The organism is Lentzea sp. NPDC004782, from assembly GCF_040609115.1.
GTDB lineage: Bacteria > Actinomycetota > Actinomycetes > Mycobacteriales > Pseudonocardiaceae > Lentzea.
In genome coordinates, this window is record NZ_JBEXJN010000063.1 from 1 (window position 1) to 53,777 (window position 53,777).

At 69.1% G+C, this 53,777-nt stretch carries 51 protein-coding genes, 1 tRNA gene and 1 pseudogene; 32 read left to right on the forward strand and 21 right to left on the reverse strand.

From position 1 onward, the window contains the following. Positions 1 to 65: 65 nt before the first annotated feature. A complete protein-coding gene (locus ABZV40_RS38485; RefSeq protein ID WP_355453598.1) occupies positions 66 to 425 on the reverse strand; it encodes a VOC family protein in 360 nt (119 codons plus the stop codon). A gap of 11 nt (positions 426 to 436) precedes the next feature. Then, positions 437 to 1,678, reverse strand: coding sequence for a hypothetical protein (locus tag ABZV40_RS38490; RefSeq protein ID WP_355453601.1), 1,242 nt, complete (start codon positions 1,676 to 1,678; stop codon positions 437 to 439). Positions 1,679 to 1,821: 143 nt separating this feature from the next. Here ABZV40_RS38490 and ABZV40_RS38495 point away from each other — a divergent pair, with 143 nt between their 5' ends. Together ABZV40_RS38495 and ABZV40_RS38500 are read left to right on the forward strand one after the other, a co-directional pair. Continuing rightward, the gene (locus ABZV40_RS38495; RefSeq protein ID WP_355453604.1) at positions 1,822 to 3,168 is read left to right on the forward strand and encodes a S8 family serine peptidase; all 1,347 of its coding nucleotides are present in this window, start codon (positions 1,822 to 1,824) and stop codon (positions 3,166 to 3,168) included. Positions 3,169 to 3,367: 199 nt separating this feature from the next. Further along, positions 3,368 to 3,871: a DUF3145 domain-containing protein gene (locus ABZV40_RS38500; RefSeq protein WP_355453607.1), complete on the forward strand. Its 504-nt coding sequence runs from the start codon at positions 3,368 to 3,370 to the stop codon at positions 3,869 to 3,871. Between the two features lie 17 nt (positions 3,872 to 3,888). On the opposite strand, the gene ABZV40_RS38505 is transcribed toward ABZV40_RS38500, so the two are convergent. The 4 genes from ABZV40_RS38505 to lanKC form a co-directional block, all read right to left on the reverse strand. Next, entirely contained in the window at positions 3,889 to 5,607 is a 1,719-nt protein-coding gene (locus ABZV40_RS38505; RefSeq protein ID WP_355453610.1) for an ABC transporter ATP-binding protein, read from the reverse strand. Next, positions 5,607 to 7,220: an ABC transporter ATP-binding protein gene (locus tag ABZV40_RS38510; protein WP_355453613.1), complete on the reverse strand. Its 1,614-nt coding sequence runs from the start codon at positions 7,218 to 7,220 to the stop codon at positions 5,607 to 5,609. The genes ABZV40_RS38505 and ABZV40_RS38510 overlap by 1 nt, the downstream gene beginning before the upstream one ends. A gap of 141 nt (positions 7,221 to 7,361) precedes the next feature. Next, on the reverse strand, positions 7,362 to 7,517 hold the full coding sequence (locus tag ABZV40_RS38515; protein WP_355453616.1) for a SapB/AmfS family lanthipeptide: 156 nt from the start codon (positions 7,515 to 7,517) through the stop codon (positions 7,362 to 7,364). Positions 7,518 to 7,557: 40 nt separating this feature from the next. Beyond that, positions 7,558 to 10,119: a class III lanthionine synthetase LanKC gene (lanKC, locus tag ABZV40_RS38520; RefSeq protein ID WP_355453619.1), complete on the reverse strand. Its 2,562-nt coding sequence runs from the start codon at positions 10,117 to 10,119 to the stop codon at positions 7,558 to 7,560. Positions 10,120 to 10,731: 612 nt separating this feature from the next. Here lanKC and ABZV40_RS38525 point away from each other — a divergent pair. Continuing rightward, positions 10,732 to 11,307, forward strand: a complete 576-nt coding sequence (locus ABZV40_RS38525; RefSeq protein ID WP_355453622.1) for a hypothetical protein — start codon at positions 10,732 to 10,734, stop codon at positions 11,305 to 11,307. A 117-nt stretch (positions 11,308 to 11,424) separates the two neighbouring features. Here ABZV40_RS38525 and fabF read toward each other — a convergent pair whose 3' ends face one another. From fabF to ABZV40_RS38550, 5 genes are all read right to left on the reverse strand, one after another. Then, entirely contained in the window at positions 11,425 to 12,660 is a 1,236-nt protein-coding gene (fabF, locus tag ABZV40_RS38530; protein ID WP_355453625.1) for a beta-ketoacyl-ACP synthase II, read from the reverse strand. Next, positions 12,657 to 12,893: an acyl carrier protein gene (locus ABZV40_RS38535; protein WP_030465146.1), complete on the reverse strand. Its 237-nt coding sequence runs from the start codon at positions 12,891 to 12,893 to the stop codon at positions 12,657 to 12,659. Before ABZV40_RS38535 ends, fabF begins: the two co-directional genes overlap by 4 nt. Before the next feature lie 43 nt (positions 12,894 to 12,936). Further along, positions 12,937 to 13,914 (reverse strand): beta-ketoacyl-ACP synthase III, encoded by a 978-nt coding sequence (locus ABZV40_RS38540; RefSeq protein ID WP_355453628.1) that lies wholly within the window; start codon positions 13,912 to 13,914, stop codon positions 12,937 to 12,939. Further along, entirely contained in the window at positions 13,911 to 14,840 is a 930-nt protein-coding gene (locus ABZV40_RS38545) for an ACP S-malonyltransferase (RefSeq protein WP_355453631.1), read from the reverse strand. The genes ABZV40_RS38540 and ABZV40_RS38545 overlap by 4 nt, the downstream gene beginning before the upstream one ends. A gap of 194 nt (positions 14,841 to 15,034) precedes the next feature. Beyond that, complete coding sequence (locus ABZV40_RS38550) at positions 15,035 to 16,237, reverse strand: helix-turn-helix domain-containing protein (RefSeq protein WP_355453634.1); 1,203 nt, start codon at positions 16,235 to 16,237, stop codon at positions 15,035 to 15,037. A 120-nt stretch (positions 16,238 to 16,357) separates the two neighbouring features. On the opposite strand from ABZV40_RS38550, the gene ABZV40_RS38555 reads away from it, so the two are divergent. The 4 genes from ABZV40_RS38555 (at position 16,358) to rfbB (ending at position 21,057) form a co-directional block, all read left to right on the forward strand. Continuing rightward, positions 16,358 to 17,926 carry an alpha/beta fold hydrolase gene (locus tag ABZV40_RS38555; protein WP_355453636.1) on the forward strand — a complete coding sequence of 523 codons (1,569 nt, stop codon included), beginning with the start codon at positions 16,358 to 16,360 and terminating at the stop codon, positions 17,924 to 17,926. Between the two features lie 205 nt (positions 17,927 to 18,131). Further along, the gene (locus ABZV40_RS38560; protein WP_355453639.1) at positions 18,132 to 18,896 is read left to right on the forward strand and encodes a hypothetical protein; all 765 of its coding nucleotides are present in this window, start codon (positions 18,132 to 18,134) and stop codon (positions 18,894 to 18,896) included. Positions 18,897 to 19,030: 134 nt separating this feature from the next. Further along, complete coding sequence (locus ABZV40_RS38565) at positions 19,031 to 20,086, forward strand: glucose-1-phosphate thymidylyltransferase (RefSeq protein WP_355453642.1); 1,056 nt, start codon at positions 19,031 to 19,033, stop codon at positions 20,084 to 20,086. Then, positions 20,083 to 21,057: a dTDP-glucose 4,6-dehydratase gene (rfbB, locus tag ABZV40_RS38570; protein WP_355453645.1), complete on the forward strand. Its 975-nt coding sequence runs from the start codon at positions 20,083 to 20,085 to the stop codon at positions 21,055 to 21,057. The genes ABZV40_RS38565 and rfbB overlap by 4 nt, the downstream gene beginning before the upstream one ends. Here rfbB and ABZV40_RS38575 read toward each other — a convergent pair. Together ABZV40_RS38575 and ABZV40_RS38580 are read right to left on the reverse strand one after the other, a co-directional pair. Further along, on the reverse strand, positions 21,047 to 22,087 hold the full coding sequence (locus ABZV40_RS38575; protein ID WP_355453648.1) for a winged helix DNA-binding domain-containing protein: 1,041 nt from the start codon (positions 22,085 to 22,087) through the stop codon (positions 21,047 to 21,049). The two genes, rfbB and ABZV40_RS38575, sit on opposite strands and share 11 nt — an antisense overlap. A 9-nt stretch (positions 22,088 to 22,096) precedes the next feature. Beyond that, complete coding sequence (locus tag ABZV40_RS38580) at positions 22,097 to 23,188, reverse strand: phytase (protein WP_355453651.1); 1,092 nt, start codon at positions 23,186 to 23,188, stop codon at positions 22,097 to 22,099. 67 nt (positions 23,189 to 23,255) lie between these two features. Here ABZV40_RS38580 and pnuC point away from each other — a divergent pair, with 67 nt between their 5' ends. The 3 genes from pnuC to ABZV40_RS38595 are packed head-to-tail and all read left to right on the forward strand — an operon-like array spanning position 23,256 to position 26,332. Further along, the gene (gene pnuC / locus ABZV40_RS38585; RefSeq protein WP_355453738.1) at positions 23,256 to 23,867 is read left to right on the forward strand and encodes a nicotinamide riboside transporter PnuC; all 612 of its coding nucleotides are present in this window, start codon (positions 23,256 to 23,258) and stop codon (positions 23,865 to 23,867) included. Next, the gene (locus tag ABZV40_RS38590) at positions 23,864 to 25,051 is read left to right on the forward strand and encodes a M14 family zinc carboxypeptidase (RefSeq protein ID WP_355453654.1); all 1,188 of its coding nucleotides are present in this window, start codon (positions 23,864 to 23,866) and stop codon (positions 25,049 to 25,051) included. The genes pnuC and ABZV40_RS38590 overlap by 4 nt, the downstream gene beginning before the upstream one ends. Before the next feature lie 57 nt (positions 25,052 to 25,108). Continuing rightward, positions 25,109 to 26,332 (forward strand): GNAT family N-acetyltransferase, encoded by a 1,224-nt coding sequence (locus tag ABZV40_RS38595; RefSeq protein WP_355453657.1) that lies wholly within the window; start codon positions 25,109 to 25,111, stop codon positions 26,330 to 26,332. Between the two features lie 45 nt (positions 26,333 to 26,377). On the opposite strand, the gene aceE is transcribed toward ABZV40_RS38595, so the two are convergent. Beyond that, entirely contained in the window at positions 26,378 to 29,137 is a 2,760-nt protein-coding gene (gene aceE, locus ABZV40_RS38600) for a pyruvate dehydrogenase (acetyl-transferring), homodimeric type (RefSeq protein WP_355453660.1), read from the reverse strand. Between the two features lie 320 nt (positions 29,138 to 29,457). Between aceE and ABZV40_RS38605 the strand changes: the two genes are divergently transcribed. From ABZV40_RS38605 to ABZV40_RS38615, 3 genes are all read left to right on the forward strand, one after another. After that, positions 29,458 to 29,889, forward strand: coding sequence for a DUF3052 domain-containing protein (locus ABZV40_RS38605; protein ID WP_355453663.1), 432 nt, complete (start codon positions 29,458 to 29,460; stop codon positions 29,887 to 29,889). Positions 29,890 to 29,970: 81 nt separating this feature from the next. After that, positions 29,971 to 30,435: a peroxiredoxin gene (locus tag ABZV40_RS38610; RefSeq protein ID WP_355453666.1), complete on the forward strand. Its 465-nt coding sequence runs from the start codon at positions 29,971 to 29,973 to the stop codon at positions 30,433 to 30,435. A 36-nt stretch (positions 30,436 to 30,471) separates the two neighbouring features. Continuing rightward, positions 30,472 to 30,543: transfer RNA gene (locus ABZV40_RS38615), tRNA-Val, on the forward strand. Positions 30,544 to 30,704: 161 nt separating this feature from the next. Here the strand turns inward: ABZV40_RS38615 and ABZV40_RS38620 are convergent. Continuing rightward, positions 30,705 to 31,226 carry a GNAT family N-acetyltransferase gene (locus ABZV40_RS38620; RefSeq protein WP_355453668.1) on the reverse strand — a complete coding sequence of 174 codons (522 nt, stop codon included), beginning with the start codon at positions 31,224 to 31,226 and terminating at the stop codon, positions 30,705 to 30,707. Between the two features lie 139 nt (positions 31,227 to 31,365). On the opposite strand from ABZV40_RS38620, the gene ABZV40_RS38625 reads away from it, so the two are divergent. The 7 genes from ABZV40_RS38625 to ABZV40_RS38655 all read left to right on the forward strand — a co-directional run bounded on the left by ABZV40_RS38625 (position 31,366) and on the right by ABZV40_RS38655 (position 37,231). Beyond that, positions 31,366 to 31,749: a hypothetical protein gene (locus ABZV40_RS38625; RefSeq protein WP_355453671.1), complete on the forward strand. Its 384-nt coding sequence runs from the start codon at positions 31,366 to 31,368 to the stop codon at positions 31,747 to 31,749. 34 nt (positions 31,750 to 31,783) lie between these two features. Beyond that, a complete protein-coding gene (locus ABZV40_RS38630) occupies positions 31,784 to 32,983 on the forward strand; it encodes a cytochrome P450 (protein ID WP_355453674.1) in 1,200 nt (399 codons plus the stop codon). A 3-nt stretch (positions 32,984 to 32,986) separates the two neighbouring features. Next, on the forward strand, positions 32,987 to 33,502 hold the full coding sequence (locus tag ABZV40_RS38635) for a GNAT family N-acetyltransferase (protein ID WP_355453677.1): 516 nt from the start codon (positions 32,987 to 32,989) through the stop codon (positions 33,500 to 33,502). A 77-nt stretch (positions 33,503 to 33,579) separates the two neighbouring features. Further along, positions 33,580 to 33,873 (forward strand): hypothetical protein, encoded by a 294-nt coding sequence (locus ABZV40_RS38640; RefSeq protein WP_355453680.1) that lies wholly within the window; start codon positions 33,580 to 33,582, stop codon positions 33,871 to 33,873. Between the two features lie 9 nt (positions 33,874 to 33,882). Continuing rightward, positions 33,883 to 34,908 carry a saccharopine dehydrogenase NADP-binding domain-containing protein gene (locus tag ABZV40_RS38645; RefSeq protein WP_355453683.1) on the forward strand — a complete coding sequence of 342 codons (1,026 nt, stop codon included), beginning with the start codon at positions 33,883 to 33,885 and terminating at the stop codon, positions 34,906 to 34,908. Between the two features lie 67 nt (positions 34,909 to 34,975). Further along, on the forward strand, positions 34,976 to 36,769 hold the full coding sequence (locus tag ABZV40_RS38650; RefSeq protein WP_355453686.1) for an ABC transporter ATP-binding protein: 1,794 nt from the start codon (positions 34,976 to 34,978) through the stop codon (positions 36,767 to 36,769). Positions 36,770 to 36,778: 9 nt separating this feature from the next. Beyond that, complete coding sequence (locus ABZV40_RS38655; RefSeq protein ID WP_355453689.1) at positions 36,779 to 37,231, forward strand: MarR family transcriptional regulator; 453 nt, start codon at positions 36,779 to 36,781, stop codon at positions 37,229 to 37,231. Here ABZV40_RS38655 and lipA read toward each other — a convergent pair whose 3' ends face one another. The 3 genes from lipA to ABZV40_RS38670 all read right to left on the reverse strand — a co-directional run bounded on the left by lipA (position 37,232) and on the right by ABZV40_RS38670 (position 39,661). After that, positions 37,232 to 38,233: a lipoyl synthase gene (gene lipA / locus ABZV40_RS38660; protein WP_355453692.1), complete on the reverse strand. Its 1,002-nt coding sequence runs from the start codon at positions 38,231 to 38,233 to the stop codon at positions 37,232 to 37,234. 232 nt (positions 38,234 to 38,465) lie between these two features. Further along, on the reverse strand, positions 38,466 to 39,356 hold the full coding sequence (locus ABZV40_RS38665) for an oxidoreductase (protein ID WP_355453693.1): 891 nt from the start codon (positions 39,354 to 39,356) through the stop codon (positions 38,466 to 38,468). After that, positions 39,353 to 39,661: a hypothetical protein gene (locus tag ABZV40_RS38670; RefSeq protein ID WP_355453696.1), complete on the reverse strand. Its 309-nt coding sequence runs from the start codon at positions 39,659 to 39,661 to the stop codon at positions 39,353 to 39,355. The genes ABZV40_RS38665 and ABZV40_RS38670 overlap by 4 nt, the downstream gene beginning before the upstream one ends. 89 nt (positions 39,662 to 39,750) lie before the next feature. Between ABZV40_RS38670 and ABZV40_RS38675 the strand changes: the two genes are divergently transcribed. The 3 genes from ABZV40_RS38675 (at position 39,751) to ABZV40_RS38685 (ending at position 41,917) form a co-directional block, all read left to right on the forward strand. Next, the gene (locus ABZV40_RS38675) at positions 39,751 to 40,341 is read left to right on the forward strand and encodes a TetR/AcrR family transcriptional regulator (RefSeq protein WP_355453699.1); all 591 of its coding nucleotides are present in this window, start codon (positions 39,751 to 39,753) and stop codon (positions 40,339 to 40,341) included. A gap of 66 nt (positions 40,342 to 40,407) precedes the next feature. Then, positions 40,408 to 41,088 carry an SDR family oxidoreductase gene (locus ABZV40_RS38680; protein WP_355453701.1) on the forward strand — a complete coding sequence of 227 codons (681 nt, stop codon included), beginning with the start codon at positions 40,408 to 40,410 and terminating at the stop codon, positions 41,086 to 41,088. Positions 41,089 to 41,311: 223 nt separating this feature from the next. Next, entirely contained in the window at positions 41,312 to 41,917 is a 606-nt protein-coding gene (locus ABZV40_RS38685) for a response regulator transcription factor (RefSeq protein ID WP_355453704.1), read from the forward strand. A gap of 154 nt (positions 41,918 to 42,071) precedes the next feature. On the opposite strand, the gene ABZV40_RS38690 is transcribed toward ABZV40_RS38685, so the two are convergent. Beyond that, positions 42,072 to 42,995 (reverse strand): histidine kinase, encoded by a 924-nt coding sequence (locus ABZV40_RS38690; RefSeq protein WP_355453707.1) that lies wholly within the window; start codon positions 42,993 to 42,995, stop codon positions 42,072 to 42,074. Between the two features lie 505 nt (positions 42,996 to 43,500). Between ABZV40_RS38690 and ABZV40_RS38695 the strand changes: the two genes are divergently transcribed. The 3 genes and pseudogenes from ABZV40_RS38695 (at position 43,501) to ilvN (ending at position 46,323) form a co-directional block, all read left to right on the forward strand. Next, positions 43,501 to 44,316 carry an AfsR/SARP family transcriptional regulator gene (locus tag ABZV40_RS38695; RefSeq protein WP_355453710.1) on the forward strand — a complete coding sequence of 272 codons (816 nt, stop codon included), beginning with the start codon at positions 43,501 to 43,503 and terminating at the stop codon, positions 44,314 to 44,316. A gap of 28 nt (positions 44,317 to 44,344) precedes the next feature. Further along, positions 44,345 to 46,057: pseudogene (locus tag ABZV40_RS38700) on the forward strand (acetolactate synthase large subunit); the annotation flags it as partial. Next, complete coding sequence (gene ilvN, locus ABZV40_RS38705) at positions 46,057 to 46,323, forward strand: acetolactate synthase small subunit (protein WP_355453713.1); 267 nt, start codon at positions 46,057 to 46,059, stop codon at positions 46,321 to 46,323. The pseudogene ABZV40_RS38700 and the gene ilvN, both read left to right, overlap by 1 nt. Positions 46,324 to 46,383: 60 nt before the next feature. Here the strand turns inward: ilvN and ABZV40_RS38710 are convergent, their stop codons facing one another. Next, on the reverse strand, positions 46,384 to 46,872 hold the full coding sequence (locus ABZV40_RS38710) for an SRPBCC family protein (protein WP_355453716.1): 489 nt from the start codon (positions 46,870 to 46,872) through the stop codon (positions 46,384 to 46,386). 282 nt (positions 46,873 to 47,154) lie between these two features. On the opposite strand from ABZV40_RS38710, the gene ABZV40_RS38715 reads away from it, so the two are divergent. Genes ABZV40_RS38715 through ABZV40_RS38725 form a run of 3 tightly spaced genes read left to right on the forward strand, consistent with a single transcriptional unit; the run spans position 47,155 to position 49,630 of the window. Next, positions 47,155 to 47,613: a nuclear transport factor 2 family protein gene (locus ABZV40_RS38715; protein WP_355453718.1), complete on the forward strand. Its 459-nt coding sequence runs from the start codon at positions 47,155 to 47,157 to the stop codon at positions 47,611 to 47,613. Next, positions 47,610 to 48,701, forward strand: coding sequence for an acyl-CoA dehydrogenase family protein (locus ABZV40_RS38720; RefSeq protein ID WP_355453721.1), 1,092 nt, complete (start codon positions 47,610 to 47,612; stop codon positions 48,699 to 48,701). The genes ABZV40_RS38715 and ABZV40_RS38720 overlap by 4 nt, the downstream gene beginning before the upstream one ends. Next, positions 48,698 to 49,630, forward strand: coding sequence for a Gfo/Idh/MocA family oxidoreductase (locus ABZV40_RS38725; RefSeq protein ID WP_355453724.1), 933 nt, complete (start codon positions 48,698 to 48,700; stop codon positions 49,628 to 49,630). The genes ABZV40_RS38720 and ABZV40_RS38725 overlap by 4 nt, the downstream gene beginning before the upstream one ends. Before the next feature lie 255 nt (positions 49,631 to 49,885). On the opposite strand, the gene ABZV40_RS38730 is transcribed toward ABZV40_RS38725, so the two are convergent. Further along, positions 49,886 to 51,304 (reverse strand): alpha/beta fold hydrolase, encoded by a 1,419-nt coding sequence (locus tag ABZV40_RS38730; RefSeq protein ID WP_355453727.1) that lies wholly within the window; start codon positions 51,302 to 51,304, stop codon positions 49,886 to 49,888. Positions 51,305 to 51,460: 156 nt separating this feature from the next. Here ABZV40_RS38730 and ABZV40_RS38735 point away from each other — a divergent pair, with 156 nt between their 5' ends. Genes ABZV40_RS38735 through ABZV40_RS38745 form a run of 3 tightly spaced genes read left to right on the forward strand, consistent with a single transcriptional unit; the run spans position 51,461 to position 53,740 of the window. Then, on the forward strand, positions 51,461 to 51,784 hold the full coding sequence (locus ABZV40_RS38735) for a 2Fe-2S iron-sulfur cluster-binding protein (protein WP_355453730.1): 324 nt from the start codon (positions 51,461 to 51,463) through the stop codon (positions 51,782 to 51,784). A 13-nt stretch (positions 51,785 to 51,797) separates the two neighbouring features. Then, positions 51,798 to 52,574 (forward strand): SDR family NAD(P)-dependent oxidoreductase, encoded by a 777-nt coding sequence (locus ABZV40_RS38740; RefSeq protein WP_355453733.1) that lies wholly within the window; start codon positions 51,798 to 51,800, stop codon positions 52,572 to 52,574. Beyond that, on the forward strand, positions 52,574 to 53,740 hold the full coding sequence (locus tag ABZV40_RS38745; RefSeq protein WP_355453735.1) for an FAD-dependent oxidoreductase: 1,167 nt from the start codon (positions 52,574 to 52,576) through the stop codon (positions 53,738 to 53,740). Before ABZV40_RS38740 ends, ABZV40_RS38745 begins: the two co-directional genes overlap by 1 nt. The last annotated feature ends 37 nt before the right edge of the window (positions 53,741 to 53,777 follow it).

The following is a 53,777-nucleotide window of genomic DNA, read 5'->3' on the forward strand; positions in this document are numbered from 1 at the left end:
GCGCATTCGTCCACCTCAGGTGGACGAATGCGCCGTTCATCGACAGCGAACCCGCGGTTGGATGGTCAAGACATCCACACCAAGCAGAACGGATGCCCCACGGGGTCGGCGTAGACCCGGAAGTCGCTGTCGGTGTCCTTCTGCACCAACCGCGCGCCGAGTTCCAGCACCCGAGCCTCGGCCTCCTCCACGTCCTCGACCAGCACGTCGAGGTGGAACTGCTGCGAGCCGTGCGGGTCGGGGAACGTCGGCGGCCGGTAGTCGCCGGAGCGCTGGAACGCGAGGCGCGTGCCGTTCGCGACGATCACCACCCACGTGTCGTCACCACCGGCGAGCCGTTCGGCGCCGAGCAGCTTCTCGTAGAAGGAGGCGAGTTCGGAGGGGTTCGGGCAGTCGAGCACGACAGAACGAAGTTGTCCGACCATGCCTCCACCTTCTACCGGGTGGCGGGCAGCCGCAACGCCTGCTTGGCGATCGGGTCGAGCGCCGGGTCGCCCGCACCGCCGGACCACACCACGAACGACAGCTGCACGTGACTACCCTTGGCGCCGCTCGCGAACGCCGCGTTCTCCAGCGGTTTCCCGTCCATCCCGGTGATGCCGCCCGATCCCGGCGCGCTGACGACCTTGTGGAACGCGGTCGCGCTCGGCGCGTCCAGCAGATCCAGGTCCACCACCAGCACCGTGGCCTGTTTGCCCTGCACAGTCGTCTCGTAGGTGGCGCGCAGCAGTTCGCCGCAGTCGTTCGCGACCAGCCACGCCTTCGCGTCACCGAACGCCTGCGCCTGGCAGTCCTTGTCCTTCTTCAAGTCCTTCGGCACGAACGTCGTGCCGTCCACGACCACCGTCGTCGGCTGGGTCGGTGTGGGCGTGGGTGTGGGCGTCGCGTCGGCGGGTTTGTCGTCACCGGGCAACGCCACCACCAGCACGACGACGAGCAGCAGCGCGACTAGCGCGCCGATCGCCAGGTAGAGCACCGGCACCTTGGCGGGCAAGCGTTTGCGCGACATCAGCGGCGCGGCGTGGACCTTGGGGATCAGCATCGTGCTCGCGGCCGCGAGATCCGGGGACACGGCGTCGCTGAAGCCCTCGGCGAGCAGCATCCGCGCGTCCGGTGGCGTGCCCGTGGTCTGCAGGATCGCGAGGAGCTTCACCGCGTGGTCGGCCGTGCACAGCACCGACGACGTCGCGAGCTCGCGGGCCGCGGAGAGCAAAGTGGACGGTTTGGGGTGCAGCACCCGCACGCCGCGGTTCAGGTCGGAGGTGGGCTGCACGACCTGGCTGACGAACGGCCCGACCGCCACGACCGTGCTGACCGGCAACGGCTCCGCGCGCATCGCCTGGATCCGCTGCGCCACGGCGGTCGCCGCGGCCACCGCCTCGGTCGCCGGGTTGGCGGCACCGTCCTGGCTCACCAGCGGCCACCCGTCGATCTTCCACTGACCGCCGAGCGGTGCCTCCAGCTTCACCGCGGGGTCGGGCAGGTCGACGCCGACGATCACCAGCACGCCCTTGGGCAGCACGACGATCGCGTCCAGCGGCACGGGGCAGTCAGGTGGCTGGACCCCGATCAGCGCGACGCCGCCCAGCACTTCGGTACCCGCGCCACACGCCGTGAGGGCGGCACGGACGTCCGCCCCAATGGCAGAGGGTTCAGCGCCCAGACGGATCAGCCGCACGAGTCCCCACCTTTCCGCACGGGGGGACACGGTAGCGGTCCGGGGTCGGCCAACCTCAGCCAGTCGAGACGTTGCGTGACACCCGTCACCTATAAGTGGATCACTCGTTAGATGGATTGCCTGCCTATGTTCACGGAGGGTCCATGTACAAACGCGCCGCACTGCTCGCCGTAGTGCTCGTGGCCGCCTCTACCCCTGTCGGGGCAGCCGAGACGGCCTCGACGGTCTACGTCCACGGCACTGATCTGACCTCCGCCGAACGCGCGGTGGAGACGGCCGGTCTGCAGAAGCTCACGAGCTTCCGCAAGATCGGCGTGGTCGCCGCTCGCGGCACCTCGACGCAGATCTCGTCCGCACGCTCCAAGCCGGGCGTCAGCAAGGTCGAGGTGACCCGTCAGGCCAAGTTCCTCGGCTCGTCCGGCACGACCGCCACGCGCAGCCGTGAGGCCCAGCAGGCGTCCGGGCTGACCGGCGCGGGCGTCTCGGTCGCGGTGATCGACTCCGGCGTGGACCCGACGCACCCGGCGTTCGCCGGCGGCAAGATCGTCCGCAGCCTCAAGAGCCTGTGCGTCGCGGACGGGTCCACCGACACCAGCTGCATCGTGCCGGTGCCGAACCTCGTCGACACCGACACGACCTCGCTGGGCGGGCACGGCACGCACGTCACCGGCATCGCGATCGGCACGCCGTACACGCTCGCCGACGGAACCCGGGTGGGTGGGTCCGCGCCGGGTGCGAAGGGCGTGGTCATCTCGACCGGTGCGGCGATCCTGATCCTCGGCGCGGACGCGGCGTTGAACTGGGTGCTGGAGAACCACAACGCGCCGTGCGGGGCCGGCGTGCCCGCGTCGGCGTGCCCGCCGATCAAGGTGATCAACAACTCCTATGGGCCATCCGGCGGCGGTGCGTTCGACCCTGAGTCGGTGACGGTCAAGTTGCAGCGCCAGCTCGTCGCCGAGGGCGTCGTCGTGGTGTGGGCGAACGGCAACGACGGCGGTGACGGCACGAAGAACCTGTCCAACCCGCCCGGCCAGGACCCGACGCCCGGCGTGATCTCCGCGGCTTCGTACAACGACCTGGGCACCGGCACCCGCGACGGCGCGCTGTCCGACTTCTCGTCGCGTGGCCTGAAGACCGATCCCTCGACGTGGCCGGACATCTCGGCGCCCGGCGAGAACATCGTCTCCGCCTGTCGGCTGTACCTGCCGATCTGCTCGACCGGCCTGGCCCCGCAGAACGGACCGGGACTGCTCGACATCGGCACGTACAACACGATCAGCGGCACGTCGATGGCGGCACCGCAGATCGCCGGCGTCGTGGCTCAGCTCTTCCAGGCCAAGCCTTCCGCGACCCCCGCCGACATCGAGCGGGCGCTGAAGTCGACGGCCCACAAGTACGGCACCGGCTATCAGCCGGTCGGGCCCTACACCTCGTCGTTCGACAAGGGCACGGGCCTGGTGGACGCGGTCGCCGCGGCAAACGTCCTGTAGATCACGATCGCGCATCACTCGGCCGGGGAGATCGGGACTTAAGGCCTGTATCTGCCCCGGTCGGGTGATGATCGAGCTGGTTCTTATGGCGGACATGCCTCAAGTCAAGGCAGAATGCAGCGAACGGGTTTCACGGTGATCACCTCGCTCGGCAAAGGCGTAGGGGAAGACGTCCCTCGTCGAGTAGCGGAGGTCAGCAGTGAGCACCCGTGGCAGCACCAGTGGCGTGGTTTACGTCCACTCGTCGCCGTCTGCGGTCTGTCCGCACGTCGAGTGGGCGATCTCGGGCACCCTTGGTGAACGAGTGGACCTCAGGTGGGCAGCGCAACCCGCGGCACCAGGCCAGTTGCGCGCCGAATGCGCATGGACCGGAGACGCCGGCACCGGCGCCAAACTCGTGGCTGCGCTGCGCGCGTGGCCAATGCTCCGCTTCGAGGTGACCGAGGAACCGTCCCCCGGTCAGGACGGCGAGCGCTTCTGCTTCGCGCCCGTTCTCGGGTTGTGGCACGCCAGAACCTCGGCGAACGGCGACATCGTCGTGAACGAGGACCAGCTGCGCGCACTGGCCGCACGGGCTCGTGGTGGTGAGTCCTTCGCCCACGGCGTGGACGAACTGCTCGGCGCGGCGTGGGACGACGCGCTGGAACCGTTCCGCCGTGCGGGCGACGGCGCGCCCGTGACCTGGCTGCACCGGGTCGGATAGTCCAGAGTGGACCCCCGCTACCGTTTGGGTAGCGGGGTTTCCTCGTGGTGCACGGGATCCCAGGCCAGCATGAGCTGTCCGTAGAGCGGGGACGTCTTCAGCAGGTGCTCGTGAGTGCCGAGCAACGGCCTGCCGCCGTCCATGACCAGCACGCGGTTCGCCCGCAGCGCCGAGCTCAACCGGTGCGCGATCACCACGAGAATTCCGTCCCTTCGGGCAAAAGCTCGTTCGACCCGCGCCTCCGCCGCCGGGTCCAGGTGCGAGGTCGCCTCGTCGAGGATCACCACGCTCGCGGACGTCACGTAGACCCTCGCGAGCGCCAGAAGTTGCGCCTCACCGGCGGAAAGCCCCTCACCGGCGTGGCCGAGCCGTGCGTCGAGGCCACCGAGCCGGCCCAGAAGTGGTTTGGCGCCAACCTTCTTCACGGCGTCGATGAGGTCCTCGTCGGTCGCCCACGGTGCGAGTAGAGCGAGGTTCTCCCGCACGGTGCCGGTGAACAGGTACGTCTCCTGCGGAATCAGCGCGATCGCGTGCTGTCTGACCTCGGGAACCACCAGGTCGACGGGTGCGCCGCCGAACAGCACGCAGCCGTGGTCGGGTGGCATCAGGCCGGTGAGCAGACCGGCCATTGTGGACTTGCCGATGCCGGACGGCCCGACCACGGCCAGGTGGTCGCCGGGACGCAGGGTGAGCGACAGGTCGCGCACCACCGGTTCCGCGTCCGGGCTCCAGCCGAACGTGACGTTCCGCAGCACGAACTCGCCGTCGGACGGGACCTCCGCACCGACGTCCTTCGACGTTCGCGGTGCGGCTTCCTGAAGTCGTTTGAGCGCAACCATCAGCCGCATCACGACCGTGCTGGTGGTGCTGGCGAGGCCGTGCAACGCCGGGTTCACGTTGCTGGTCAGGTAGACGACCGCGGCCAGCACCGCGCCGGTGGTCAGCTCACCGGAGGCGACGAGCGGGGGAGCGAACGCGACCAGCAGCACGACCGGGGCGAAGCCGCCGATCGCGATCACCGTGGCGCGCAACGAGTTCGCCCACGCGACCGAGACCGCGGCCCTGGCCTGTTGATCGATCTGCGCGGCGATGTCGCGGTGAGCCTCGTCGGACGCGGAGCAGGCGGCTACGTCCCGCAGCCCCGTGAGCACTGCTCCGGACGCCTCGGCCGTGCGTTCGTCGGCCATCACGGCGACGCGTTGCCTTCTGGCCAGCGACGGCAGCATGAGCCCGAAGAGCAGCAGGGCGACCACGATCGGCAGGACGACCAGCCAGATCAACGCCGCCGCGGTGGTCGCGAGACCGACGAGTGCGGCGATCGTCGTGACGAGAAGTGCGCGGGCCTGCACCAGCACACCCGCGGTCGCGTCGCGCACGACCTCGACGTGCCTGGTGATCATGGCGACGGCGCTGGCGTCCGGGGTGCGGCGGTGTGCCGGGTCGTTCAGCACACCCCTGACGACCTGCGTGACCAGGGCGTCGCGCATCGGTTCGACGACGTCGCCGAGCCGCGCGAAGACCTGGCGCCGGCCGAGTGCTCCGGCGACGGCGAGCGCCGCGAACGCGAGCAGCCACAGCACGCCCGCCAGCGGGTCGCCCGCGGCGAAACCCCGGTCGACGGCGGTGCCGACGAGCTTGCCGCCGAAGAACGCCGGCGCGCCTTCGAGCGTGGACCAGCCGAGCAGGATCAGCACGCCCCTGCGGTGTCCGGCCAGCGTGGAGAGGTAGAAACGCATCACTCGCCCCCGGTGAACACGGCGCGGTAGTCCTCGTCATCCCACAGCTCCTGATGGGTGCCGGTACCTCTGACGCAGCCGTTCTCCAGCCACACCACGAGGTCCGCGCGAGCTGCCGTTGCCGCTCTGTGCGTCACCACGACCCTTGTCCTGCCTGGTAACGCGGTCGTGAAGGCCTTGTCCACTTTGGCCTCGGTCACGGTGTCGAGGCTCGCGGTGGCGTCGTCGAGCACCAGGATCTCGGGGTCGCGGACGATCGCGCGCGCCAGGCCGATCCGTTGGATCTCACCGCCGGAGAGCGGGGCGTCGGCCACCGGGGTCGCATAGCCGTGCGGCAGCCTGATCAGCACGTCGTGCACTTGAGCGGCGACCGCGGCGTCCCGCACCCGGACCTCGTCGGCATCGGTTCCATAGCCGATGGATCGGCCGATCGTCGTGCCGAGCAGCGCCGGGCGTTCGAAGGCGTACCCGACCTCGCCTTCCCTGACGACCGTGCCGGAGTCCACAGCGGACAGTCCGCCCAGCACCGCGGCCAGCGTCGACTTGCCGGCACCGGAACTGCCGACGATCGCGGCGAACGCGCCGTCGGGGATCGTGAGACTCACGTCGTGGAGTGCGCGGTCGACGTGGACGTTCCGGAGCTCGATCCCCCGGCCGCGGACCGGTTCGGAGCGCCTGGGCGGCGGGGTGCCGAGGACCTCGGCGATGCGGGTGGCGGACGCGCGGGTGCGTTCCAGCGCGGTCAGCTGCGGCATCTGGCCGATGATGCCCATGCCCAGCGCGGCATAGCCGAGCGCGGCCAGCACGTCACCGGGGCTCAGCCTGCCCTCCATCACGCCGAAACCCGCGGTGACCAGCACCGCGATCTCCACGGCCGGCAACAGCAGACCGGCGCGCCACATCATCTTCGCCTGGGTCCGCCACATGCCCGCGCCCGCCGCGGCGAGCTGGGGGAGCGGTCGCAGCACGCGCGCGGCCTCCTGCTCGGCGATCCCCGCGGCGGTGATCGTGCGCCTGCCGGACACGGCGTCGAGCAGGCGTGCCGACACGTCACCGGAAACCTGCTGGTACGCCAGCACGTCGTCGGCGGTGAGCTGCATGTGCGTGCGCACCAGCACCGTCGCCAGCGGGACGCTCACCGCGAACACGGCCGCGAGCCGCCAGTCCAGCAGGAACAACGCCACGATCGCGCCCACCGAGGAGACCGCGGCGATGATCACGGACATGAGCGTGACCACGACACCGCCCGCGTTGCCGCAGTCACCGGTCAACCGGCTCACCGCGTCTCCGGCGGCGAACGGGGACGGATGACCGAGCGCGAGCAGATGCCGGGAGAGCCGTTCCCGCAGCCACGCGGTGGCGCGCGCGGTGATGGCCGCGGCGAGCACGATGCCGATCGCGTCGCCGACGATCTCGGTGGCCGCGAGCAGGAGCAGCCAAAGGACCGTGAACAGCACGAACGTCCCGCTCAGTGCCATGTCGACCGCGTGGGCGAGTGCGGTGGGGATGAGCAGGCCGCCGGTGGTCGCCACGGCGGCGTTGAGGAGCAAAAGCCACGGGCGGAAGTCGCGTCTGACCGTGGAGAACAGCAGAGCGTCACCGGGTTTGGCCATTGCTGTTCCTCCGCGGGTCGTGAGGGCGCATCATGAGCCAGGGCCCGACAGCTGGCCGGCTGCCGGGCCCTGCAGTTGGCGGGTGAGCGGCATACTTCGCCTATGCCGCTCACTCACCGCGGTGTTTCAGTTGGGCGAAGCTCAGCAGGCCAGCAGGCTGACGGTGCTGTGCGAGCAGGGGAGCAGCAGCGACGCGTTGGACGCGGTCGTGGAGCCGCCACCGCCGCCACCGGACGCCATCGCGTTGCTCGGGGCCTCGGGCGCTTCCAGGTCCTGCATGTCAAGGATGAAACCCATGACGGTCTCCTTCAATCGAGGGATCTTTCGGGGGTTACTGCTACCGGTCAGCGGTGACCGGCGTTCGTGAGCCCAGGAAGGGCAGTGGCGGTTTGGCGTCCACTGTGGACGCGATCGCGAGCAGGACGCCCGCGCCGCCGGTGTTGAGGTCCATGGACAGCCGGCGCAGCTGCACACCGGGGAAGGCGAGCCCGCCCCCGTAGCGCACCGCGTGCCAGCCCAGCGCCTTGAGGTGCTGCCGGACCGCGCGGTCGAACCGCTCGTCCGGGCACGTCGTGCTCGCGTGCGCCAGCGCGGCCATCAGTCCGGCCCGGCCCAGTGTGAACGCGGGCTGGATGACGAACTCGCCGGTGCAACCGCTGAGCAGCTCCGGAAGCCTTGCCGCACAAGGAAGTTCGGGCGCGACCTTGGCGAGCTCGGTGAGCACCAGCGCGATGCCCGCGCCGCCGATGCCGACGTACGGCAGCGTCCGGAACGTGCCGTCGCGCACCTGCAGCGACCCGTCCAGCGCGACCATCGTCTCGGCCAGGTCGCGTTCCAGCGCCTGTTCGGACAGCTCGAGCCAGCGCTGTTCCGCGGTGTGCTCGAACAGGCGCAGGAAGAACAGCGCCGGACCCGACCAGCCGTGCAACAGGCCGGCCTTGGCCTTGTCGCCGGGCGGCGGGACGTCGGCGAGCTGCTGCGCGAGACGTTCGGCCAGTTCTTCCGCCTGTGCGGCGAAGCTGTCGTCTTCGCGGGTGTTCGCGAAATGCAGCAGGTTGAGTCCGATGCCGGACAGCCCGGCGCTGAGCCCGTGATCCCGCGTGGTGCGGACGAGCGGTGCGTAGCTCTCGACGATCTCGGTCGCGAAGTCGTGGTGGCCGAAGTTCTCCAGCACGTGCGCGATGCCGTGCGCGCCGACGAAGAAGCCGGGCTGCTTGGGCGGATCGTTCCTGACGGCGTCGACCAGCCAGTCCTCGTGCTCGGGGTACCGGCCCTCACCGCTTTCCGCGAGCGCGTGCAGCACACCCGCCGCGCCGTAACCGAAGCACGTGCCGCCGACCTCGAACTGCTCGATGTCGCCGGGGAACAACCGGTCCTTCCGTTGCGGCGTCGCGCTGTGCAGGATCGCGGTGGCGATCTCCTTGCGCACCACGGTCCAGTCCGGGTTCTCGTCGTCGAACGCGGTGAACGCGGGGTCGGCCGGCGGGTCGACGCGCGGGGTGAGCACGTCGAGGATCTGCTTCTGGTAGTCCTCCGCGAGCCCGAAGCGCTCCGCGACGACGTGCACGTGCTGCCGCAGCTTGGCCGGTGCGAGCTCCAGCACCGCGTTGAGCGGCAGGAAGATCCACAGCTTGAGCGCGGCCAGCGGGTAGGCGTCGATGTCGAAGCCCTCGCGGTCGTTCGGCGCCTGGAACCCCGGCGCGCCGAGCGTGGGCCGGTGCACGTCCTCGATGGTGGACGACAGCTCGAAGTCGATCAGCGAGACCTCGTCGTCCTCGTCGACCAGGATGTTCATCGTGTGCAGGTCGCCGAACACGACGCCGCGTCCGTGCACCTGCTCGATCAGGGCCTCGACCTTGCCGATGAGCTGCTGGGCCCGGTCGCGGTACTGCGCGAGCTGGTCGTCGGTGGGGTCCCGGTGGGTGAGCGGGTAGTTGTGGCCGAGCCACTGCCCGAGCGAGCGCCCCGGCATGAACTCCATGGCCACGAACAGGTGCTCCCACTCGGTGAAGCGGTCGTACACCTCGGGCACGCCCTTGATGCCGTGCAGCTTCGTGAGGATCTGGTGTTCCAGCTCCAGCCGTGCCACGGCGTCCCGTCCCTCGCGGTCGAGCCCGGCGTGCGGCCGCGCTTCCTTGAGCACGACCTCCTTGCCGTCGCTCTTGCGCGTCGCGAGGTAGACACCGCCGCCGTTGGAGAAGTGCAGCGAGCTCTTGATCCGGTACGGGAACGCTTCGGGGTCACCGGCGTTGCGCTCGGCCAGGTGCGGCTTGAGGAACGCGGGCAGCTCGACCCACTCGGGCACGCTGAACACGGGCTTGCGCCTGTCGGGCACGAGCGCGCCGTCCGGGCCCTCGATCGCGAGCACCTGCTGCCCGTCGACCTCCAGCCACTGCTCGGCGAACCCGCCGTACCGCACGTACAGCGGTCCCTTGCCGAAACGCAGGTCGCTCAGGATGTAGGCGCCGTGCTCACCGTCGAGCCGTTCGGCCAGCTCGGTGCAGATCGTCTCCAGGTGCTCCGCGCTGGTGGGGTAGATCGTGACCAGCTTGCCGCTGCCCTCGCGGGGCGCGTACTTCGAGTTGCGGGCCAGCACGATCGACATCGTCCGCAGGTACTTGAAGCTGATGCGCCGCTCTGCGCAGTAGTCGTACGTCGTTCTCAGCACCTTGCCGGCGTTGTCGAGACCGGCCGAGACGTGCACCTTCCACCCCTGGTTGGGCAGCTGCAGGCCCTTCGGGTGGTGGTGCCGCCACACGTTGCGGTCGACCATTGTCCAGTCGGCCGGGAGCTGCGGCAACTCGGCGGAAAAGTCGTCTCCGGGAGTGGTTTCGGTGCTGCTCTGCAGATCGTAGAACTGCCGATCGGCGAAGCAGTACGCCTCGTATCTGAGGTCCACCGAATTCCCTCCTCGGTTCTTGTGCGATTTCGTTTACGCGGCATATTTCCGCACAATCTCGCAGCTATGGCCAATCCGCCATTAGTGGCATATGGGTGGGCCGTTCGTGGCTGAATCGGCGCCGGTTACCGGCGCGTATGTGGCACTCTGTGATCAGGTTTGGGACCATCTCACCCGGTTGCAAGGTTTGCTGACTGGTGAGTCAACTGTGGCGCCGCTGGTCGTCGCTAAACGGTACTGGATCGTTCTTGTAGGACCGGTCGTCTGAGCTGCGGTATTCCACGTCGGTCAAGACGTATAGTTGGGGTGCGTTAATCGATGTGTACGCGCTGTGTTGTCTGCTCTTTTCGGGTGAAGCCGTGATTGGCTGCCATTGCGCGTTTAGTGCGGCCGAACAGCGGTATGGGATGACCCGAAAGAACCCATTCGGACGATGAGATTGGTATGCCGGGTTTTATGTAGCAATCGCTGTCTCGCTACATGCAATTTGCATCTGTGGATAATGTAGTCTTTCGGGTGAAGTTTTATGTTTATCTGTAACGACGTGTGTTTGTGAGTGGTCCTCTGCTGGTCGGGTGCCCCCTGTCGAGCGCCCGCGGCTAGGCTGCTCGCGTGGGGAGTGTGGCTAGCCGCTGGCTGGTGCCGGCCGTGGTGGTGATCACCGGTGCCGCGGTCGCGGCGGGGATGGTCGGACGGACGATCTACTCGCGTCCAGCCGAAGCGAAGGGCGAGCCGGTGGTGCCGTCCACGTCGGTGTCCGGTGCTCCGCTGCCGGGAAGTGCCGAAGTGCGGTTGAGCCCCGACGCGTTCACGCATCCCGATCGGACTTCGGTGCAGGCGGTGCTGCAGAAGTTCTTCGACTCGATCAACGCCCGGAACTTCGGCGCCTGGCGGGAGGTCGTGTCGTCTCGGCGGGTCTCGCAGGCTGTTGAGTCGACCTGGGCTGCTGCTTACGAGACCACCCGGGACGGCGGGATGGTGGTGCAGCGGATCGAGTCCGATGTGGTCGGCCGGCGGTTGCGGGTGCTGATCTCGTTCGTGTCCACACAGGATGTCGCCAAGGCTCCGGTCGGGTTGCCGGAGGGGTGCATTCGGTGGCGGGTCGTGTACGTGATGGTTCGGGAAGGTGGGGAGCTCAAGGTGGATGAGGCTCCTGAGAACCGGACTCCCCAGATGGAGAAGTGCTGAGGGGCCCGGCTTCGCCTTCGCGGGTGCGTGGCGCACCGGTGTTGCGTTTCTTGCTTCTACGCCGCAACGCCCCGGCTCGCGGTGCGGGCCGGGGCGTTGCGGTGGTGCGGAGTGCGGCTAGGCCGGGGTGAAGGCCAGGGCCACGTTGTGGCCGCCGAAGCCGAACGAGTCGTTCACGGCGGCGTCCAGCTTGATCTTGCGGGGTTCGCCCGCCACCACGTCGAGGGACACGGCCGGGTCGAGGTTCTCCAGGTTGAGGGTCTGGGGGACCACGCCGTCGCGGATCGACAGGACGGTGACGATGGCCTCGACCGCGCCCGCTGCGCCCAGCAGGTGCCCGAGGGCGCCCTTCGGGGCGGTCAGGACCGGGTGGTCGCCGATCGCCTTGCGGATCGCCACGGTTTCCGCGACGTCACCCACCGGGGTGGAGGTGGCGTGGCAGTTCACGTGGCCCACGTCGGACGGGTCGATGCCGCCGGACCGCAGGGATGCGGCGATGGCACGCGACTGACCCACGCCCTCGGGGTCGGGGGCGGTGATGTGGTAGCCGTCGGCACTGGTGCCGATGCCCGCCAGGCGGCCGTAGATCTTGGCCCCGCGGGCTTCGGCGAACTCGCGGCGTTCCAGGACCATGACGCCCGCGCCCTCGCCCAGGACGAAACCGTCGCGGGCCGTGTCGAACGGGCGCGACGCCTTCTCCGGCTCGTCGTTGCGGGTGCTCATGGTGCGGGCCTGCGAGAAGCCCGCCACCGGGATCGCCGTGATGCACGCTTCCGCGCCACCTGCCACGACCACGTCGGCTTCGCCGGACTTGATCATGCGGTAGGCCCACGCGATGGCCTCTGCGCCCGACGCGCAGGCGGAGACCGGGGCGTGGACGCCTGCCTGGGCCTTGAGCTCCAGGCCCACGTGGGCGGCCGGGCCGTTCGGCATCAGCATCGGGACGGTCAGCGGCGACACCTTGCGCAGGCCCTGCTGTTCCAGGAGGTCGTCCTGGGTCAGGAGGGTGATCGCGCCGCCGATGCCCGTGCCGATGATCACGGCGAGGCGCTGGCGGTCGACGGTGTCGTCGCTGTGGCCGGCGTCCTGCCACGCCTGGCGGGACGCCACGATGGCGACCTGCTCGGAGCGGTCCAGGCGCCTCGCCTCGACGCGGGGCAGCACCTCGGTGGGGTCGACGACGAGCTGCGAGGCGATCCTCACCGGCAGGTCGTACTTCTCCACCCAGTCGTGGGTGAGGGGGCGGACCCCGCTCTTGCCCGCGAGCAGTGCGTCCCAGGTGGACGTGACGTCACCGCCGAGCGGGGTGGTGGCACCCAGCCCGGTGATGACGACGTCGATGTCCGAACTCACTTGTTGCTGGTGATGTAGTTCACCGCGTCACCAACGGTCTTGAGGTTCGCCAGCTCGTCGTCCGGGATCTTCACGCCGAACTTGTCCTCCGCCTGGACGGCGATCTCGACCATCGACAGCGAGTCGATGTCGAGGTCGTCCACGAAGGACTTCTCAGCGGTGACGTCGTCGGCGGCCACACCGGCGACCTCTTCGACGATCTCGGCAAGACCGGACAGGACGTTGTCGCTCACTGAAGTTCCCTTTCGATTGAAACGATGGAAAAACCGGGGGTATTCACGGGCACCGGACCACCTGTCCCGCGTAGGACAGACCCGCGCCGAAACCGACCATCAGCACCACGTCTCCGCTGGAGATCTCGCCCGCGGCCCGCATGTGGTCCAGCGCCATGGGGATCGAGGCCGAGGAGGTGTTGCCGGATTCGACGATGTCTCGAGCGATCTTCAGGTCCTCCCGCGCACCATTGTTGCGCAGGCGCTTGGCGATCGCTTCGATGATCCGCAGGTTCGCCTGGTGCGGGGCGAACACGTCCACATCGGACAGTTCGACACCCGCGAGTTCGGCGGCGCGGATCGCTACGGGCGCGATCTGGGTCGTCGCCCAGCGGAAGACCGACTGGCCTTCCTGGTGGATGAAGGAGTCGCGGTCGGCGATGGTGATGGTCTCGGAGAGGTCACCGGCGGAGCCCCACGCCACGGGGCCGATGTGGTTCTCCTCGCTGGCACCGATCACGACGGCACCCGCGCCGTCCGCGAAGATGATCGCGGTCGAGCGGTCGTCCTGGTCGGTCCAGTCGGTGAGCTTCTCCGCGCCGATGACCAGCACGTGCTTGGCCGTGCCCGCGCGGACCAGGTCCGAGCCGGTCGCGACGGCGTAGCAGAAACCCGCGCACGCGGCGTTGAGGTCGAACGCCGGTGCCGCCTTCACGCCGATGCGGTCGGCGACCTGCGCGGCGGCGTTCGGGATGGTCGACGGCATGGTGCACGTCGCCACGATCACGGCGCCGATGTCGGACGGGGTGAGCCCGGCGTCCTCGACCGCCTTCGTGCCCGCGATGACCGCCATGTCGACGACGCCCTCGTCCTTGGACGCGATCCGCCGGTTCACGATGCCCACGCGGTCGCGGATCCACTCGTCCGAGGTGTCCATGCGAGCGGCGAGGTCGTGGTTGCTCACCACCGTCTCGGGCTGGTAGCTGCCGAGGCCGATGATGCGGCTACCCGCAGACGACTGCGGGGCCTGAAAGCTTGTCACTGAGCAGCTCCAACGGTGTCGAAGAGCTCCGCGACCTTCTCGAGCTGGTCGGGGGTCTTCAGGGCGAGGGTGGCGGTGCCCTTCATCGCACGCTTGGCGAGACCCGTGAGCACACCGGCGGGCGGCAGCTCGACCGAGCCGGTGATGCCCCTCTCGACGAGGGTGGCCTGGCAGGCGTCCCACCGGACCGGGCTGGTGACCTGGGAGACCAGGCGCCGCAGCACCTCGGTGCCCTCGGTGACGACCTGACCGTCCTTGTTGGACACCAGCGGCAGCAACGGGTCGTGCGTGGTGACTTCGGCGGCACGCGCGCGCACGGCGTCTTCGGCCGGCGCCATGTACCTGGTGTGGAACGCGCCCGCGACGGCCAGCTTGCGGACCTTCGCCGGGCCCGGCGGGTTCGCCGCGAGCTCGTCGAGCGCGGGGTGCGGACCGGCCGCGACGATCTGACCGGCGCCGTTGCGGTTGGCGGGCACCAGGCCGAGCTCCTCCAGGCGGGCGAGGACCTCCGGCTCGTCGCCGCCGAGCACCGCGGCCATGCCGGTCGGCTCCAGGGCGCACGCCTCGGCCATGGCACGACCGCGCACGGCGGCCAGCGCGACGGCGTCGTCGGCGCTGATGACGCCCGCCACCGACGCGGCGGCGAGCTCGCCGACCGAGTGGCCGCCGACGATCACGGCCGAGGGCAGCTCGACGCGGCGGCGCAGCTCACCGAACGCGAGCAGCGCGAGAGCCACGACCAGCGGCTGGGTGATGGCGGTGTCGACGATCTCCTCGGCCTCCGCGGTGGTGCCGAGCCGCACGAGGTCGAGACCCGTGATCTCCGACCACGTGCGCACCTGCTTCTCGGCCCCCTCCAGTTCGAGCCAGGGGGCGAGCATGCCGGGCGTCTGGGACCCTTGTCCGGGCGCGAGGAGTGCGATCACGTCGATTACTAAAGCTGGTGGACCCACCGGTACCCCATGCCGTAAAGGACGAAGTACGGCGATCGTATTTGTAGAGACCCTACAAAAGTGTCGGCCAGGTGAACGCCGGCGGACGTAACCCCAGCTCAGCGCGTCGACAGGTCGTTTGGCTCTCACCCTAACGGATGTGTGCGAAGTCGGTCACAGGTCGTTCGCTACCACAGCCCCCGTGCGCGAGCAAGGCGGCCTACAGACAAAGCGACGCGAAGCACAAGCGCGTCTCGAGCGTCATGTGCATTTCTTCCGGTCATTTCCTGAACGCGCCGAAGGCGATATCTGACCGTGTTCGGGTGCACGAACAGCCTTTTGGCGCACGTCTCCAGCACGCCCCCGACCTCCAGGAACGCGTCCACGGTCTCCAGCAGCGCGCCACCGGCGTCCTCCAGCGGCCGGGCCACCCGGTCGACGAGCTGCCACTCGGCTTCCGGGTCACCCGCGAGCGCCCGTTCCGGCAGCAGGTCGAGCGACCGGACCGGCCTGGGCGCGGCCGGCCAGCCCACGACCGCGCGCAGCCCGCTCAACGCGTCGCTCGCACTGCGATGGGCCTCCGACAGGCTGCGCACCGTGGGCCCGGCCACGACCGGCCCCTCGCCGAAGCCCTCCGCGATGCGCCCCAGCACGTCCTCGCCGGTCTCCGTCGGCCCGCCGAGCACCACGACCAGCCGCGAGCCCTGCACTGACAGCAGCACCGGCCGTCCTGCCCGCGCGGCCTTGCTGCGCACCGAGTAGATGATCGCGGGCGGGTCCTCGCCACCGGGGTTGCCGACCAGGACCGTCGCCTCCAGCGCCGGGTCCCAGCCGAGGGCCGCGGCGCGCGACAGCAGCGACTCCTCGGGGTCGCCGCGCACGATGCCGTCCACGACCAGCGCTTCCAGCCGGGCGTCCCACGCGCCGCGCGCCTCGGCGGCCGCCGCGTAGGAGGTGGCGGCCGAGAAGGCGATCTCCCGCCCGTACCGCAGCACGCCCTCCATCAGCAGCGCGCGTTCGGCCTCGTCGGCGGCCATCTGCGGCATCTGCTGCTCGAAGTGCTCCAGCGCTATCCGGACCAGCTCGACGGTCTGGCGCAGGCTCACCCAGCGCGAGATATCCTTGGGGGCGCTGCGGAACGCGTCCGCGGTCAGCCGGATCGCCTGCTGCCGGTCGTGCAGCCACTCGACGAAGCCCGCCACGCCGTTCTGGATCAGCAGCAGCACGCTGGCGCGCTGGTCCGCGGGCATCCGGGCGAACCACGGCAGCCGCTCCTCCATCGCGGCCACGCTCGCGGTGGCGAGCGTGCCGGACGCGCGCTCGATCCTGCGCATCGTGCGGGCGGAGAGGGTGGGCGGGTGCTCCTCCTTCGCCTCGGCTGCCTTGGTCATACCCGCAGCTTAGGGCGTTGGAGGTGACATCACCGGGATGGGTGACACAACCCTCGTCGCCGCGGGAACCGCCATACCTTCGGGCAGCAGAGGTCTGTTCTTCGGCGCGGAGGTTTCGTCTTGCGTAGGTTCCTGGCTTTCGTCCTGGCAGTGGTCGCTCTCGCCGCCACGGGCGCGACCGCCTCGGCCGACCCGCCCGACCCCCTCGCCGAGTACCACGCGCAGCCGGTCAAGTGGGCGGCGTGCAGCGGAAAGCTCGGCGAGCTGGAATGCGCCACGCTCATGGCACCGCTCGACTACACCAAACCGGCGGGCGACCGGATCAACCTGACCATCAGCCGCAAGAAGGCGGCGGCGCAGGACCGCAGGCGCGGCGTGCTGTTCACCAATCCGGGTGGACCTGGCGGTTCGGGGCTGGGACTGCCGCTGTTCCTCGCGAAGTCCGAGCTCGCCCAGGTCTACGACGTGATCGGCTTCGACCCGCGCGGCGTGGGCGGTTCGACGGCGCTCAACTGCCGGGCCGCGCCCGCGATCGCCGAACCGGACTCCCGTCCCGCGGACAGCGAGTTCGGCAAGTGGGCGGCCGAGGCGCGGGAGGCCGAGGAGGCCTGCCAGAAGTCGGCGGGCGGGATCCGGCAGTTCATCAGCACCGCGAACACCGCGCGGGACATGGACGTCGTCCGCGCGGTGCTGGGCGAGCAGAAGATCAACTACTTGGGTTACTCGTACGGCACGTACCTGGGTGCGGTGTACGGGACGTTGTTCCCGAACCGCCTGGACCGCAGCGTGCTCGACTCCGCGGTGCACCCGGAGTGGATCTGGCACGAGCAGTTCCGCCAGCAGGCCGTCGCGTACCGCCACGACGTCGAGATGTGGGCGGCGTGGGTGGGGGAGCGCAACGAGAAGTTCGGGCTGGGCAAGTCGCGGGACGAGGTGATCGCCGAGGTGGAGAAGGTCGCCGCCAAGCTGCACACCAAACCGATCGGTGAGCACGACCGCTCTTCCTTCGACGGCGCAGTGGGTGTCGGGTCCCGCTACCGTCCACTGTGGTCAGACCTCGCGTCGATCGTGGGGAAGCTGCGGTCGGGTGAGAAGCCGCAGAACACCGAGGGCGCGAAGGCGGGACAGGTGCTCGCGAAGACCGGTCTGCAGGAGCTGCGGTCCGGCGTGTTCGACACGGTCACCTGCGAGTCGGACTGGCCGACCGACCTGCACCTCTACTACGAGGACATGCGGACCTTCCGCGAGCGCTACCCGTTCGGCTTCGGCATCGTCCGCGCGGCGCCGATGACCTGCACGTTCCGCTCGTTCACCCCGCCGGAGGAGCCGGTCAGGATCGCCCGCAACGGCTACCCGGTCGGCGTGGTCGTGCAGTCCGAGGGCGACACGCAGACCCAGTACGCGAGCGGCCCGGCGATGGCGGCGCGCCTGGGGCACAACCTGATCACCGTCGTCGACGAGGGCAAGCACGGCCTCTACAACGGCGGCAACAAGTGCGTCGACGACAAGGTCAACCGGTACCTGATCGACGGTGCGCTGCCGGGCAGCAGCTCCGAGTGCGCCGGTGACCCGCGGCCGGACGTGCCGAAGGACGGCCAGGGCGGTGCGGCTCCGACGCCGGCTCCCGTGTTGTCCCCCGGCCGGATCCAGTCGTACCTCGACGGCCGTGGACTGAGCGCCAGGCCGTAGAAATGTGGAAGCACCCGCCACGCTCCGTGGCGGGTGCTTCCCTCTCCCCGGTCCCCACCGGTAGCTCCACTCTGGACTGTATTGAGACAAAAATCCACGTCAGCCACCCTTTCGTGTCACAGTGTCGAAGTTGCCGAGCGGGGTGAACCACGAAACGATCAACTGGTCGGATCTTCACTCACCGCAACTTTGTCTAGGAGGGCCCGTGGGCTCGCAAATCACCGAGGGCCTGGGCCAGGCGTGGGCGATGGTGGCCACGTTCGTGCCGAAGCTGCTCGGCTTCCTGCTCGTTCTGGTCATCGGCTGGTTCATCGCCAAGGCGCTCGCCAAGGGTGTGCAGTTCCTGCTCAAGCGCATCGGCTTCGAGCGGCTCGTCGACAGGTCGGGCCTCCACGGCGCGATGAAGCAGTCGCCGATGGACGCCACCGGCCTGATCGCCAAGCTCGTGTACTACTTCGTGCTGCTCATCGCGCTGCAGCTGGCGTTCGGCGTGTTCGGCGCGTCGAACCCGGTCAGCACGCTGCTCAACGAGGTCATCGCGTACCTGCCGCGCATCGTCGTGGCGATGGTGCTCGTGATCGTCGCGTCGGCGATCGGCACCGCGCTGAAGGGTCTCGTGACGGGTGCGCTGGGCGCCCGCTCGTACACGAAGATCCTGGGCAACATCACGTACGGCTTCGTGATGGCGCTGGGCGTCATCGCGGCGCTCAACCAGCTGGGCATCGCGATCTCGGTGACGATGCCGGTCCTGATCGCCGTGCTCGCCACGGTCGCGGGCGTGATCATCATCGGCGTCGGCGGCGGCCTGGTCCGCCCGATGCAGCAGCGGTGGGAGGGCTGGCTGAACCGCATGCAGGAGGAGGCGAACGTCCAGTCGCCGATGCCGCGCGCGTCGCAGGAGATGCCGTCCACCGTCGGTGGCCGGATGGGTGAGGCCTCGACGCCGCCGTCGGGCACGCAGATGCCCTGAGAAACCGTTCTCAGCTCGTGGAAGGGGTCCGGTGCGCCGGGCCCCTTCTTCGTTGTTGAGGCGGTTCTCCAGTTGCGGTCCACCACCGACGGGGACTCTCGGTGCCACGTGACAGTCGGTGGAGGAGACGTTCCATGAAGGCCCTGGTGCTGTCCGGAGGCGCGGGAACACGCCTACGACCTTTCAGCTATTCGATGCCGAAACAACTGATCCCGATCGCCAACAAGCCGGTGCTCGAGTACGTGGTGGGGAACCTGCGCGAGATCGGGGTCACCGAGATCGGCATCATCGTCGGCGACCGCGCTGAGGAGATCTCCGACGTGCTGGGCGACGGGTCCGCGCTGGGCGTGGCGATCACGTACATCCCGCAGCACGCGCCGCTGGGGCTCGCGCACTGCGTGAAGATCGCGCGACCGTTCCTCGGCGACGACGACTTCGTGATGTACCTGGGCGACAACATGCTCGTCGAGGGCATCTCCGAGATCGCGGACGAGTTCGCGGAGGTGCGGCCGTCCGCGCAGGTCGTCGTCTACAAGGTGCCGGACCCGCGCGCGTTCGGTGTCGCGGAGGTGGACGAGAACTCGCGCGTGACCCGGCTGGTGGAGAAACCGCAGGAGCCGCGCAGCGATCTCGCCATGATCGGCGTGTACTTCTTCACCCCGCTCATCCACCAGGCCGTGGACGCGATCGAGCCGTCGTGGCGGGGCGAGCTCGAGATCACCGACGCGTTGCAGTGGCTGGTGACGCACGAGCGCGACGTGCGGGCGCGGATCTACTCGGGCTTCTGGAAGGACACCGGCAAGGTCGAGGACGTGCTGGAGTGCAACCGCGAGCTCCTGCAGCGGCTGCGGACGGACATCCAGGGCGTCGTCGACGAGGAGAGCTCGCTGATCGGCGAGGTCGTCGTCGAGGAGGGCGCGCGCGTGGTGCGGTCGTGCATCGTCGGGCCCGCGATCATCGGTGCGGGAACCCTGGTCGAGGAGTCGATCGTGGGGCCGTACACGGCGATCGGCGCGGACTGCCGGATCACCGAGGCCGGGGTGTCCGACTCGATCGTGCTGTCGGGCGCTTACGTGCACAACGTCTCCGGCATCGAGACGTCGCTGATCGGGCGCAAGGCCCGGGTGGGGTCGGCCAAGCAGCACCGGCTGGTCGTCGGTGACGACGCGCATGTGGAGGTGGCGGCGTGAAGCTGCTGGTTACCGGAGCGGCCGGGTTCATCGGCTCGCACTACGCCCGCACCGTGCTCGACGGCGGGTACTCGGGTTACGAGGACGCGCACGTCACAGTGCTGGACAAGCTGACGTACGCGGGAAACCGCGCGAACCTGCCGGAGTCGCACGCGCGGATGTCGTTCGTGCAGGGCGACATCCGCGACCTGGAGCTGTTGCTGGAGCTGCTGCCGGGTCACGACGCCGTGGTCCACTTCGCCGCGGAGTCGCATGTGGACCGTTCACTGACGGCGGCCGCGGACTTCGTGCTCACCAACGTTCTCGGCACGCAGACGCTTCTGGAAGCCTGCCGCCGGACTGGTGTGTCGCGCTTCGTGCACGTGTCGACCGACGAGGTGTACGGGTCGATCGACGAGGGTGCCTGGACCGAGACCTGGCCGTTGCAGCCGAACTCCCCGTACGCGGCCTCGAAGGCGTCCAGCGACCTGATCGCCCGCGCCTACTGGCGGACGTACGGGATGGACGTGTCGATCACACGCTGCTCCAACAACTACGGGCCGTACCAGCACCCGGAGAAGCTGATCCCGTTGTTCATCACGAACCTGTTCAACGGCCTTCAGGTGCCGTTGTACGGGGACGGGTCGAACGTGCGGGAGTGGCTGCACGTGTCCGACCACTGCCGGGCGATCCAGCTGGTGCTCACCTCCGGGCGGGCCGGCGAGATCTACAACGTCGGTGGCGGCAACGAGCGCACCAACCTGCAGATCACCAACGCCCTGCTCGACCTGTGCAGCGCGGGGCCCGCGCTGGTCAAGAGGGTCGCCGACCGGTTGGGGCACGACCAGCGGTACGCGCTGGACGACACGAAGATCCGCGCCGAGCTCGGTTACGAGCCCCTGGTGCCGTTCGAGCAGGGCCTGGCGGACACGGTCGCCTGGTACCGCGACCACCCGGCGTGGTGGAAACCGTTGCGGGACTTCACGTCCTGATCCAGTGCCGAAGGCGGTCGCACTCCTCGGCGACCGCCTTCTCCTTGCTGGGCGGCAGCTTGTCGAGGTAGTCGACGGCGATGGTGCGATCCTTGGTGATCGACCAGGTGGCGACGACGTAGCCGTCGACGAGGACCGTGGGTTTGCCGCCGACGACCACGCCGAGCCGGTCGTCGGCGATGACCCGGCGGCGGTCGGCGTGGGCCAGCAGGATGTTGTCGAACTCGGGCAGGAGCCGCACGGGCAGCGGCGTGTCGGGGTCGGGTCGCGGGGCGTCCGGCAGGTCGAAGAGCTCCTTGCCCGCCTCGTTGCGGAAGGTCACCAGCTGCGGGCGCAGTGCCTCGAACGTCTCGGTGAGCCTGGTGAGGCCGGACCACTGCTGGGCGTCCATCACCGTCGACGGGCCGAACGCCTTGAGGTAGCGCAGCACCAGCTCGTCCTTGGTGATGGCCTGCTGGGACCGGCCGAGCCAGCTCTCGACGGTCGTGCAGACCGCCCTGCCGCTGCGGTGCCACAACCCGCGCGGCGGGATCTGGACGAGAGCGAGCTTGTTGCGCAGGGCGTTGCCGAGGACGGTGTGCTCGCGGTCGGGCCATCGCTGCTTGAGCTGCTTGCCGGCGTCCGCGGTGCCCTGCGGGGTGTCTTCGAGGATCTTGCGGCCCAGTTCGGCGACCTCGTCGAGGTCCAGGCCCCTGAGCCGGCTCGCGAAGGGGCCGCTCTGCAGTTCGCGGTCGAGCCTGAGCTGGGTGTGGGGCCTCAGTCCGAGCGCGTCGCGTGCGCTGACCAGGTGAATCGTGCCGCGCATCAGCAGCATGCGGACGGCTTCGCGGTTGGTCAGGAGCTCTTCGAGCTGCTTCGGTTCGAAGTCGGTCAGACGGCTCCAGAGGCCGACGTAGGGCGACTTCGGTTCCTGCGCCTGGATGCCGAAGAGGTGCTCGACGGCGGCGAGCGCGCCGAGACCGGCGCGCTCGCGCAGCAGCTGGCGTTCGATCAGGGCTCGGTTGAGCTGGTCCTGGTTGAGCGTCCCCATGGGGACAGGTTAGAACCTGACGAACGCGAACCCGGTGCCGTTCGGGCGTTCTCCGTCGTGGACGACCAGCAGGTTGAGCTTGCCGGTGACGACGTCGGCGCCGTCGGAGTGCTCGACGTCCTTGACCCGGAAGTCCTCGACCGGCTTCATGTCGGCCTTGCGGTAGGCGACGAACCGCGAGTCGCCCTGGCTGGACGCGATCAGCACGCCGTCCGCGATCGCGAGGCCCTCGGCGTCGGCCTCCAGCCACCTGCCGCCGAAACCGGGGTTCGGGCCGTCCGCCTCGCATTCCCCGGTCTCGGGGTGGTACTTCTGCGGCGCGCCGAAGCTCCGGACCCGGTCGGCCAGCTGCGGCTCGCCGAAGCCGTTGGCGCGCAGGGGGATGCGCCAGATGCCGACGTCCTCCTGCGCGGCGTACAGGGTGCTGGTGCGTTCGTCGATCACCATGCCCTCGACCTGCGGGCCCTCACCGGGCTTGCCGCACACCGTCCACCTCTGCCCGTTCGGCAGGGCGAAGGTGCTCGGCAGGTCCAGAGTGGACACCTTCTCGGTGTCGTAGCCATTGCCACTCCGGACTTTCTTCAGAAGCGCGATGCTGGTCTCGTGGCGCCGGCTCGTGACGACGACGTCCTTGCCGTCGACGTGCCCGGCGGCGAGACCGTAGACGGTGTGCTGCTCGTCGACCTCTTGTTCGGTCTTCGAGAACACCGGCCTGGTCGCGGGGTTCGTGACGTCCTTCACGCCGTGTTCGTCCACTTCGAACACCCGGATGCGGTCACGGCCGCGGTCGCTGACGAACGCGAGGTTCCCCACGACGTCGACGTTGTTGTAGCGGCCCGGCTTCGCTCCCGGCGCCGGTGGCCGCGGCGCCGGGGAGACGCCGATCGTGCGGCCGTTCAGGTCGAACACCGCCAAGCCGCCTTCCTTGAGCGTGCCCAGGACCACACTGCGTTCGGTGTCGCGCGGGTTCACCCAGATGGCCGGGTCGTCGGCGTCCGCGGGTGCCTCGAACGTCTGCGTGATCACCGTCGGGGTGATGACGGGCGTCGCAGGGGCGGTCAGGAACAAAGGCAGGAGCGCCAGCGCTGGAGGAGATGACATGGTGGGACCGTAGGAAACACCGGTGTACTGCGACTGAACCGCGGGGGAACGAGCCGTGTGGTACGAAATGGGACTGACGATCTTCGGCCAGAAGATCGCGTACACGGAGCTGGTCGGACAGGTCCTGGCGCTCGCGGTGGTCTTCCTCGCGCAGCGCCGGTCACTGCTGACCTGGCCGGTTCAGCTCGTCTCCGTGGCTCTGCTGTTCACCGTCTACCTCTCCGCGCACCTCGGCGGACTCGCGACCCGGCAGGTCGTTGTCGGCCTGATCGCCATCTACGGCTGGTACGCGTGGGTGCGTCACCGCGACCCGGTGTTCGGCGTGGTGGTGCGCAAGGGCTCCTGGCTCGAACGCGCGGTCGTGGCCGGTGTGTTCGTCCTCGGAACCGTCGCGTTCGCCCTGGTCCTCGACTGGCTGCACGCCTCGTGGGCACCGTGGCCGGACGCCGCGATCTTCGTCGGCACGGTGCTGGCGTTCACCCTGCAGGGCCTGGGCCTGGTCGAGTTCTGGCTGGTGTGGCTGGTCGTGGACGCCGTCGGCGTGCCGCTGCAGATCCAGTCGCACCTGTACTTCAGCGCGTTCGTCTACCTGATCTTCGCGGCCCTGGTGATCCACGGCTTCTGGGACTGGAACCGCACCGCCCGCCGGTTGACACAGGCGGCAAAGTCTCCCCTATGAGGGGACTGATCGCGTTACTGGCCGCTTTTTCGCTGCTGGTGCCCGTGCCGGCTCTCGCCGCCACCGAGCCGCGCACGGGCTTCGAGAAGACCGGCAAGTGGACCACCGAGGCCGAGGAACAGGCCTACCTGCGCTCGTTGGGCCTTCCCGTCACCCAGATCGGGACGACCGCCCAGGGCCGGCCTCTTCAACTCGTGCGCGTCGGCTCTTCTTCCGCCCGTGCGGTGGTGCTCTTCACCTGCTCCCAGCACGGCGACGAACCGGCGGGCCGCGAAGCCTGCCTGATCCGCATGCGCTCGCTGCCGCGCTCCTCCGACGTGACGTACCTGTTCGTGCCGAACGCCAACCCGGACGGCCGCGTCCTCAACACGCGCGGCAACTCTTCCGGCATCGACATCAACCGCGACCACCTGCTGCTCCGCAGCGCCGAGGCCCGCGCGATGGCCGCGGTGATCCGCGACTGGCAGCCCGACGTCATCCACGACCTGCACGAGTTCGGCCCTTCGTCGCCCTACTACGTGAAGGACGTCCTCTGGCTGTGGCCCCGCAACCTCAACGTCTCTTCTGACGTCCACGCGCTCTCCGAGACCCTGTCCCGGTCGTACGTGCGTCCGTCCGTCGAAGCCGCAGGCCGCACTTCCGGCGTGTACGGCATCTACGTCGATCCGGTGACCGGTGAACCCGTACGCCAGGTGGCGGGCGACGGCCAGGAGCGAATCCTGCGCAACACCGCCGGGTTGAAGCACGCCATGGGCCTGCTCGTCGAAACCAACGACTCCGGTGCTCCCGCTTTCCGGGTCGAGTCGCACCTTCGCGCCCTGGAGGGCACGCAGTCGTTCGTCCGCGACAACCGCTCGGCGATCGAAGCCGCCAACGCCGCCTCTCGCGCCGTGCGGTCCGGCCCGGTGTACTTCGGCGGCGCCGACAACCAGGCTCCGGACCCGTCCGACGTCCTGTCGGAGCCGCCGTGCGGGTACGTGCTCACCGGTGCCCAGTACCGCGAGGTCGGCGACGAGCTCGCGCTGCACGGCATCCGGTCCGAGTACCTGCGGGGCGGCGACCGCATCGTGCCGCTTCGCCAGGAGGCCCGCGCGCTGATCCCGTTGCTCCTCGACGCCCGAGCTGACGGCCCGCTGGTGAGTGCCCGCCCGGTCGCCCAGTGCGTGAACGGTCCCGCAAACTGATATATCGGCTGCGATATATCAATCGTCAGCAGGTGTCAGGCGTGGTCCGATGGCCCGGTGCGTCTTGAGCAGTACAGCTACTTCGCCCTGAAGAGCCACACCGTCTCGGAGACCGAGATGGCGAGGCGTCTCGGTCTCGAACCCGACGACGCCGTCCTGTGGGGCAGCAGGCACCCCGACCGCGACGTGCCGCGGGTGCACACGTGGAAGATCGTCCGGCGCAGCGACGAGACCGTCGACCAACAGATCCAGCACCTGGTCGACCGGCTGCTGCCCGTGCGCGACGAACTGGTGCGTCTCGCCGCCGACCCCGACATCGACGCCGTCATGCAGGTGATGCGCTACTTCAACGACGACGGCGCGGCTTACGCGCAGCGGGCTCCTGCCGGGTTGCGCCTTCCACCGCAGACCGCGGCCTTCCTCGCCGACGTCGGCGCCTGGCTCGACTTCGACGAGTACGACTTCGTCGACCCGCCCGACGAGCCGTTGCGCCGGATCAGCACCGGACTGCTGGAGAGCATGGAGCAGAACTTCGCCGCACGCGCCTGCCACCTGCACCGGCATCTCGAGGAGGCGACCGTCGAGGACACCGGGGACCTGCTGATCGCGGACAGCGGCCTGGACGACGACACGTTCAACGTCGTCGCCGCGGCGAGGTTCACCGAGGAGAACGCGAAGGCGCGCATCGCGGAGGCGGTGAGCGCGGTCAACGCGACCGGGCGGCCGTTCTCGTGGTGGGTCGGGCCCGCCTCCACCCCGGCCGATCTCGGGCCGCTGCTGACGCGGTCAGGTGTGCCGAGGACCGAGACCTCGGCGGCGATGTGGGTGGACCTCTCCGACGCCGCCGTGCCCGCGCCGGGCGTCGAGGGGCTGGAGATCCGGCAGGTCACCACCGAGGCGGAGCTCGCGGACCACGCGGAGGTCCTGGCCGCGAACTGGTATCCGCCCGCCGCCGCGGTTCGCCGGTTCTACGCCGATGTGGCGAAGCACGCGTTGGACAGTCAAGCCCGCTACCTCGTCGGGTACGTGGACGGGCGTGCGGTGTGCACGGCGGAGGTGTTCCGGCACGCGGGTGTCGCGGGGATCTACAACATCGCGACGCTCGTCTCGGACCGTCGGCGTGGCTATGGCGGTGCGATCACGTTGGCCGCGTTGCACACCGCACGGGCCGAGGGCTGCCGCATTGCCGTTCTGCAGGCCTCTGTGGAAGGCGAACCCGTCTACCGGCGCCTCGGGTTCACCATCGCCGGTCAGTTCACCGAGTACGCCCTCAGGAGCTGAAAAGGGCCGCCCCGCGCGTGCGGGACGGCCCTTCGAGCGAGCTGACTACGCGAGGCCCGCGTCCGACGTGGACGGGCCGGCCGCCTGCACGTCGTCGATGCGGTACTTGCGGGCCGCCTCGACGACCTTGTCCTGGCCGATCTCGCCGCGCTTGGCCAGGGCGGCCAGAGTGGCGACGACGACGGACTCCGCGTCCACCAGGAAGTGGCGGCGGGCGGCCGGGCGGGTGTCGGAGAAGCCGAAGCCGTCCGTGCCCAGGGTCGTCATGTCGGTCGGGACGTACGGGCGGATCAGGTCCGGGATCGCCGACATCCAGTCGGAGACGGCGACGACCGGGCCCTGGACGTTCTGCAGCGCCTGCGTCACGTACGGCACGCGCGGCTCGGCGTCCGGGTGCAGCAGGTTGTGGCGGTCGGTGTCGACCGCGTCGCGGCGCAGCTCCGAGTACGACGTGGCGGACCACACGTCCGCGGAGACGCCCCACTCGTCGGCCAGCAGCTGCTGGGCCTTCAGCGCCCACGGGAGGCCCACGCCGGAGCCGAGGATCTGCGCACGCGGACCACCGGTCCGCGGGCCGTCCTGGTACTTGTAGAGGCCCCGCAGGAGGCCTTCCACGTCCAGGTTCTCCGGCTCGGCCGGCTGGACGTACGGCTCGTTGTAGACGGTGATGTAGTAGAAGACGTTTTCGGCGTTCTCGCCGTACATCCTCCGCAGACCGTCCTTGACGATGTGCGCCACCTCGAACGACCACGCCGGGTCGTAGGCGACCACGGCCGGGTTCGTGTGCGCCAGCAGCAGCGAGTGGCCGTCGGCGTGCTGCAGGCCCTCACCGGTCAGCGTGGTGCGGCCCGCGGTGGCACCGAGCACGAAGCCGCGCGCCATCTGGTCCGCCGCCGCCCACAGGCCGTCACCCGTGCGCTGGAAGCCGAACATCGAGTAGAAGATGTAGATCGGGATCATCGGCTCGCCCTGCGTCGCGTAGGACGTGCCGACCGCCGTGAACGACGCCGTGGAACCCGCCTCGTTGATGCCCTCGTGCAGGATCTGGCCCTGCTCGGACTCCTTGTAGGCGAGCATCAGGTTGGCGTCCACCGAGGTGTACGCCTGGCCGTTCGGGTTGTAGATCTTCTGCGTCGGGAACATGGAGTCCATGCCGAACGTGCGCGCCTCGTCCGGGATGATCGGGACGATGCGCGGGCCGATCTCCGGGTCCTTCGCGAGGTCGCGGACGAGCCGGACGAACGCCATCGTCGTGGCGACCTCCTGCTTGCCCGAGCCGCGGCGGATGCCCTCGTAGACCTTGTCGCCCGGCAGCACGAGCGCCTTGGACTTCGTGCGGCGCTCCGGTACGAAACCACCCAGCTGACGGCGGCGCTCCAGCATGTACTGGATCTCCGGCGAGTCCTGGCCGGGGTGGTAGTACGGCGGCAGGTACGGGTCGGCCTCGAGCTGCGCGTCCGAGATCGGGATGCGCAGGCTGTCCCGGAAGCCCTTGAGGTCGTCCAGGGTCATCTTCTTCATCTGGTGCGTCGCGTTGCGGGCCGCGAAGTGCGGGCCGAGCGAGTAGCCCTTGATGGTCTTGGCGAGGATGACGGTCGGCTGGCCGACGGTCTCGGTGGCCGCCTTGTACGCCGCGTAGACCTTGCGGTAGTCGTGGCCGCCGCGCTTGAGGTTCCACACCTCGTCGTCGCTCATCTGCTCGACGAGCGCCTTCGTGCGCGGGTCGCGACCGAAGAAGTGCTCCTTGATGTACGCGCCGTCGTTCGCCTTGTAGGTCTGGTAGTCACCGTCGGGCGTGGCGTTCATCAGGTTGACCAGTGCGCCGTCGCGGTCGGCGTGCAGCAGCGCGTCCCACTCGCGGCCCCAGACGACCTTGATCACGTTCCAGCCGGCACCCCGGAAGAACGACTCCAGCTCCTGGATGATCTTGCCGTTGCCGCGCACCGGGCCGTCGAGGCGCTGCAGGTTGCAGTTGACGACGAACGTGAGGTTGTCGAGCTGCTCGTTCGCGGCGAGCTGCAGCAGGCCGCGCGACTCCGGCTCGTCCATCTCGCCGTCGCCGAGGAACGCCCACACGTGCTGGTCGGTGGTGTCCTTGAAGCCGCGGTCGCGCAGGTAGCGGTTGAACCGCGCCTGGTAGATCGCGTTCATCGGGCCGATGCCCATGGAGACGGTGGGGAACTCCCAGAAGTCCGGCATCAGGCGCGGGTGCGGGTACGAGGGCAGTCCGCCACCCGGACCGGCGTGCGAGTACTCCTGGCGGAAGCCGTCGAGCTGGTGCTCGGACAGGCGCCCCTCCAGGAAGGCGCGGGCGTAGACACCGGGGGAGGCGTGGCCCTGGATGAAGACCTGGTCGCCACCACCGGGGTGGTTCTTGCCGCGGAAGAAGTGGTTGAAGCCGACCTCGTAGAGCGAGGCGCTGGACGCGTACGTCGAGATGTGGCCACCGACACCCACGCCCGGCCGCTGCGCGCGGTGCACCGTCATCGCGGCGTTCCACCGGATCCAGGCGCGGTAGCGGCGCTCCACCTCCTCGTCACCGGGGAACCACGGCTCCCGCTCGGTGGGGATGGTGTTGACGTAGTCCGTGCTGGTCAGCGCGGGCATGCCGACGTGGTTCTCACGGGCACGCTCCAACAGGCGCAGCATCAGGTAACGGGCGCGCTGCTGGCCACCGCCCTTGAGCACCTCGTCGAACGACTCAAGCCACTCGGACGTCTCTTCGGGGTCGATGTCCGGCAGGTGTGCGGCCAGACCGTCACGAATGACACGCACCCGCTCGGGGCCGGTGTTCTGCGGGCTCAAGGTGTCTCCTCGGCTTCGTTGGCGGTACCTCGCGATGGCCCGGAAACCGTGCCACGCGCTCCTATCGTTGTCCTTGCGCGACGACTTCGTCACCGCTACTGATCGGTAGTTCTGGATCGTGTCGCTCACGCGCGCGCGATAAGAGGTATGTAGAGCGTGCCTCATGGCAGTCTGGGGATCTTCACAGGGGTCCCTGTTACGGCGTGTCACGTGGTCAACAGTTGCGCCGGAGGTAGCCGACAGTGTTCGCTAGCGCGAGTAACGGACTCTGGCGGCAGTCTTAGGGCTGTCGCTCTTGCGTAGTTGGAGGAGTGAAAACCGTGGTCGCCGCGGAAGACGCCGGCAAGGTCGGCGTCGCCGAGAAGCTCGGGATCGAACCGGGCATGGTCGTCCAAGAGCTCGGCTGGGACGAGGATGTCGACGACAACCTCCGTGCCGCCGTCGAGGAGCAGATCGGAGGCGACCTCCTCGACGAGGACGCCGACGAGACGGTGAGCGTCGTCCTGCTCTGGTGGCGAGAGGACGACGGCGACCTGGTCGACGCTCTGCTCGAGGCCACCGGTGTGCTCGCCGAGGACGGCGTGATCTGGGTTCTCACCCCGAAGACCGGCCGCCCCGGCCACGTGGAGCCCTCGGACATCGCCGAGGCCGTGCCCACCGCGGGCCTGTCGCAGACGTCGAACATCAGCGTGGCCGACGACTGGGCCGGCACGCGCCTGGTGTGGCCGAAATCCGCCAAGGCCAAGCGCTGACGGCTGCCGGGCTGACATAGGGTTGATCCACGGGCGTCGTGTTCCGCCCGTGGGTTCGTCTTGGTCAACCGGAGGGGTTTCATGGCGGTCGAGGTCGGTTCGGAAGCTCCGGACTTCACGCTCAACGACTACAACAAGCAGCCTGTGACGTTGTCGTCGTTCCGCGGCTCGAAGAACGTGCTCCTGGTCTTCTACCCGTTCGCGTTCAGCGGCATCTGCAACGGCGAGCTCTGCCAGCTGCGCGACGAGCTCGCGACCTACGAGGACGAGGACGTCCAGGTGCTCGGCGTGTCGGTCGACACCCCGTTCACCCTGAAGGCGTGGGCGAACCAGGAGGGCTACCAGTTCCCGCTGCTGTCCGACTTCTGGCCGCACGGCGCGGTCGCCCAGGCCTACGGCGTGTTCAACGAGACCGCGGGCATGGCGCTGCGGGGCACGTTCCTGATCGACACCGCCGGTGTCGTCCGGTTCGCGGAGGTCAACGCGCCGGGTGAGGCCCGCGATCAGGAAGCCTGGAAGAAGGCCGTAGCCTCTCTCAAGGCATGATGTAGCTGTACCCCTGCGCTTGCGGGTGCAGGGTCGGGGCGTGTAGCTCAGCGGAAGAGCACTCGGTTTACACCCGAGCGGTCGCAGGTTCGATCCCTGTCGCGCCCATTCCGCTCTGGGCGAGGTGTGTCGACGGAAAGCGTCGACCGCCTCGCTCCATTGTGTTTTCTGGGGGTGCAACCCCCAGACCCCGCCCGGCGGGCTCCGCCCCCGGACCCCCGGTTCGGCCTCGCTTCGCTCGGCCGTCCGGGTCAGAGGCGGTGCTGACATCAGTGGTTGACATCAGTCGGGGTCTGCAAGCTCCGGCCGTTGGCCGTCGTCGAAGTGTCGAGGACGTGCGCGAGGAGCATGGTGGCCGGGCCGAAGCCGGCTCGCTGGTAGAAGCGCACTGAGCGTTCACTGGGTGACAGGACGATGCGGGCGCAGTTGCGGGCGCGTGCGTACGCGACGGTCGCGTCGAGCAGGGCGGTCCCGATGCCGCGGTTGCGGTGGTCGGCGAGTACGAACGCGTTGCCGAGGTACGCCCATCGGCTGGCCGGCCGTCCCGGTTTGGGCATCCGTTCGAACAGGGCGAGGTTCATCATGCCGATGGCCTTGCCGCCGAGTTCGGCCACGAACGCCGCCCGGCGTGGTGCCTCTGCCGCGTACCACTGGGCGAAGCATTCCTCGAAGTCGTCGTCATCGAGCGGATGTCCCGCCTGTTCTTCGGACCATGCCCGCCGCAGTGTTGCCAGCGCCGTGGTGTCGTGCTCACCGGCCAGTCGGATCGAAACGGTGCATGGGGACGTCATGGCTCGATCTTCCAAGAGATATCACGGTGTGTGGTGGCGGGAACACCCGTCAAGAGCTGGAGCGGGTCGCGTTCGTGCCGTATTTTGTACGCGTTTGTCGGGGACGTTTGGGCCCGCCTCCTCCGAAGGACGACTACTGGTGAAGCGCAAGGGCAAGGCCTCCCGGCCCGTCTCGACCACCGTCACGCAGGAGCAGGTCAAGCTGCTTGCACTGGTGGAGCAGGGTGGTGCGCACCGCGGTGCCACGAGCTGGTACCTGGAGCACCGGCCGGCCAAGCAGTGGGACGCCGAGGACCTGGAGGTCCTGCAGCAGCGGGGCTGGATCACGTGGGAGCGGCCGGAGCGGGCCATGGACCACGGGATGGCGGCTCCCGTCGACATCACGCCGGAGGGCCGGGCGGCGTTGCAGCACCACCTGCCGGGGTGGGTGCACGGGCGCAAGGCCATCGCCGCGCCGCCGCCCCGGATGCCCGCGGTGGAGACGATCAAGGTGCTCGACGCGCTGCAGCGGTGGTCGGGGTAGAAACGGTGGCGGGACTCTTCTGAGGGGCGGGGCCATGTCGGAGCTGCTGACCGGCGGCGATTTGCGGGCGCGTGACCATCATCGGATCGAGGACGACGCGCGAGCAGCAGGGCCGTTGCACGATGCGACGCGGCCTGACGGTGTTCGCGTTCAGGTGGTCACGGTTGGGTTGGAGGCGGCCCGCAAGCTGCTCGCGGACAGGCGGCTCTCCAAGGACAGCGACGCGTTGCAGCGTGAGATCAAACGTCAGCTGGCCGCGCTGGGCAGCACGCAGACCGATCTCGCCGGGATGTTCGGGCCGAGCATGCTCAACAGCGACAACCCGAAGCACGCACGGTTGCGCGCGCTCGCGGTCAAGGCGTTCAACGCCGAGGCGGTGCAGCAGCTCGCGCCCCGCATCGAGGGGATCACCGGGGAGCTGATCGACGGGCTGCCGCTCGGCGAGGAGATCGACCTCGTCCGTGCGCTGGCCGTGCCGATGCCGCTGCACGTCATCGGCGAGGTGCTCGGCGTCCCGGCACGCGATCGCGCCGGGGTGCGCGCGTTGATCGAGACGATGATGTCGATGGACCCCGAGGTGTCGCAGCCGGCGAGTGACGCGTTGGGCGGGTACTTCCACGGCCTGCTCACGGGAGATGAGCTCGACGAGAGCTCGTTGTTCGGGAGGTTGGTGGCGGCCGACGACGATGGCGACCGGCTGAGTCACGACGAGCTCATGGCGATGGCGTTCCTTCTCGTCGTGGCGGGCCATGAGACGACGGCCGGCCTCATCACGAACGTCGTGCACGACGCGTTGGACAACGGGCTGTGGGAGAAGGTCGCCGCCGATCCCGGGCTGGTGCCGGTGCTCGTCGAGGAGACGCTGCGGCACAACAACCCGGTGCGCAACTCCACGCATCGCATCACGACCGAGCCGTTGGAGATCGACGGCGTCGCGGTGCCCGAGAACACGCTGCTGGTGATCAACCTCGGCTCCGCCGGGCGCTGTCCGGTCGCGCACGAGGACGCGGCGCGGTACCGGATCGACCGGGCCACGACGGGGCACGTGGCGTTCGGGCACGGGCCGCACTTCTGCCTCGGGAGCGGGCTCGCGCGGCTGGAGACGGAGATCGTGCTGCGCGAGCTCACGAGCCGGTTCCCGCGCACCTCCTACGCGGGCGACGAACAGCCCGCCGTGACGGAGAACGACATCATGGCGAGCTCCAAAACCCTTCCCGTCGTGTTGCGGCGCTGACCTGTGCCCAACCGCGTGGAGATCACCCGAGGGGGACCGGAGCACGTCGACACGGCCGCGCTCATCTGGGCGCACGGCGTGGCGGTGAGGGACGGCTACGACGAGGTTCCGTCGCTTGAGGAGATGCGTCCCGGCATCGAGTACGCGCTCGCGAACGAGCCGTCGCTGTTCCTGCTGGCGTTCGACGACGGCGTTGCGGTGGGTTTCCTGGCGGGCGGTCCACACAGGACGGGTCCACAGACGACCGCTTACGTCAACTACGTCGGCGTGCATCCCGGCGCGTGGGGCAGGGGAGTGGGCGAGGCGTTGCTGCGGGCGCTGCCGGATGCGTTGACAGAACGCGGTTACACCGACGCCGAGTTGATGGTCTTCGTCGACAACGTACGGGGCGTGCGCCTTTACGAACGGCTCGGATGGATCAAGGTCGGCGATCCGGCGCCGGATCCGGCCAGCGGCCGAGTGGAGCAGCGCTACTCGTTCTCCGCGGCACCACGCGCAACGGGGCGTGAGAGCGTTTAGCGGGGGATTAGGGGATCAACCCCAATGCGTCTGACCAGGGCTATCCCCGAGTCCATTTGAGACGTAACTTTTGTTTCATGTCAGTGCGCACCTTCGCCGTGGTGGTCGGTATCGCGTTCTTGCTCGGCGGGGGTGCGATCCTGCTCGTGATGCTGGCCGTCGAGGCACCCAGCGGAACGCTCGTCCCGTGCGGCAACGGTCTGGGGCTCGGTTTCGACGAGCCCGCGGCCTCCGCGGTCAGTCCGGCCTATGTGGACATCTGTGCCGATTTGAGGCATCGCCGGCTGCTCTGGGCGTTGCCCGTGCTCGGGGTGGGCGCACTACTGCTGATCGGCTCTTTGGTCGCTTCCCGCAACCCTACTCGCCGGTAAGGTCGCGCCATGACGTGGATGGTCTACGGTGCCAACGGTTACACCGGGCGCCTCATCGCGGAGCTCGCGGTCAAGCGCGGGGAACGCCCGATCCTGGCGGGGCGTTCCGCCGAGAAGGTCGAACCGGTCGCGGCCGCCCTGGGGCTGGAGCACCGTGCGTTCGACCTGAGCCGGGCGAGTGCTCACCTGGAGGACGTCGAGGCCGTCGTGCACTGCGCGGGCCCGTTCGCGCACACCTCGGCCGCGATGGTCGACGCCTGCCTGAAGACGCGCACGCACTATCTGGACATCACGGGTGAGATCGACGTCTTCGAGTCCATCGGCCAACGGGACATCGACGCGCGCAAGGCCGGCATCGTGCTGTTGCCCGGCGCCGGGTTCGACGTCGTCCCTACGGACTGTCTCGCCGCTCTGCTGTCCAAAGCCCTGCCCACCGCCACGCACCTCGACCTCGCGTTCGCCGCCGGGGGAGGGGCGAGCGCCGGCACGGCGAAGACGTCGGTCGAGGCCTCCGCCGCGGGTGGCCGGATCCGCGAGAACGGCGAGCTGAAGAGCGTCCGCATCGGACATCGCCGCCGCACCGCCCACTTCCGGTCCGGACCGCGTGAAGTGGGCAGCATCCCGTGGGGCGACGTGTCGACGGCCTACCGTTCGACCGGTATCCCGAACATCACCACGTTCACGATCGTGCCCGGCGTGGTCGGGCAGCTGCAGCAGGTGTTCGCGCCCGTCCTGCAGGCGCCGCTCGTGCAGAACGTCGCGAAGGCCTTCGCCGGCAAGGTCAAGGGACCCGACGAGCGCAGGCGCGCCAACACCCGCGCCGAGGTGTTCGGCGAGGCGTGGGACGCCGGCACCAGGGTCGAGTGCGCGATCACCACCCCGAACGCCTACAGCCTCACCGCCGACTCCGTGCTGCGCGCCGTCGGCAAGGTCAACGGTGTCAGGCCCGGCTCCCACACGCCGTCCAGCGCGTTCGGTGCCGACTTCGTCAGGGAGCTCGACGGCGTCTTCGTCGGTGAGATCCGGGCCAACTAGTTAACATGAGTTTATAGAAAACTGGTAAATCGACACATTGGGCGCCGGATGTAGTACACATACGTGTATGACTTCTGGGGTGCGTGTTCGTCCTGCGCTCGCGGAGCCCGATGCCGGGGCCGACCCGCCGGTGCCGTTGCGCCGGATCGCCGGGCTGTTCCGGCCGCACCGCGCCGCGCTCGCCGGGTTGTTCGTGCTGCTGGTGGTGCAGGCGGGGCTCGGGGTCGTCGCACCGTTCCTGCTGCGCGCGATCCTCGACGACGCGCTGCCCCGGCGGGATCCGGTCCTGGTCAGCCTGCTGGCCGCCGGGATGATCGTGAGCTCGGTCGGCAGCGCGTCGCTCGGTGTCGCGACGACCGGGCTGTCGAACACCATCGGTCAGAGGGTGATGAACGACCTGAGGGTGTCGGTGTACGGCAGGTTGCAGCGCATGTCCCTCGCGTTCTTCACCCGGACGAAGAGCGGCGAGGTGCTGTCGCGGGTGTTCAACGACATCGGCGGCGTCGACAACGTGATCACCACGACGGCCGGGTCGATCGTGCAGAACGCGACCACCGCGGCCGCCATCGCGACCGCGATCCTGATCCTCGACTGGCAGCTGGCGTTGTTGTGCCTGGTGCTGGTGCCGCTGTTCCTGCTGTTCACGTTCCGGCTGGGCAAGAAGCGCCGGTCGCTCGCCCGCGGCCGCACCCACCGGATGGCACGGCTGACGACGCTGGTCGAGGAGTCGCTGTCGGTCAGCGGCGTGCTGCTGGCGAAGACGATGGGCAACGAGAAGGTGATGCGGGAGAGGTTCGGCGCCGAGTCGCGGGAGATCGCCTCGCTGGAGCGGGGTGCCGCGCTGGCCGGGCGGTGGCAGACCGCGTCCAGGGCGATGAGCCTCACCGTGATCCCCGCGCTGGTGTACTGGGGTGCCGGCCTGCTGCTCACCGGTGGTGCCGCGCCCATCTCGCTGGGCACCGTGGTCGCGTTCACCAGCATGATGAACCGCCTGGTCGCGCCGGCCACCGCGATGCAGTCGGTGGGGCAGAACGTGGCCACGTCGAAGGCGTTGTTCGCGCGGATCTTCGAGGTGCTGGACCTGCCGGTGGAGATCGAGGAACGGCCCGGCGCGAAGGTGCTGGAGGTGCGCGGCGGCACGGTGTCGTTGCAACGCGTGTCGTTCCGGTACGACGAGGACGGGCCGTGGACGTTGCGCGACATCGACCTCGACGTGCCGGCGGGCACCACGACGGCACTGGTGGGCTCGACCGGGTCGGGCAAGACGACGCTGGCCTACCTGGTGGCACGGCTGTACGAGGTGACGGAAGGCCGGATCCTCATCGACGGCACGGACATCCGCGACGTCACGCTCGCGTCGCTGGCGGCGGGCGTCGGCATGGTGTCGCAGGAGACGTACCTGTTCCACGACACGGTCCGGGAGAACCTGAGGTTCGCCAAACCCGGCGCCACCGACGCCGAGCTGGAGGCCGCGGCACGGGCCGCGCACATCCACGACACGATCGCGCGGCTCCCGGACGGCTACGACACCGTCGTCGGGCAGCGCGGGCACCGCTTCTCCGGTGGCGAGAAGCAACGCATCGCCATCGCCCGCGTCCTGCTGCGCAACCCGCCGGTGCTCATCCTCGACGAGGCGACCAGCGCACTCGACACCCGCACCGAACGCGCCGTGCAGGCGGAGCTGGACCGCTTGGCGAAAGGCAGGACGACGCTGACCATCGCGCACCGGCTGTCCACTGTGGAACGCGCGGACCAGATCGCGGTGCTGCACGAGGGACGGCTCGTCGAACGCGGCACGCACCAGGAGCTGCTGGCGCTCAACGGCCGCTACGCGCGTCTCGTGCGAGGAGACGACCACTAATCTGGCGCCATGGCCGACGCAGCACCCGCCCAGACCGACGCCGAACTGGCGCACCTCGCGCGGGTGGTCAGGGAAGGCGTCGGGCGGTTGAACTGGCGGATGCGGGCCGAGTCCGACGGCGACAGTCCCGGCCCGGCCGTGCTGGCCGTGCTGAGCAGACTGATCCGCGCCGGCACGCACACGCCGAAGGAGCTGGCCGAGGCCGAGCGCATCCAGCCCCAGTCGTTGACGAGGATCCTGGCGACCCTCACCGAACGGGGGCTGGTCTCGCGCACCCCGGACCCGGCGGACGGGCGGCGCTACCTGATCGACATCACCCCGGCGGGCATCGGTGTGCTGCGCGAGTACACCGGCAGCCGGGAACGCTGGCTGGCCGGTGCACTCGAACGCGCGCTGACGCCCACCGAACGCCAGTTGCTCGCACTGGCGGCGGAGCTGCTGGTGCGGGTCGCCGACGCGTGATCAGCGAGGCGCGAGCAGGCTCGTGATCTCCTGCGACGCCGAGACCTTCAGCAGGTGCTGGAGGTTCTCCGGCAGGTCCTCGCCGCGCTTCTGCTTCGCCTCGGCGTAGAGGCGGCCGGCGCGGTAGGAGGAGCGGACCAGCGGACCCGCCATGACCCCGAGGAAGCCGATCTTCTCGGCCGTCTCCTTGTGCTCGACGAACTCCTCGGGCTTCACCCAGCGCTCGACCGGGTGGTGCCGCGGCGACGGGCGCAGGTACTGGGTGATGGTGATGATGTCGCAGCCCGCGTCGTGGAGGTCGGCGAGCGCCTCGGTGACCTCGTCCGGGGTCTCGCCCATGCCGAGGATCAGGTTCGACTTGGTGACCAGGCCGAACTCGCGGGCCTTGGTGATCACCTCGAGCGAGCGCTCGTAGCGGAACGCCGGGCGGATGCGCTTGAAGATCCGCGGGACGGTCTCCAGGTTGTGCGCGAGCACCTCGGGGCGGGACTCGAAGACTTCGGCGAGCTGCTCGGGGATCGCGTTGAAGTCCGGGATCAGCAGCTCGACGCCGGTGCCGGGGTTCATCTCGTGGATCTGGCGGACGGTCTCGGCGTACAGCCACGCGCCGCCGTCTTCGAGGTCGTCGCGGGCGACACCCGTGACCGTGGAGTAGCGCAGGCCCATCGCCTGGACCGACTCGGCGACGCGGCGCGGCTCGTCGCGGTCGAGGTCGGCGGGCTTGCCCGTGTCGATCTGGCAGAAGTCGCAGCGCCGGGTGCACTGCTCGCCGCCGATCAGGAACGTGGCCTCGCGGTCTTCCCAGCACTCGTAGATGTTGGGGCAGCCGGCCTCTTCGCAGACCGTGTGCAGGCCTTCGCGCTTGACCAGACCCTTGAGCTCCCGGTACTCGGGGCCCATCTTCGCCCGCGTCTTGATCCACGAGGGCTTCTTCTCGATCGGCGTCTGGCTGTTGCGGACCTCGAGCCGCAGCAGCTTCCGACCCTCAGGTACCACAGTCACCACCTCACCCTACGCTGCGCCCCCGCGTGTCCGGCGTCACGCACGCCCGACCGAGGGCAAGTGCCAGAACCGGGCCCTCGGTGGAGCGTTCGTTGTTCACGATCTGTTGTTCACGCACGGCGCTTCGAGCATGAAGAACGGTGTTGGGCTGAAGATGTTCCCTGCCCGGAGGTGACGACCGGGCCGGCCGGTGCCCTTCCCCCTCCCTCCTGGGAGGGCGCCGGCACCTCAGCTACGGCAGATCCGGCGTGATGCCGGTCAGCTTGATCGTGAGCTCCCACAGGCGGTTCGCGGCGAGGTCGTCCCTGGCCTCCGACGTCATCCGCGCCTTGGCGGGATGGCCGCGGTAGCCGTTGAAGCGGTCCGGGCCGTAGTACTCGCCGCCGCGGGCGTCCGGCGACGTCGCGGCGTAGAGCTGCGGCAGCGCGCCCATCTCGACGGACTGCGAGAACAGGTGGCTGATGCGGCCGCCGATGCGCAGGAACAACGAGTTGTGCGCATCGGCCATGTTGTTGGTCAGCTCGGTGGCCGTCACGCCGGGATGCGCCGCGATGGACGTGACCTCCGGGCAGCGGCGTTCCAGCTCGCGGGCGAACAGGATGTTCGCGAGCTTCGACTGCCCGTACGAGCCGCGGTAGCTGTACGAGCGGTGCTCCCAGTTCGGGTCGTCGAAGTCGATGTGGCCGTACTGGTGCGCGAGCGATGAGACGGTCACGACTCGCGCGCCGGGACGTTGCCGCAGTGCGGGCAGCAGCAGCCACGTCAGGGCGGCGTGGCCCAGGTGGTTGGTGCCGAACTGGCGCTCGAAGCCGTCCGCGGTCTTGCCGTACGGGACGGCCATGATGCCCGCGTTGTTGATCAGGAGGTCCAGTGTCCCGACCTTCTCCGCCGCGGTGCGCACGGAGCTGAGGTCGGCCAGGTCGAGCTGGAGCACCTCGGCCGACCCGCCGACCTTGAGCCGGGCGGCCTCACCGCGTTCGGCGGAGCGGCACGCCATGATCACGTGCGCGCCCTTGGCCGCGAGCACCTGCGCCGTGCGCAGGCCGAGGCCGGAGTTCGCGCCGGTCACGAGGGCGGTGCGGCCGGTCTGGTCAGGGATGTCCGCTTCGGTCCAATGGCTCATGGAGTCATTCCTACCGCCCGGTAACTGCCGAGCGAAAGGTGCGCGTCGAGCACCGCGCGCAGCACGGGCTCCTCAGCGGCCAGTTCGGCGGTGACGGCGTGTTCGTCCACCGGCCCTTCCAGCGCGGCGGACTCCATGCGCGCGGTCAGCTTGTTCTGCCAGCGGTGGTCGAGTGCCAGCAGCAGTTCGTTCAGTGAGGAGAAGACGTCCGGATCCACGATCAGCGGTGCGGACGGGTCGCGGCGGGCGTCACGCAGCACGGCGTCGAGTGCGTCACGGCGGCGGTAGTGGTCTGCCCAGCCCATGGTTCGTACCCCCGGTCTCTCGCATACCTTCGGTATGACACGACCATACCACCGGTACGTACCGCCGGTATGTGAGATACGTTTCGACCGTGCGAACCCGACGCGCCGAGTACTCCGAGTCGACCAGGCAGGCGCTGGTCGACAGTGCGGTCGACCTGTTCACCAAGCGCGGCTACGCCGGGACCTCGCTCGACGAGGTCGTCAAACGCGCCCGCGTGACGAAAGGCGCGCTCTACCACCACTTCAGCGGCAAGCAGGCGTTGTTCGAGGCGGCGTTCGCCCAGGTCGAGACCCAGTCGATCGAGTCGCTCACCGCGGTGGTCACGGCCGAAGGCGACGCCTGGGAGACCGCGGTCGCGGGCCTGCGCGCGTACGTGCGCAAGTGCCTGGAGCCGGAGTACCAGCGGATCATCGTCCACGAGGCGCCGGTGGTGATGGGCTGGGAACGCTGGCGCGAGGCGGAGGAGCACTTCAGCTTCGGTCTGCTCCGCACGGCCGTGCAGCTGCTCGTGGACGCGGGGGAGATCGAGGAAGCGCCCGTGGAGATCATGGCCCGGCTGCTGTTCGGCGCACTGTCCGCGGGGGCCAGCACGATCGCGAGCTCGTCCGACCCGAAGCGCACCGGACGCGAGGTCGAACGCGCGATCCTGCGCGTTCTGGAGGGTTTGCGCAAGAAGTAGTCGAGTCCGTCCCTAGCGGCCGGGCGCAACGTCGATCACCACGCGGAGAACGAGGTGGTCAGCATCATGATCGAACCGGTCAACACGCGCCTGGGACTCGACGGCAAGATCGCTCTGGTCACGTCGGGAACACACGGTCTCGGGCTTGCCGTCGCCGGCAAGCTCTGCGACAACGGCGCCCACGTCATCCTCACCACGTCCCCCGGCGACGTCGACGCCGAACGCGCCATGCTCGTGCTCGGCGGCAAGCCGGGTTCGGCGTCCGTCGCACCGCTGGACCTGCACGACGAGCACGCGGTGCGGTCCCTGCTGGAGCAGGTGAAGCTGGAGCGCGGGCGGCTCGACCTGTTCGTCCACCACGCGGTCTCGCCGGACCTGACGCCGTTGCTGAACGTCGTGGAGCCGCTCGCGAAGGCGTTCGTGGACGGTGGTCGCGTCGTCATCGCCGGCTACACGGTGACGCCTGTGCACGGTGTGATCCGCACGTTGGCACTGGAGATGGCCTGGTACCGGGTGGCGGTGAACGCGGTCGTGACGACCGTGATCGACAACGGCCCGATGAACATCGACCCGGAGATGGTGGACCGGCTCGCGATCAAGAGCCCGTCCGGCCGGGTCACGGTGCCGGAGGACGTGGCGAACGCGGTCGCGCTGTTGTGCACGGAAGAGGCGGCCTGGATCCAGGGTCAGGTGATAACCGTCGACGGGGGACTGGAACTGCTGGAGCGGTGGGGTGAGACGCGGTGAGCGGTTGAGGAGGAGAGCCGCTCGGCTTCCGCTCGTGCGCGGCTGGAGTCGTGTCCATGCGTTAGCGTTCAGTGACTGGGTGCCATCAGCCCATTTATTTTTCGAATTGCGTTTAGCGCATTCGGAGTAGTGAAAGACGTGGTCGGCTCAAATGCTTGTCCCGTGCGGTGACCGAGTGTAAAACTCGGAAAGTTGGCAGGGGGACCCAGCAAGGGGGCCGATGATGATCAGAGTCTTACTCGCCGAGGACGTGCAAATGGTCCGTGGCGCATTGGTTGCGTTGTTGAATCTCGAACCAGACATTGAGGTCGTGGCCTCGGTGGCGACAGGTGACGAAATCGTGCCCGCTGTTGCGAAGAGTCAACCGGACGTCGCCGTCCTCGACATCGACCTGCCGGGTATGGACGGTCTTTCGGCGGCAACGGTCATCCACGACACGGCTCCCGAGACCCGCACCCTGATCCTCACCAGCCTCGGCCGGCCAGGAACCCTGCGCCGCGCGCTCAACGCCCGGGTGAACGGGTTCATCCTCAAGGACGCGCCCATCAACGAGCTCGCGGACGCCATCCGCGGTGTGGCGGTCGGCCGCCGGGTGATCGACTCCCAGCTGGCGCTCTCGGCGTGGGACACCGACGAATGCCCGCTCACGCCGCGCGAGCTGGAGGTCCTGCGGCTGGCGTCCGACGGCGCGGACGCCATGGAGATCGCCGGCAGGCTCTTCCTGTCGGTGGGCACGATCCGCAACTACCTGACGGCGGTGACGGCGAAGCTCGATGCCCGCAACCGCGTCGACGCGGTCCGGATCGCCCGCAAGGCCGGCTGGTTCTGACCCCGGTTCTGGGGTCTGTCCCGACCTCAGGGCGTTGCAACAACGCTTGCGGACGTCCGCAAACGTCTTTTGCATCCGGGCGTGTTTGCGCAGGTCGAGGACCTGCGGCGGCATGGCCGATATATTGGATATTGGTGGTGGTGCGGGGTCTGGGTCAGGTGCCGATCGGGATGGCGGCGTGGACGTGGAAGCGGTCACCGCCGACGTGCCGGGCGACGAACACACCGCCTGCGGCCTGGACGCGCTCGGCCTGGTTGCGGACGCCGTTGCAGTCCGACGAGCTGGGGCGGGCGGTGACGCCGTCGTTCACGACGTCGAGCTTCACCGCGTCGCCGGTCTGGCGGACGGTGATGGCGCAGTTCTCGGCGTCGCTGTGGCGCAGCACGTTGGTCACGGCCTCGCGCAGAACCGTGGCCAGCACCGTTTCGATCTCTTCCGGCAGCGGGTCGTGGTCGAGTTCGACGCGGACGTCGATGTTCGCGGCGGCCAGCATGGTCTTCGCCGAGTGCGAGGTCTCGGACAGCGACAGGCGGCGGTAGCTGCGGGCCAGGGAGCGCACGTCCGCGAGGGCGTTTCCGGCGATGTCCAGCACGTCGCTCAGGTGCGCTTGGGCCTTCTCCGGATGTTCGGCGACGAGCCGGTGGGCGAGCTCGCTCTTCAGCTTGATCGCGCTGAGGCTGTAGCCGAGCAGGTCGTGCAGGTCGCGGGCGACGCGCAGGCGTTCCTGCGCCAGTGCCGCGCCGACGGGCTCGGGTGGTGCGGCGGGGCGGGACGCGATGCCGGAGACGAGCAGGCCCGTCGCGGTCGTGGCGATCAGGGCCTGCAGGGGCGAGGCCGGTGCGGACGTCTGCAGGAGGCTCGTCGCCGTGACGGTCAGGCCGAACACCGTCCAGCCCGCGCCGGTGCCGAGGAGCGCTGGTGCGGTGCCGGCGACCAGGCCCGGCACCGCGGACCACAGGTGGCCGGTCAGCGGGAACGGCAGGAAGACGAGCACGGCCTGGGCCGCCAGCGCGATGCGGCGTCCGGGTGTGGTCAGTTGACCGGATTGGAGCGCCTGCAGTGCGAGAACGAAGGTCAATACGATGAGATATATGGCGGAATGAGTCGTTTCCCGGTCGTGCAGAAGGAGCTGCACCGCATCGGCCAGACAGATGCCCGCCACAACGGCGTGGATGATCCCGCCGGGTCTCGGCGGGCCAGGCGACTCATTCACGATTCCCCCACGGGGGCCGAGTGCGCACCTCTGGCTTCTCGGCGAACCCACGGCAAATGCTAGACGTCGATCCTCCTGTGGATCGGCTTCTGAATCGGTACAGAAGATTGTGTCGCGGTTCCCGATTCGGGCGGATTTCGCTCAAAAGGACCTTTATTTGACGTCCCGGTCACGTCCGGTGCCCGAGTCGTTACCCATGGGGTTTGTTTGGGTGCGTTCGGCCTCGTGAATTTCTCATGCCGCGAGCGGTAGTTCGCCATCTCGGAGTCATGCCGAACTACGTGGCGTTCGATAGCCCAGCTCAGGTGAACTTGATGGCACAACAACCAGCAAGCCGCCGCTGAAACTGGAACTGGGGAGGGCTCCCATCATGGAGATCAAAGTTCTCGGACCGCTGGAGGCCAGGGAGAACGGCATCTCGATCACGCCGAGCGCGGTCAAGCCGCGGCAGGTGCTCTCGCTGCTCGCGTTGCAGGCGGGTCACGTCGTCACCGTGCCCACCCTGATCGAGGAGCTGTGGGGGGTCACACCGCCGAGAAGCGCGCTCACCACACTGCAGACGTACGTGCTCCAGGTTCGCCGCCGCATCGAGGCGGCGCTTCCCGAGGGCAGCGCGGGCGCCGCGAAGAACGTGCTCGTCACCCGCTACGGCGGCTACATGCTCGACGTCGCGCCGGAGTCCATCGACGTGCGCAGCTACGAGCGGCTCGCGACCGCCGGTCAGCGCGCGCTGGAGGTCGGCGACCTCGAGTCCGCGTCCAGGCTGTTGCGGTCGGCCACCGACGTGTGGCGCGGGCCGGTGCTCGTGGACGTGCAGATCGGCGTGCGGCTGGGCATGGAGGTCACGCGGCTGCAGGAGTCGCGGCTCGGCGTGCTGGAGGCGCGGATCGAGGCGGACCTGCGGCTGGGCAAGCACCAGTCGCTGCTGAGCGAGCTGTCCGTGCTGACCGCCCAGCACCCCATGCACGAGAACCTGTGCGCGCAGTACATGCTCGCGCTCTACCGCGCCGGTCGTCAGTGGCGTGCGCTGGAGGCGTACCAGTCGTTGCGCGACACCCTGATCGAGGAGCTCGGCCTGGAGCCTTCGGAGCGGCTGCGCCAGCTGCAGTGCGCGATCCTCAGCTCCGAGCCGTCGCTGAACGGTCCCACGTCCGCACGTCAGCTGGAGCGGCAGCTCGCCGGTTGATCCGCAGCCGATCGGGGAGACCAGAGAAGTGGATACCGTCACCGGTGCGAGCTCGCTGGTCCGCGCGCTCGAGGACGCCGGTTGTGAAGTGATCTTCGGCATTCCCGGCGGGGCCATCCTGCCCGCGTACGACCCGTTGCTGGACTCGGTGAAGATCCGGCACGTGCTCGTGCGGCACGAGCAGGGCGCCGGGCACGCCGCCTCTGGCTACGCGCAGGCGACGGGCAGGGTCGGGGTCTGCGTGGCGACGTCGGGCCCCGGCGCGACGAACCTCGTCACGCCGCTCGCCGACGCCCACATGGACTCCGTGCCGATCGTGGCGATCACCGGCCAGGTCAACAGGTCGATGATCGGCACGGACGCCTTCCAGGAAGCCGACATCCGTTCCATCTCCCTGCCGATCACCAAGCACGCGTTCCAGGTGACCGATCCGGCGGACATCCCCGCGGTGATCGCGGAGGCGTTCGCGCTCGCCGCCGGCGGCAGGCCGGGCCCGGTGCTCGTCGACATCCCCAAGGACGTGCTGGCCGCCACCACCACGTACACCCCGGCACAGCCCGTCGCGATCCCGCGGGTCACGCCCGCGGCCGGCGAGATCCGCCGCGCGGCACAGCTGATCGCCTCCTCCCGCCGGCCGGTGTTCTACATCGGCGGTGGAGTGGTCCGCGCCGGTGCCGCCGCGCAGCTGCGGACGCTGGCCGAACGCACCGGCATCCCGGTCGTCACCACCCTGATGGCCCGCGGCGCGTTCCCCGACTCGCACCACCAGCACCTCGGCATGCCGGGCATGCACGGCACGGTGCCCGCCGTGGCCGCCCTGCAGCAGTCCGACCTGCTGATCGCGCTGGGCACCCGCTTCGACGACCGCGTCACCGGTGTGCTGGAACTGTTCGCCCCCGACGCCGCGGTGATCCACGCCGACATCGACCCCGCCGAGATCTCCAAGAACCGCAAGGCCGACGTGCCGATCGTCGGTGACTGCCGCGACGTGCTCGACTCGCTGAACGCCGCCGTGCGCCAGAGCCCGGAGCTCACCTCCTGGTGGGCACATCTCGACGGCCTGCGCGAACGGTTCCCGCTCGGCTACGACTGGCCCGCGGACGGCAAGCTCGCGCCGCAGCACGTGATCGCACGCATCGGCCAGCTCGTCGGACCCGAGGCGATCTACACGGCGGGCGTCGGCCAGCACCAGATGTGGGCGGCGCAGTTCATCGGCTACGAGCGGCCCGGTTCGTTCATCAACTCCGGTGGCCTGGGCACCATGGGCTTCGCGGTTCCGGCCGCCATGGGCGCGCAGTGCGGCGTGCCCGACCGCGCGGTGTGGGCGATCGACGGTGACGGCTGCTTCCAGATGACCAACCAGGAGCTCGTCACCTGTGCGCTGGAGGGCATCCCCATCAAGGTCGCCGTCATCAACAACGGCAACCTCGGCATGGTCCGCCAGTGGCAGAACCTCTTCTACCGCGGCAGGTACTCCAACACGGGCCTGTCCACGCACGACCGGGTCCCCGACTTCGTCGCACTCGCGCAGGCCCTGGGCTGCGTCGGGTTGCGGTGCACGGAGAAGTCCGAAGTGGACGATGTGATCATCCGTGCGATGGAGGTGCGCGACCGGCCGGTGGTGATCGACTTCGTGGTCGGCGAGGACGCCCAGGTGTGGCCGATGGTGGCCGCGGGAACCGGCAACGACGAGATCATGACCGTGCGGGGCATCAAGCCCCTGTTCGACGAGGACCTGTGATGACCAGACATGTGCTGTCGATGGTGCTCCGCAACGCCCCCGGTGCGCTGGCCAGGGTCGTGGTGCTGTTCTCCAGCCGCGGCGTCGAAGTGGAGTCGCTCAGCCTCGATCCCACCGAGCGCGGCGACGTCTCCCGGATGGACGTGGTGGTGGGGCTGCCGGCCGGACGTTCTCCCGATCAGCTGGTGAAGCAGCTTTCCCGGTTGGTCGACGTGAAAAGCGTCGTGGCGGTGGCCGACCCCGCACGGAACCAGATCGGCGCCTGAGAAGAAGAGGCCCACCGCCCCGAGCCTGCGGGTGGTGGGCCTCTTCGTGTCGCGGCGGGATCACACCTTCGCGGGTGCGTGCTTCAGAACCGCCGTCGCGTACTTGGCGAGCGTGTCGCCGGGGCTGGGGCCGTCCAGCGCACCGAAGATCTGGGCGGCCAGCGGCTGGCCGTGGCGGTCCAGGTCGGCGTGCGTCAGCGTCACCTTCGTGGTGGCGGGGCCCACGGCCTCGAAGTCCACCTTGATGAACGACGCCCTGGTGTCCTCGTGGATCGGCTGCCAGCCGGGGCCGACGCGCCACGTCATCACCAGGCGCTTGGGCGGGTCCCACTCGGTGATCGTGCCCCAGGCGATCTCCTCACCGCCGGCGCCCGTTTCGTAGTAGCGGCCGCCTGCGAAGGGCTCGATGGTGATGGACTGACGGTCCTGCACGAAGACGTGCTTCTCCGGCCACCAGTCGAGCGGGTGCTCCGCGAAGATCGCGAACGCCTGCTCGATCGAGCACTCGACCGTGACGGACTTGGCGACATCGGGAGTTGCCTCCGACATGAGCCCTCCAGGTGTGATGGACAAATCGGGCTCAGCATCACCGAAACCGCTGCACGGCAACTAGAAGCGCCCTCGAACCAGTGGTGACGTGGATGAAGGCGCCCTTGACCCACACCAGGTGGAGCAAGGAGCCCTTCATCCACCGTCACGGCCACCTCGCGCGACAACCAACCGCCAGGGCACAACCCCACCTTCCGCACCACACCACGAGACGCCCTCCACCGGTCTTCCACCACTGGTGTGGATCGTGAATGGCACAGGTCACAGGAGGAGGGAGTCGTAGTGTCCCCAGTCAGCGTGAACACCTACATCGAGGTGAAGACGTTCTACGCGCTGCAGATGCGGCTGCTCGATGCGCTCGACATCGAGGGGTACGCGGCCACCTTCACCGAGGACGGCGTCACCGACCACGCCCACCGCGGCGAGAAGGTCGAGGGCCGGGCCGCGCTCATCGCCGGTGCCAAGGCCGCGCTGCCGCGGTACGCCGGCGCCGCCGTGCGGCACTGGAACGACCACTACGTCATCGAAGAGGTCGACGAGAACACGCTCAACGTCTCGTACTGCTCACTGGTCACCAGGACCGACAAGGCGGGCAACGTCACGTTCGAGCCGACGTTCTTCATCGAGGACGTGCTCGTGCGCGTCGGCGGCGAGCTGCAGGCCAAGTCCCGCACGATCCACCGCGACGAGCCCTCGCCCGTCGCCATCGCCGCCGCGGCGGCAAGGGAAGGAGCCGCATGAGCGACACCGGTCTCGTCCCGGTCGCGGAGAAGGTGAGCGCGCTCGCCGCCGAGCACGCCCAGGAAGCCGACCGGACGCGCAAGCTCGCGGCGGAGGTCGTGGCGGCCGTGCGGGAGGCCGGGTTCGCGCGGCACTTCGTCGCGAAGTCCTACGGTGGCAGCGAAGGCGGGTTCGGTGAGCTCACGCGGGCCGTCATCGCGGTCGGTGAGGGCTGTGCCTCGACGGCGTGGTGCGCCTCGCTCTCCGCGCTTTCCGCCCGGTACGCCACGCACCTGCCGCGGCTGGGCCACGACGAGTTGTGGGGCAACAGCCCCGACACGTTCGTCGTCACCGCGCAGCCGCCACTCGGCAAGGCCACGACGACGCGGGGCGGCCACCGGCTGAGCGGCCGCTGGGCCTACGTCAGCGGCGTCGACTTCGCCGACTGGGCACTGGTCTGCGGCATGGTCGCGACCGGCGGCGAACCCGAGGCGCGGTTCTTCGCCCTGCCGCGCAAGGACTTCAGCGTCGTCGAGAGCTGGGACAACGCCGGTATGCGCGCCACCAGCAGCCACACCGTGATCGTCGACGACGTCTTCGTGCCGGAGCACCTGTCGTTCCTGCGCGCGGACTTCATCTCCGGTACCAACGCCACGAGCGACCTGCCGGCGCACAACGCGCCGTTCCAGGCAGTCGGCGGCCTCACGTTCGTCGCTCCCGCGGTCGGCGCCGCGTACGGAGCGTTGCACGCGGCCGCGGACGCCATGAGGGGCAAGAAGGTCAACACCACCCAGGGCGTCGGCCTGTGCCGGGCCTCCGCGCAGATCGACTCCGCGCGGTTCCTGGTGGAGCAGAACGCGCAGGTGCTCGACGAGCGCACCTTCAGCCCGAGGCTGATGGCTCGCTGCGAGCGCAACGCCGCCTTCACCGCGGACAGCCTCGTCGACGCGGTGGGCACCCTCGTCAGGGCGGCGGGCACGAGCGGGTTCAGCGAGAACTCGCCGTTGCAGCGGTTCTGGCGCGACATCGTCAGCGCGTCGAGCCACGTCGCGTTGCGGTACGAAACGGCGGTAGCGCGGACATGGCCAGCGGCGTTGATCGGCGAGTGAGGCTCGGCGTCATCGGGTGTGCCGACATCGCGAGGCGCAGGATGCTGCCCGCGTTCGCCGCACTGTCCGATGTGGACATCGTCGCGGTAGCGAGCCGGGACGGTGAGAAGGCGGGCAAGGTCGCCGCCGACTACGGCTGCGAGGCGGTCACCGGGTACGAGAAGCTGCTGGACATGGATCTCGACGCGGTGTACGTGCCCTTGCCGGCAGCGCATCACGCCGTGTGGATCGAACGCGCGTTGCGCGCCGGAAAGCACGTGCTGGCCGAGAAACCGGTCACGCCGTCGATGGAGGAGACCGCGGACCTCGTGGCTCAGGCCAGGGAGTGCGGGCTGGTGCTGCGCGAGAACTTCCTGTTCCCGTTCCACTCCCAGCACCACGAGGTGCGCGGGCTCATCCGTGCGGGCGCGGTCGGCGAGGTGCGGGCGTTCGAGGCCGCGTTCACGATCCCGCCGCGGCCGCCGGGAGACATCAGGTACCGCAAGGACCTGGCCGGCGGAGCGCTGCTCGACGTCGGGGTGTACCCGCTCAAGGCCGCGATGCTGATGCTCGGCCCCGGCCTGCGGGTGCTCGGCGCGAGCCTGAAGATCGACAGCACCTGCGGTGTCGACGTCTCGGGGTCGGTGCTGCTGAGAGCACCCGGTGGCGTCACGGCCCAGCTCACGTTCGGAATGGAGCACACCTACCGGGCGAACTACGCGGTGTGGGGCAGCGAAAGCCACATCACCGTCGACCGCGCCTACGCTCCGCCCGCGGACCTCGCACCGATCGTGCGGCTCGGCGCTGAGCAGCTCTCGCTCGAACCCGACGACCAGTACGCCAACGCGGCCCGCAGTTTCGTGTCCGCCGTCAGGACCGGCGGCCCCACCTCCTGCGAGTCGATAGAGCTGGCTGAGCTCGTGGACGCGGTGAGAGAAGCAGCCAGGTGAACGAGGAAGGGGCCCGGAGATCCGGGCCCCTTCCTCGTTCTCAGGTGCAATGCCAGGAACTTGAGCGGCGACGCGTTGCGCCGTGCACCGTGCGATCAGGCCTCGCCAGGCGCGTGGCGACGTGGATGAAGGCGCCCTTCATCCACACCAGGTGGAGCAAGGAGCCCTTCATCCACCGTCACGGCCACCTCGGGCGCGACAACCAACCGCCAGGACACAACACGCCCCAGCCCCCTGAGTTCCTGGCATTGGTTCTCAGGTGTCCGCCGGGATGTCCGGCCGCGGCGTCGAACCCGGCACGCCGACGCGCTTGTCCGGCAGCACACCGTCGACCAGGTAGGCGTTGACGATGTCGTCGAGCACGGTGTTGCCGGCGAAGGCGTACACCTCGTGGTCGCCGGAGTCCTCGATGACGACCAGGTGGTGGCCGAGACGTTCGGCCATCGCGACACCGCCCTCGTAGCGGTCGAACTGGTCCCCGTCCGCCTGCACGACCAGCCCCACCGGGTAGCCGACCCGCTTGACGTACGTGGGCTCCTCGCGGTTGGAGAACGTGCGGAACGCGCCGACCCACGGCTGTGCGCGCAGCACACCGAAGCCGTACGGGTAGTGCTCGCGGTGCTCGCGCATGTCGGCGAAGTAGACGTCGAGGTCGGCCGGCCACTCCGTCTCCATCGTGATGGCCTCCAGCACGCCGATGCGCAGCTCACCGGTCGTGTCCTGCGGCCGCCACGTGCCGTTGCCCGCGATCAGCTTCTGGGCGGTGGCGACGTCCTCGGCCTTGCGCAGGTCCCCGACCAGGTAGCCCAGCGAGTCCCACTGCCCGCGGTCGGTGGCACGCGTGCCGACCGCGCCGTCGAACAACGTGCGCAGGTGGACGGCACCCATCTCCTCCAACGAGGAGACGACCTCCTCGACGGTCTCCAGCACCGCGGCCGCGGAGGTGCCCAGTCCGAAGTGGACGTTGCGCTCGGCGGTCCACTGGGCCCACTTCTGCACGTTGCGGTACACGGCCTCGGCCTGCGTGACGAACTGCTCGCGCCAGGTCCAGTTCGGGTTCACGCACGAGTCGAGCACGCTGCGGTCGAGGCGTGCGGGGAACATCGACCCGTAGACTGCGCCGACGAGCGTGCCGTAGGCGTACCCGACGAAGCTGATCTTGTCCTCGCCCAGCACACCGCGGATGACGTCCATGTCCCGGACGATGTTGCGGGTGGTGATGTGCGGACGCAGGTCGCCGCCCGCCCGTGCGCACGCCAGCTCCCGCTCGCGCATGTCGAGGGCGATCTGCTCGAACAGCGAGTCCGGCGGCCGCGAGTCGAACGGCGCCACGGGCACCACGACCTCGCTGTAGAGCCTGGTGGACTCGCCGGTGCCCCGCGGGTCGAAGCCGATCAGGTCGTACGCCTCGCGCACCGCGTCCGGGAACTGCAGCGGCAGCTTGAGACCTTCACCGTTGTCGCCGCCGGGACCGCCGTTGACCGAGAGCAGCACACCGCGGCGCTTGGCGGGATTCGTCGCGCGGAGACGGGAAAGGGCGATGGTGAGCTGAGCACCACCGGGCTCGCTGTAGTCGCGGGGCACCGAGATGGTGGCGCGCTCGAGGCCGTCTTCCGCCGACGGCGCGGACCATTGCGGTCGCTGTTCGTAGAACTCCTGCAGTGCGTCGGGCACGGTAAGACCTCCGCGTCGGTTGCGTCGGCTTGTGAGGGTCGCAAAAGGCCCTAGAGGAGGTCTCGAACGCGTTCCAGGGGAGTTCCAGGCGATCCCCAGTCCGCACGGGCACCTTCGTGCATGTCCGGCGAGCCGAGTGCGTGGGGAGATACCGCGATGGCCAAGATCACCTATGTCCACCCGGACGGGACGTCGTCGGTCGTCGACGTCGAGCCGGGCAACTCGATCATGCGCGGCGCCAAGCTCGCCGGCGTCGAGGGCATCCTGGCGCAGTGCGGCGGCGGCGCGACGTGCGGAACCTGCCACATCTACGTCGACAGGGACAACACCAAACCGTTGCCCGCGATGCACGACCTGGAGGACGGCCTGCTCTGCGTCACCGCGAGCCCCCGTCAGGACAACAGCAGGCTGAGCTGCCAGATCCCGGTCACCGAGGAGATGGACGGGCTCGTCGTCCACCTTCCCGAGAAGCAACTCTGAGGAGCGTTGAACCATGACTCGACGGGTCGCCTTCGTCACGGGCGCAACCAGCGGAATCGGCCTCTCCGTCGCGGAGTCGCTCGGCGCGGCGGGCCATGCGGTGTTCGTGGTCGCGCGCGACGCGGAGAACGTCGCCTCCACGGTCAAGCAGCTTCGTGAGGACGGGTACGAGGCCGACGGCACCACCTGTGACGTCAAGTCCACTGAGGACATCCGCAAGGCCGTCACCAAGGCCGTGGAGACGTTCGGCCGCATCGAGATCCTCGTCAACAACGCCGGCCGCGGCGGTGGCGGCGAGATCGCCACGCTGGACGAGGACATCTGGACCGACGTCATCGACACCAACCTGCACAGCGTCTTCCGCGTCACCAAGGAAGTCCTGTCCACCGGCAGGATGAACCAGGGCGACTGGGGCCGCATCATCAACATCGCGTCCACCGGCGGCAAGCAGGGCGTCATCTACGCCTCCCCGTACAGCGCGTCGAAGCACGGCGTCGTCGGCTTCACCAAGGCCGTCGGGCTGGAACTGGCGAAGACCGGCATCACGGTCAACGCCGTCTGCCCCGGCTACGTCGAGACGCCGATGGCGGGCAAGGTGCGCCAGGGTTACGCCAACCACTGGGGCATCACCGAGGACGAGGTCCTGGAGAGGTTCAACGCGAAGATCCCGCTCGGCCGCTACTCCACGCCGGAGGAGGTCGCCGGCCTGGTCACCTACCTGACCGCGGAGACCGCGAACTCCATCACCGCGCAGGCGCTCAACGTCTGCGGTGGCCTGGGGAACTACTGATGACCGACGCTTCCGTCGTCATCGTCGGTGCCGGTCAGGCGGGCTGCCAGGCCGCGGTGTCCCTGCGAGAACTGGGACACCGCGGCACCATCACGCTGATCGGCGACGAGGGCGTGCTGCCCTACCAGCGCCCGCCGCTCACCAAGGCCTACCTGCAGGGGGACATCGGCGTCGGCGACCTGGTGTTCCGCCCGGAGACCTACTACGCCGAGCACGGCATCGACCTCGTGCTCGACGATCCCGCGATCTCCGTGGACCGCGCGGCCCGATGCGCCGTGCTGCGCTCGGGCCGTGCCGTCGGTTACGAGAACCTCGTGCTGGCAACGGGTTCACGGCCGCGGCCGATTCCCGGGGCGCACACCATCCGCACGATCGGGGACGCCGACTTCGCCCGTCCCAAGGGTCGTGTGGTTGCGATCGGTGCCGGGTTCATCGGGCTCGAACACGCTGCCGTGGCAAGCGAAGCCGGTTGTGACGTCACCGTGGTCGAGGCACAACCCCGTGCGTTGTCACGGGTTCTTTCCGAGCACACGGCCGAGCACGTCGTACAGGTGCATCGGCGGCGAGGCGTGAAGTTCCTCTTCAACGCCACCGTGTCCGAAGTGCGGCCCGGTGAGGTCGTGCTCGCGGACGGCACGGTGCTGCCCGCCGATCTCGTCGTCGCGGGCATCGGGGTGGTGCCGAACGTGGAACTGGCGCGGGAGGCCGGGCTCACGGTCGACGACGGCATCGTGGTCGACGCGCGGCTGCGCACGTCCGATCCGGCGATCTTCGCGATCGGCGACTGCGCCCGCTTCCCGCACGGCACGCGGCAGGTCCGGCTGGAGTCCGTGCAGAACGCCGTGGACCAGGCGAGCTGCGTCGCCGCGGTGATCGGGGGATCGGCGGAGCCCTACGTCCAGGTGCCGTGGTTCTGGAGCGACCAGTACGCGATGAAGGTGCAGATCGCCGGCCTCACCGACGGCCACGACAACGTGGTGGTCACCGGGGATCCGACGACCGGCGCGTTCTCCGTGTTCTGCTTCGCCGGTGACAAGCTGCTCGGCGTCGAGTCCGTCAACAAGCCCGTCGACCACGTCCTGGCCCGGCGCCTGCTCGCGGCGAACTGCCCGATCCGGCCCGAGGTGGTCGCCGTCCCCGGCTTCGACCTGCGCACTGCGGCCTAGTTCTTGATGAACGGCGCTTTTGTCCACCTCGTGGACA

Bases quoted from the DNA above. Each gene is read 5' to 3' on its own strand.
- ABZV40_RS38685 (WP_355453704.1), top strand. From the start codon at position 41,312: ATGATCAGAGTCTTACTCGCCGAGGACGTGCAAATGGTCCGTGGCGCA.
- pnuC (WP_355453738.1), top strand. From the start codon at position 23,256: ATGGGACTGACGATCTTCGGCCAGAAGATCGCGTACACGGAGCTGGTC.
- ABZV40_RS38620 (WP_355453668.1), bottom strand. From the start codon at position 31,226: ATGACGTCCCCATGCACCGTTTCGATCCGACTGGCCGGTGAGCACGAC.
- ABZV40_RS38655 (WP_355453689.1), top strand. From the start codon at position 36,779: ATGGCCGACGCAGCACCCGCCCAGACCGACGCCGAACTGGCGCACCTC.
- ABZV40_RS38515 (WP_355453616.1), bottom strand. From the start codon at position 7,517: ATGGGTTTCATCCTTGACATGCAGGACCTGGAAGCGCCCGAGGCCCCG.
- ilvN (WP_355453713.1), top strand. From the start codon at position 46,057: ATGACCAGACATGTGCTGTCGATGGTGCTCCGCAACGCCCCCGGTGCG.
- ABZV40_RS38580 (WP_355453651.1), bottom strand. From the start codon at position 23,188: ATGTCATCTCCTCCAGCGCTGGCGCTCCTGCCTTTGTTCCTGACCGCC.
- ABZV40_RS38650 (WP_355453686.1), top strand. From the start codon at position 34,976: ATGACTTCTGGGGTGCGTGTTCGTCCTGCGCTCGCGGAGCCCGATGCC.
- ABZV40_RS38645 (WP_355453683.1), top strand. From the start codon at position 33,883: ATGACGTGGATGGTCTACGGTGCCAACGGTTACACCGGGCGCCTCATC.
- ABZV40_RS38565 (WP_355453642.1), top strand. From the start codon at position 19,031: ATGAAGGCCCTGGTGCTGTCCGGAGGCGCGGGAACACGCCTACGACCT.
- ABZV40_RS38510 (WP_355453613.1), bottom strand. From the start codon at position 7,220: ATGGCCAAACCCGGTGACGCTCTGCTGTTCTCCACGGTCAGACGCGAC.
- ABZV40_RS38740 (WP_355453733.1), top strand. From the start codon at position 51,798: ATGACTCGACGGGTCGCCTTCGTCACGGGCGCAACCAGCGGAATCGGC.
- ABZV40_RS38720 (WP_355453721.1), top strand. From the start codon at position 47,610: ATGAGCGACACCGGTCTCGTCCCGGTCGCGGAGAAGGTGAGCGCGCTC.
- ABZV40_RS38680 (WP_355453701.1), top strand. From the start codon at position 40,408: ATGATCGAACCGGTCAACACGCGCCTGGGACTCGACGGCAAGATCGCT.
- ABZV40_RS38735 (WP_355453730.1), top strand. From the start codon at position 51,461: ATGGCCAAGATCACCTATGTCCACCCGGACGGGACGTCGTCGGTCGTC.
- ABZV40_RS38710 (WP_355453716.1), bottom strand. From the start codon at position 46,872: ATGTCGGAGGCAACTCCCGATGTCGCCAAGTCCGTCACGGTCGAGTGC.
- ABZV40_RS38745 (WP_355453735.1), top strand. From the start codon at position 52,574: ATGACCGACGCTTCCGTCGTCATCGTCGGTGCCGGTCAGGCGGGCTGC.
- ABZV40_RS38485 (WP_355453598.1), bottom strand. From the start codon at position 425: ATGGTCGGACAACTTCGTTCTGTCGTGCTCGACTGCCCGAACCCCTCC.
- ABZV40_RS38495 (WP_355453604.1), top strand. From the start codon at position 1,822: ATGTACAAACGCGCCGCACTGCTCGCCGTAGTGCTCGTGGCCGCCTCT.
- ABZV40_RS38505 (WP_355453610.1), bottom strand. From the start codon at position 5,607: ATGCGTTTCTACCTCTCCACGCTGGCCGGACACCGCAGGGGCGTGCTG.
- ABZV40_RS38665 (WP_355453693.1), bottom strand. From the start codon at position 39,356: ATGAGCCATTGGACCGAAGCGGACATCCCTGACCAGACCGGCCGCACC.
- ABZV40_RS38590 (WP_355453654.1), top strand. From the start codon at position 23,864: ATGAGGGGACTGATCGCGTTACTGGCCGCTTTTTCGCTGCTGGTGCCC.
- ABZV40_RS38640 (WP_355453680.1), top strand. From the start codon at position 33,580: ATGTCAGTGCGCACCTTCGCCGTGGTGGTCGGTATCGCGTTCTTGCTC.
- ABZV40_RS38670 (WP_355453696.1), bottom strand. From the start codon at position 39,661: ATGGGCTGGGCAGACCACTACCGCCGCCGTGACGCACTCGACGCCGTG.
- ABZV40_RS38610 (WP_355453666.1), top strand. From the start codon at position 29,971: ATGGCGGTCGAGGTCGGTTCGGAAGCTCCGGACTTCACGCTCAACGAC.
- ABZV40_RS38695 (WP_355453710.1), top strand. From the start codon at position 43,501: ATGGAGATCAAAGTTCTCGGACCGCTGGAGGCCAGGGAGAACGGCATC.
- ABZV40_RS38630 (WP_355453674.1), top strand. From the start codon at position 31,784: ATGTCGGAGCTGCTGACCGGCGGCGATTTGCGGGCGCGTGACCATCAT.
- ABZV40_RS38575 (WP_355453648.1), bottom strand. From the start codon at position 22,087: ATGGGGACGCTCAACCAGGACCAGCTCAACCGAGCCCTGATCGAACGC.
- ABZV40_RS38550 (WP_355453634.1), bottom strand. From the start codon at position 16,237: ATGACCAAGGCAGCCGAGGCGAAGGAGGAGCACCCGCCCACCCTCTCC.